At 57.8% G+C, this 57,671-nt stretch carries 44 protein-coding genes and 4 pseudogenes (2 of these 48 only partly in view); 27 read left to right on the top strand and 21 right to left on the bottom strand.

What is annotated here, in order from left to right; genetic code table 11:
- From NXC24_RS23660 to NXC24_RS23610, 8 genes and pseudogenes are all read left to right on the top strand, one after another.
- A protein-coding gene (locus tag NXC24_RS23660) for a phasin (protein WP_104825855.1) crosses the window boundary here: on the top strand, window positions 1–230 show its 3' portion. It extends 226 nt beyond the left edge of the window; 230 of the gene's 456 nt are visible here — the last part of the coding sequence; its start codon lies off the left edge, out of view; its stop codon occupies window positions 228–230.
- Between the two features lie 1,402 nt (window positions 231–1,632).
- Window positions 1,633–3,090, top strand: a complete 1,458-nt coding sequence (locus NXC24_RS23650) for an FAD/NAD(P)-binding protein (RefSeq protein ID WP_104825853.1) — start codon at window positions 1,633–1,635, stop codon at window positions 3,088–3,090.
- Between the two features lie 1,425 nt (window positions 3,091–4,515).
- On the top strand, window positions 4,516–6,552 hold the full coding sequence (locus NXC24_RS23635) for a methyl-accepting chemotaxis protein (RefSeq protein ID WP_104825850.1): 2,037 nt from the start codon (window positions 4,516–4,518) through the stop codon (window positions 6,550–6,552).
- A gap of 595 nt (window positions 6,553–7,147) precedes the next feature.
- Window positions 7,148–8,143 carry an AraC family transcriptional regulator gene (locus NXC24_RS23630; protein WP_104825849.1) on the top strand — a complete coding sequence of 332 codons (996 nt, stop codon included), beginning with the start codon at window positions 7,148–7,150 and terminating at the stop codon, window positions 8,141–8,143.
- A 209-nt stretch (window positions 8,144–8,352) separates the two neighbouring features.
- Window positions 8,353–9,102, top strand: a complete 750-nt coding sequence (locus NXC24_RS23625) for a sulfite exporter TauE/SafE family protein (RefSeq protein ID WP_104825848.1) — start codon at window positions 8,353–8,355, stop codon at window positions 9,100–9,102.
- A gap of 248 nt (window positions 9,103–9,350) precedes the next feature.
- Entirely contained in the window at window positions 9,351–9,602 is a 252-nt protein-coding gene (locus tag NXC24_RS23620) for an antitoxin (RefSeq protein ID WP_104825847.1), read from the top strand.
- Window positions 9,599–9,901 (top strand): annotated as a pseudogene (locus NXC24_RS35890) (type II toxin-antitoxin system RelE/ParE family toxin). The gene NXC24_RS23620 and the pseudogene NXC24_RS35890 overlap by 4 nt, the downstream one beginning before the upstream one ends.
- A 685-nt stretch (window positions 9,902–10,586) precedes the next feature.
- The gene (locus NXC24_RS23610; protein WP_158704542.1) at window positions 10,587–12,035 is read left to right on the top strand and encodes an amidase; all 1,449 of its coding nucleotides are present in this window, start codon (window positions 10,587–10,589) and stop codon (window positions 12,033–12,035) included.
- 54 nt (window positions 12,036–12,089) lie between these two features.
- Here the strand turns inward: NXC24_RS23610 and NXC24_RS23605 are convergent, their stop codons facing one another.
- Window positions 12,090–12,557 (bottom strand): Lrp/AsnC family transcriptional regulator, encoded by a 468-nt coding sequence (locus NXC24_RS23605; RefSeq protein ID WP_104825948.1) that lies wholly within the window; start codon window positions 12,555–12,557, stop codon window positions 12,090–12,092.
- A 172-nt stretch (window positions 12,558–12,729) separates the two neighbouring features.
- Here NXC24_RS23605 and NXC24_RS23600 point away from each other — a divergent pair, with 172 nt between their 5' ends.
- The 3 genes from NXC24_RS23600 to NXC24_RS23590 all read left to right on the top strand — a co-directional run bounded on the left by NXC24_RS23600 (window position 12,730) and on the right by NXC24_RS23590 (window position 17,088).
- Window positions 12,730–14,133, top strand: a complete 1,404-nt coding sequence (locus NXC24_RS23600) for an aspartate aminotransferase family protein (protein ID WP_104825845.1) — start codon at window positions 12,730–12,732, stop codon at window positions 14,131–14,133.
- Window positions 14,134–14,276: 143 nt separating this feature from the next.
- Complete coding sequence (locus NXC24_RS23595; protein WP_104825844.1) at window positions 14,277–15,686, top strand: aldehyde dehydrogenase family protein; 1,410 nt, start codon at window positions 14,277–14,279, stop codon at window positions 15,684–15,686.
- A 100-nt stretch (window positions 15,687–15,786) separates the two neighbouring features.
- Window positions 15,787–17,088, top strand: coding sequence for an aspartate ammonia-lyase (locus NXC24_RS23590; protein WP_104825843.1), 1,302 nt, complete (start codon window positions 15,787–15,789; stop codon window positions 17,086–17,088).
- Window positions 17,089–17,533: 445 nt separating this feature from the next.
- On the opposite strand, the gene NXC24_RS23580 is transcribed toward NXC24_RS23590, so the two are convergent.
- A complete protein-coding gene (locus NXC24_RS23580; RefSeq protein WP_245464038.1) occupies window positions 17,534–17,950 on the bottom strand; it encodes an Lrp/AsnC family transcriptional regulator in 417 nt (138 codons plus the stop codon).
- Between the two features lie 210 nt (window positions 17,951–18,160).
- Between NXC24_RS23580 and NXC24_RS23575 the strand changes: the two genes are divergently transcribed.
- From NXC24_RS23575 to glnQ, 4 genes are all read left to right on the top strand, one after another.
- Window positions 18,161–19,435 (top strand): ArgE/DapE family deacylase, encoded by a 1,275-nt coding sequence (locus NXC24_RS23575; protein ID WP_245464037.1) that lies wholly within the window; start codon window positions 18,161–18,163, stop codon window positions 19,433–19,435.
- A 185-nt stretch (window positions 19,436–19,620) separates the two neighbouring features.
- Entirely contained in the window at window positions 19,621–20,352 is a 732-nt protein-coding gene (gene glnH, locus NXC24_RS23570) for a glutamine ABC transporter substrate-binding protein GlnH (RefSeq protein ID WP_104825839.1), read from the top strand.
- An 88-nt stretch (window positions 20,353–20,440) separates the two neighbouring features.
- A complete protein-coding gene (gene glnP, locus NXC24_RS23565; RefSeq protein WP_104825838.1) occupies window positions 20,441–21,097 on the top strand; it encodes a glutamine ABC transporter permease GlnP in 657 nt (218 codons plus the stop codon).
- Window positions 21,094–21,822: a glutamine ABC transporter ATP-binding protein GlnQ gene (gene glnQ / locus NXC24_RS23560; protein ID WP_104825837.1), complete on the top strand. Its 729-nt coding sequence runs from the start codon at window positions 21,094–21,096 to the stop codon at window positions 21,820–21,822. The genes glnP and glnQ overlap by 4 nt, the downstream gene beginning before the upstream one ends.
- A gap of 271 nt (window positions 21,823–22,093) precedes the next feature.
- On the opposite strand, the gene NXC24_RS23555 is transcribed toward glnQ, so the two are convergent.
- The 4 genes from NXC24_RS23555 to NXC24_RS23540 form a co-directional block, all read right to left on the bottom strand.
- A complete protein-coding gene (locus tag NXC24_RS23555) occupies window positions 22,094–22,366 on the bottom strand; it encodes a DUF982 domain-containing protein (RefSeq protein WP_158704541.1) in 273 nt (90 codons plus the stop codon).
- Window positions 22,367–23,116: 750 nt separating this feature from the next.
- On the bottom strand, window positions 23,117–23,581 hold the full coding sequence (locus NXC24_RS23550) for a BA14K family protein (RefSeq protein WP_104825835.1): 465 nt from the start codon (window positions 23,579–23,581) through the stop codon (window positions 23,117–23,119).
- A gap of 289 nt (window positions 23,582–23,870) precedes the next feature.
- Window positions 23,871–24,146 carry a BrnA antitoxin family protein gene (locus NXC24_RS23545; RefSeq protein ID WP_104825834.1) on the bottom strand — a complete coding sequence of 92 codons (276 nt, stop codon included), beginning with the start codon at window positions 24,144–24,146 and terminating at the stop codon, window positions 23,871–23,873.
- Entirely contained in the window at window positions 24,130–24,432 is a 303-nt protein-coding gene (locus NXC24_RS23540) for a BrnT family toxin (RefSeq protein ID WP_104825833.1), read from the bottom strand. Before NXC24_RS23540 ends, NXC24_RS23545 begins: the two co-directional genes overlap by 17 nt.
- Before the next feature lie 532 nt (window positions 24,433–24,964).
- On the opposite strand from NXC24_RS23540, the gene NXC24_RS23530 reads away from it, so the two are divergent.
- Window positions 24,965–25,474: a DUF892 family protein gene (locus NXC24_RS23530; protein WP_104825831.1), complete on the top strand. Its 510-nt coding sequence runs from the start codon at window positions 24,965–24,967 to the stop codon at window positions 25,472–25,474.
- A gap of 348 nt (window positions 25,475–25,822) precedes the next feature.
- Window positions 25,823–26,194: an SLC13 family permease gene (locus tag NXC24_RS23525; RefSeq protein ID WP_348632742.1), complete on the top strand. Its 372-nt coding sequence runs from the start codon at window positions 25,823–25,825 to the stop codon at window positions 26,192–26,194.
- Window positions 26,195–26,213: 19 nt separating this feature from the next.
- Here NXC24_RS23525 and NXC24_RS35535 read toward each other — a convergent pair.
- Window positions 26,214–26,499, bottom strand: a pseudogene (locus tag NXC24_RS35535) (TolC family protein); the annotation flags it as partial.
- Between the two features lie 196 nt (window positions 26,500–26,695).
- On the bottom strand, window positions 26,696–27,511 hold the full coding sequence (locus tag NXC24_RS23515; protein ID WP_104825830.1) for a calcium-binding protein: 816 nt from the start codon (window positions 27,509–27,511) through the stop codon (window positions 26,696–26,698).
- 1,029 nt (window positions 27,512–28,540) lie between these two features.
- On the opposite strand from NXC24_RS23515, the gene NXC24_RS23510 reads away from it, so the two are divergent.
- The 3 genes from NXC24_RS23510 to NXC24_RS23500 all read left to right on the top strand — a co-directional run bounded on the left by NXC24_RS23510 (window position 28,541) and on the right by NXC24_RS23500 (window position 32,112).
- Window positions 28,541–30,025, top strand: a complete 1,485-nt coding sequence (locus NXC24_RS23510) for a lipopolysaccharide biosynthesis protein (RefSeq protein ID WP_104825829.1) — start codon at window positions 28,541–28,543, stop codon at window positions 30,023–30,025.
- Window positions 30,026–30,081: 56 nt separating this feature from the next.
- Window positions 30,082–31,092, top strand: a complete 1,011-nt coding sequence (locus tag NXC24_RS23505; RefSeq protein ID WP_104825828.1) for a polysaccharide pyruvyl transferase family protein — start codon at window positions 30,082–30,084, stop codon at window positions 31,090–31,092.
- A gap of 615 nt (window positions 31,093–31,707) precedes the next feature.
- Complete coding sequence (locus tag NXC24_RS23500; protein ID WP_104825827.1) at window positions 31,708–32,112, top strand: GFA family protein; 405 nt, start codon at window positions 31,708–31,710, stop codon at window positions 32,110–32,112.
- Window positions 32,113–32,334: 222 nt separating this feature from the next.
- Here NXC24_RS23500 and NXC24_RS23495 read toward each other — a convergent pair whose 3' ends face one another.
- A complete protein-coding gene (locus NXC24_RS23495; protein WP_245464035.1) occupies window positions 32,335–33,213 on the bottom strand; it encodes a hypothetical protein in 879 nt (292 codons plus the stop codon).
- A gap of 251 nt (window positions 33,214–33,464) precedes the next feature.
- On the opposite strand from NXC24_RS23495, the gene NXC24_RS23490 reads away from it, so the two are divergent.
- Genes NXC24_RS23490 through NXC24_RS23480 form a run of 3 tightly spaced genes read left to right on the top strand, consistent with a single transcriptional unit; the run spans window position 33,465 to window position 34,192 of the window.
- Window positions 33,465–33,722 carry a hypothetical protein gene (locus NXC24_RS23490; RefSeq protein ID WP_104825826.1) on the top strand — a complete coding sequence of 86 codons (258 nt, stop codon included), beginning with the start codon at window positions 33,465–33,467 and terminating at the stop codon, window positions 33,720–33,722.
- A 55-nt stretch (window positions 33,723–33,777) separates the two neighbouring features.
- Complete coding sequence (locus NXC24_RS23485; RefSeq protein ID WP_104825825.1) at window positions 33,778–33,960, top strand: hypothetical protein; 183 nt, start codon at window positions 33,778–33,780, stop codon at window positions 33,958–33,960.
- 40 nt (window positions 33,961–34,000) lie between these two features.
- Window positions 34,001–34,192: a hypothetical protein gene (locus tag NXC24_RS23480; RefSeq protein ID WP_245464034.1), complete on the top strand. Its 192-nt coding sequence runs from the start codon at window positions 34,001–34,003 to the stop codon at window positions 34,190–34,192.
- Between the two features lie 505 nt (window positions 34,193–34,697).
- Here the strand turns inward: NXC24_RS23480 and NXC24_RS23470 are convergent.
- The 4 genes from NXC24_RS23470 to NXC24_RS23450 all read right to left on the bottom strand — a co-directional run bounded on the left by NXC24_RS23470 (window position 34,698) and on the right by NXC24_RS23450 (window position 37,138).
- Window positions 34,698–35,021, bottom strand: a complete 324-nt coding sequence (locus NXC24_RS23470) for a CopG family transcriptional regulator (protein ID WP_104825823.1) — start codon at window positions 35,019–35,021, stop codon at window positions 34,698–34,700.
- Window positions 35,018–35,746: an SOS response-associated peptidase gene (locus NXC24_RS23465; RefSeq protein WP_104825822.1), complete on the bottom strand. Its 729-nt coding sequence runs from the start codon at window positions 35,744–35,746 to the stop codon at window positions 35,018–35,020. Before NXC24_RS23465 ends, NXC24_RS23470 begins: the two co-directional genes overlap by 4 nt.
- Before the next feature lie 421 nt (window positions 35,747–36,167).
- Window positions 36,168–36,926 (bottom strand): hypothetical protein, encoded by a 759-nt coding sequence (locus tag NXC24_RS23455; protein WP_104825820.1) that lies wholly within the window; start codon window positions 36,924–36,926, stop codon window positions 36,168–36,170.
- Window positions 36,926–37,138, bottom strand: coding sequence for a hypothetical protein (locus NXC24_RS23450; RefSeq protein ID WP_104825819.1), 213 nt, complete (start codon window positions 37,136–37,138; stop codon window positions 36,926–36,928). The genes NXC24_RS23455 and NXC24_RS23450 overlap by 1 nt, the downstream gene beginning before the upstream one ends.
- Window positions 37,139–37,698: 560 nt before the next feature.
- On the opposite strand from NXC24_RS23450, the gene NXC24_RS35885 reads away from it, so the two are divergent.
- From NXC24_RS35885 to NXC24_RS35225, 3 genes are all read left to right on the top strand, one after another.
- Entirely contained in the window at window positions 37,699–38,148 is a 450-nt protein-coding gene (locus tag NXC24_RS35885) for a polysaccharide deacetylase family protein (RefSeq protein ID WP_245464033.1), read from the top strand.
- 105 nt (window positions 38,149–38,253) lie between these two features.
- Complete coding sequence (locus NXC24_RS35880) at window positions 38,254–38,463, top strand: hypothetical protein (protein WP_245464032.1); 210 nt, start codon at window positions 38,254–38,256, stop codon at window positions 38,461–38,463.
- Between the two features lie 139 nt (window positions 38,464–38,602).
- A complete protein-coding gene (locus tag NXC24_RS35225; RefSeq protein WP_158704539.1) occupies window positions 38,603–38,761 on the top strand; it encodes a hypothetical protein in 159 nt (52 codons plus the stop codon).
- Window positions 38,762–38,841: 80 nt separating this feature from the next.
- Here the strand turns inward: NXC24_RS35225 and NXC24_RS23440 are convergent, their stop codons facing one another.
- From NXC24_RS23440 to NXC24_RS23400, 8 genes and pseudogenes are all read right to left on the bottom strand, one after another.
- Window positions 38,842–39,048, bottom strand: a complete 207-nt coding sequence (locus NXC24_RS23440; protein ID WP_104825818.1) for a hypothetical protein — start codon at window positions 39,046–39,048, stop codon at window positions 38,842–38,844.
- A 516-nt stretch (window positions 39,049–39,564) separates the two neighbouring features.
- Complete coding sequence (locus NXC24_RS23435) at window positions 39,565–39,783, bottom strand: MbtH family protein (protein ID WP_104825817.1); 219 nt, start codon at window positions 39,781–39,783, stop codon at window positions 39,565–39,567.
- 10 nt (window positions 39,784–39,793) lie between these two features.
- Complete coding sequence (locus NXC24_RS23430; protein ID WP_104825816.1) at window positions 39,794–46,999, bottom strand: non-ribosomal peptide synthetase; 7,206 nt, start codon at window positions 46,997–46,999, stop codon at window positions 39,794–39,796.
- Between the two features lie 598 nt (window positions 47,000–47,597).
- Window positions 47,598–48,059 (bottom strand): annotated as a pseudogene (locus tag NXC24_RS23420) (DDE-type integrase/transposase/recombinase); the annotation flags it as partial.
- A pseudogene (locus NXC24_RS23415) lies at window positions 48,052–48,282 on the bottom strand (ATP-binding protein); the annotation flags it as partial. The pseudogenes NXC24_RS23420 and NXC24_RS23415, both read right to left, overlap by 8 nt.
- Before the next feature lie 143 nt (window positions 48,283–48,425).
- Window positions 48,426–49,127, bottom strand: coding sequence for a 4'-phosphopantetheinyl transferase superfamily protein (locus NXC24_RS23410; RefSeq protein ID WP_104825814.1), 702 nt, complete (start codon window positions 49,125–49,127; stop codon window positions 48,426–48,428).
- A gap of 172 nt (window positions 49,128–49,299) precedes the next feature.
- On the bottom strand, window positions 49,300–50,709 hold the full coding sequence (locus NXC24_RS23405) for an MATE family efflux transporter (RefSeq protein WP_245464031.1): 1,410 nt from the start codon (window positions 50,707–50,709) through the stop codon (window positions 49,300–49,302).
- Window positions 50,706–57,170, bottom strand: coding sequence for a non-ribosomal peptide synthetase (locus NXC24_RS23400; protein WP_104825813.1), 6,465 nt, complete (start codon window positions 57,168–57,170; stop codon window positions 50,706–50,708). The genes NXC24_RS23405 and NXC24_RS23400 overlap by 4 nt, the downstream gene beginning before the upstream one ends.
- Window positions 57,171–57,382: 212 nt before the next feature.
- Between NXC24_RS23400 and NXC24_RS23395 the strand changes: the two genes are divergently transcribed.
- Window positions 57,383–57,671 carry the 5' portion of a hypothetical protein gene (locus NXC24_RS23395; protein ID WP_199773599.1) on the top strand. It continues 233 nt past the right edge of the window, so 289 of the gene's 522 nt are visible here — the first part of the coding sequence; its start codon is at window positions 57,383–57,385; its stop codon lies off the right edge, out of view.

Here is a 57,671-nt window from a genome sequence, read left to right as displayed (position 1 = left end):
CGTTGCAGGCCAATACCGAGGCCGGCTTCTCGCATTTACAAGCGCTACTGAGCGCAGCTTCGCCATCGCAGGTCTTCGAACTGCAGTCGAGCTTCCTGCACAAGCGCGTAGATGCAAGTATTGAGAACGCGAAGGAATTCGGCGCGCTGGTTACCAAGGCGGCGGCGCAGATTTCAAAGCCGATCAGGGATGCATCTGACAAAGTTTTGACGGACCTCCAGGCCCGATAGAGCCAATCCGCACTAAAACAGAGCCTTTGGGAGCTGTCGGGGGTATACCGTGCTCAGCCAGGTCTATTGAGATCGGCGACGATCAATCGACGGATCGTCATCTAAGCTTCTTCTGACGCGCTTAAAGGATGACTCAAATTACCTTGACGGATTGCGGTCGACGGCGATCACACGAAAGCCAGTCTGGTGATCGCACTCTATATCGGGATATCGGCATAGGCGGTCCCTCTTAGAGGCTATGATCGTAGAAACGGTGAGCTAACGGCGGGTGTTGCGAGTGAGCCCGTCTTGCCAGTGTAACGCCGAGCCACCAAGGCAACCAAAGGATCCAGGAACTTCTGGTGGAAGTCAGAACAGGATCCAAGTTTTCAGCGGTGGCGAGATGAATGTGAGCGCGAGCTGCTGTGAAAGCTGACGACGGATGGCGAGCAGCATGCCAAATCCGCGAAGTGGGGGCTGTCCATGTGGGAGTTTCAGAAAACAAGCACGCACATTGCCCGCAGCGATCCTGCATTATCGCAGATGGGATCGCCGGTATGAAAGCTGAGGTTTTGTACATTCGAAAATGGAGAGACAATGGTAGCCACAACTATGAAATCCTGGCGGTGGGGGACATATGGTTGCCTGACCTTGGATTGAGAGTGAGCGGTGTCCATTTGGTTAAGCATGCAGAAGGGATCCTAGGGGTCTACGCGCCAAGTGCTAAGGTCGAAAGTCGCTATACCGTTTGGTGGCCGGTGAACTCGGCTATTGAGAGGGCTGCGCTTGCCGCACTGCTTCCTGCCTATGAGGAAATGTCAGCACCCGATGTAGTCGACTGCATCTAGGGTGCGGATATTGTTTCACAAGGAAATCGTCAGCTCGACGGGATTAAAGATATCCTGAATGCACTTGACCGCGTTGCCCGATTTGACGCGCGAGGAGTGCCGTGATTTGCTGGAGCAGATTGCCGATTAGACGACCCGCATCAATCCCCGCTCGGAAGATCGAGGCGCTGGTAGCGGAAGGCGGATATGGCGCGACGCGTGCGGACCATCCCCGGGGATTGGCCGCGTGTTGACCGCTTTCGGCGTCGAAGCCTTTGCCCCCCGATGGGGAGCTGTCGGAACGGCCGCAATTTGCCGCCAGACCTGAGTCAGTTGTTGTCCGGCGCAAGAGCGCGGCAAAGGATCTCCGACGCATCGCAAACCCGCTACGATAGCCGACATCTTCCTATCGCGTCTCTGTCCCGCCGTGGCGATATTATTGTCAACCCAATTAAGTCTCGATCCTTAGATTGTGCTCACGGCGGTTCGAGGCAAGTGCCAGACCCAGGGCAGCGTATTTATAGATTGAATCTATAAAATAAGTGTGCATTGTTTCAGCCACTGTTAGCTGAAAGGAGTCAGGTTTATTGAAACCAATGCAGTCCTCACAAGAACCCTTACCTTCCTTGACTACCGTGAGCCGCGTGGCCATTGTCGGAGGCGGGTTCAGTGGGGCGACCATAAGTCGCTTGCTCGCACTCTCAGGCCTGTTCGAGCCTGAGGAGATCGTGGTCTTCGAGCCAAGGTCACGCCTTGGTGCCGGCGTCGCTTACGACACAAATGATCCAGCACTTCGCTTAAACGTTGCGACCCACCGGATGCGGGCAATACCCGGAGACCCGCAGAGGTTCGCCCGCTGGTTTAGTGAAACCGGCCGGTCTGGGAGAGATCCGGAGGCTGGAACAGAGGGAGCAATCTATGCACGGAGATGTGACTTTGCGGACTTCATGGACAATGAGATGCGGCCGCTTCTCGAAAACCGCCGCATCTTACATGTGTGCGAGCGTGTCGAGCGCATTCGTCGTCAGAATGGCAGCTGGCGCATCGAAGGAAATGCCGGGACGATCCTTCACACCGACATCGTCGTTGTTGCTACCGGTCATCCGCCACCAAGGACGCCAGTACAATTTCCTTCTGCCCTGCAATTTCATCCACGTTTTGTGTCTAACCCCTCTACCTCGGGCGCTTTTCAACGGATTCAGCAGAGGGACAATATATGGATCATCGGTGCCGGATTGACCGCGCTTGACGTGCTTGCAACCTTGCGCGCTCGCGGTCATAGTGGGGAGATCACTTTGTTGTCGCGTTCAGGACTTCTGCCGCGACCCCAAGCGACCGGCAGCTTCACGGTAGAGGATGACCTGCTAAAACGCTTTCCCAAGACGGCACTTTGCCTCCTGCGACGGGTGCGATTAGCTGTCAACGAGGCAACGGAAAAAGGATTGCCGTGGCAGATCGTTTTCGATGCTCTACGGCATCAGGGGCAGGCAATATGGCAAGCGCTGCCATCCGAGGAGCAAAGGTGTTTTTTGCGCCATCTTCGTAGAATGTACGACATCCACCGGTTCCGGATGCCACCTCAAATCAAGGAACTCGTAGAGCGCGAGACTGCAGCTGGTCGCCTCCACATTCGTGCGGGAAGAATCGTTTCCGCCGTATGCGGCAGCCAAGACATTTTACTCGACGTCGCACCTGCGCCGCACGGCAATTTAGAGAAAGATCGCGCACAGTGGCTGATCCTCGCAACCGGCCCCGATCATGAGAATGTAATCGGCAGCCAAGCCTGTTTGTTGGACCTCGAGCGCGCCGCTTTGATCACAAAGGATCTGCATGGTCTTGGCATCAAATGTGATCGCGAGAATCGCGCCATGGCATGGGACGGGACACCCGTCGAGGACCTATTCATTGCCGGCCCGTTGGCCCGGGGGACGTTCGGTGAACTTACCTCGGTGCCCGAAATTGTCGATCAAGCGGAAAGGATCGTCGGGCGAGTAAGGCAGATTTCCTCCACAGTGACGCAAAGGACGCCAATTCAATCGACGCTAAGCAATTGAAGTCTCTCTCGCCGTATCAAAACCGTTCTAGTGCCGCCGGCACGCAGCGCAACGCCAGGCTACATTTGTGGCGCGAAGGCTGGACGATCCGCAGCGATCACCAAACGGCGCGATGAGCAACCACGGTTTAACCGGCTGATCGGGTGGCAAGATCGTATCGGGGCTGGTAAGGCGAACCGCTTGGGATTAGATTCATGCTGCATAACGCACTCGCTCATCCCGATAAACGGCGCGCTTGAGGGCTTCATAGCCAATGCACCTGCTTGCAGACTTACCTCAAACCTCCTCACCAACGCGGCGCCCGGCGTCCATGGCACGCTAAATGCATCGCACATCTTTTTTCCAAGGTGAGGGAAGGAGATGCCATACCGAAAGATTAAATCAACCCAAGCAGTGATGGCCGCTTACAATAAGCTGAAGGACAGCAACGGTCATGTGAACAGTTGGGACATGTTACCTGAATTTCTGGGTGCAAACACCGACTTATCAAAGGCTGATTTCGCTCGTGCCCTAGAGAGGCTCGTGAATGACAAGGTGCTGCAGCGGCAGGGCACGAGCGTTACTCGTTATGGATAGAAGGCACGAATGGGCGCGCCCAAACGCTAATTGGCGCCGCTTGCAAGCACCCCTATCAGAAACCGTTGAGATCAATCTGCAGGCTCGCAACAAATTTACGCCAGCTGGCTGACACGGTAAGCGGCGGCAGGTCTGCAGCAGGCCTACCAGTGATCGAGGATTACTTTCGTCCGTTCCTTGATTGGGAGAGCCATCGGTGCAGACTGAGCTGATGGTCGCTCTGTCTGGCCACAACAGCGGCATCGCTCACAGGGTATGGGGCAAACCTGCGGAAAGTTCACGAGTGATCGAAACCGCTGCGAAGCAGGTAGTCGCTCTTGGCAACCTACCTGCCCTGCTAGCTCGCATGCGCGGAGTGCGACTGATAACATTCCAAAAATGGTGGGCGCTTGACTAGCGACCGCTACCCGACCGTTTGCCCTGGTTGTAGTAGGTGTCGCGGGAGAAGCCGGACGAGCGAATGGGGCGTTCGGCTTTTCTTTTGTGTTACATGCACTCTTGATGTGCCATGGATTTGCTCCGGACGATTGGCCATAGCGAAAGACCATCCGACGTAAAAATACGAACGGTGATCAAGTCCAATAAAGACCGCAAAATATCCAATCTCCGAAAGTCGGTCCGTATTGCGCATCTTTAAGTATCCTGAGGCGCGCAGGTTAGACGTTGTTAAGTTTAACCATTTGAAGTCAGTAGTGACCCGAGTGTCTGCCAACGATACGCCTACACAAACAGCTGGCATCTGCCCCGTTGAGGACATCCGACCATCGCCTGCCGAATGATTCGAGCGGCATTTCCCCTAAAGCTCAGCCTGATAAGCGGGACATTTTTACTAAGGAGGAACTTGAAATAATGTCTAGAAGCATTTTCTCACGCATCAGTACCAAGCTCGCGCTCATGTCCGGGACAGGCATCCTTCTTATGGTCCTCACGAGCTTGATCAGCTGGATCTTCGCTCAGGATGCCAACGAAGTGAACGCACGCGCATTCACTCAAATGACCATTTCCCGCGATCTTGTCGATGCAAAGGCATCCGTTCGAGGCATGCAGATCGGCGTGCGCGATCTCCGCCTGGCCCGCAAAATCGATGATGCGATCAAGGCAAAGGCCAATGTGCAGGAGCGCTACCGCTCCGTGCAAAAATATCTAGACGAAGCGATGGCGCAGATGTGGATCCCGGCCAACAGGGATCGCGTGCAGGCGGTTAAGCATCTCGCCGAGACCTATTCGGGTATGGCCGGCGATTTGGCGACGGCAATCGAAGCCAGATCGACCGGCGGCGCATCGACCAATGAGATCGATGCCAAGGAGGAAGAACTTCGCACGTCCCTGCTTGCCACTGCGGAAGCGATGACAAAGACGCTGGACGAAGGCGTCCAGGCCGCGAAGGACCTTGCGACCGAGGCCGTGAATGAGAGCCACCGGGTGCAGGCGTTTACGAGCACCATCAACATTGGCATGGCATTCACCATGGTGCTGCTGCTGATCGGATCCGCCCTGTTCGGCACTCGCTCGGTCGCCCGTCCGATCGGCCGGCTGACGGGCAGCATGAGCACTCTTGCCGACGGCAATTTTAAGACGGACGTCCCCTTCGCCACCCGCCAGGACGAGATTGGCGCAATGGCGCGCGCGGTCGAAGTGTTCAAACAGAACGGCATCAAGGTGCGGGATATGAATGCGCAGGAGGCCGCCTTACAGGCGAAAAGCGCCGATCTCCAGTCCAGCATCGGCGAAGTCGTCAGCGCAGCGGTTGCCGGCGACTTCACGAAGCGCATCAGCAAGGATTACGACAGTGGCGAACTCAACCATTTTGCCGCCCAGGTCAACGAGCTGGTGACCTCAGTCGACCGTGGCGTCGCCGAGACGCGCCGCGTAATCTCGGCTTTGGCGGAGGGCGACCTGACGGAAACCATGCGTGGCGACTTCCAGGGTGCCTTCGGCGAGCTGCAGCAGAACGTCAACGCCACGATGGCGAACCTCCGCTCTGTCCTGGGTGAGGTCCGTTCTGCAATCGACACGATCAATGGCGGCGCCGGTGAAATGCGCATGTCCTCGGGGGACCTATCGAAGCGCACCGAGCAGCAGGCTGCGTCACTTGAGGAAACCTCCGCGGCCTTGGAAGAAATCGCTGCGGCGGTGAAAAGCTCGACCGAACGAGCGCTCGAAGCTAGCCATATGGTCGACGAGGCGCGGACAAGCACTGAGCAGTCGAGTGTCGTCGTCAAGGAGGCCGTCTTGGCGATGGGCAAGATCGAGCAAGCCTCGGGCGAGATCGGGCAAATCATCAACGTCATCGACGAGATCGCCTTCCAGACGAACCTCTTGGCGCTCAACGCCGGTGTGGAGGCCGCACGTGCCGGTGACGCCGGCAAGGGCTTTGCCGTCGTCGCCCAGGAGGTTCGCGAGCTGGCGCAGCGTTCGGCCGGTGCGGCCAAGGATATCAAAGCTCTTATCTCGCGCTCGTACGAAGAGGTGAACTCCGGCGTGAAGCTAGTGACAGCAACCGGAGAAGCGCTGTCGCTTATTCAGGGCCACGTGCTCAATATCAACGAGCACGTGCATTCGATCGCCACTGCAGCGAAGGAGCAGTCGACGGGGCTTTCCGAGGTCTCGACCGCGGTCAACCAGATGGACCAGGTGACGCAGCAGAACGCCGCGATGGTGGAGGAATCGACGGCGGCGTCTAGCCGGCTGGCCGACGAGGCAGTGAACCTCGCTGAACTGGTCGCTCGCTTCCGGCTCGACGCGTCGGTATCGGCTCCGCGCGCTGTCAACGCCGAAAACAAACCAGTCGCCTCTCCTGCCCGGGCGCTCGGCCGCAAGCTTGCCGGTGCGTTGGGTAGCAAGGGAGCAACCACAGTTGCCATGGATACCTGGGAGGAATTCTGATCATTGCCTGCAGTATCAGCCACTCGGGCGTGTCCCAGAGGAGTGAAGCGTATACAGGGGCAAGATTTCATTCTTCAGATGCGCGGCAGCACGATCTAGCAATCGATTCGATCCCGCGATGAGCAGCGCACAGGATCGTACCGCTAGTTCCTAGGAGCGAAAGGATGTGTCTCCATACTAGAGGGAGAGACATCGCCGGTTTGTTCTCATGCTATGCGATCCTTCGCCACGAAGCTGAGCGCCATAAGGACAGGCTCGATCCCACTAGTGGTGATCCAGGAAGCCGGACATGGTTTCCGGCCATGGAAACTTGGATCGAGCGCCATATTGTGGAAACTGCATCCATTGTCATGCCTGGCTGTTCTCCCCGAGCAAGGACGACTCCATCGAAACACTGAGGCGCGTTTTGATAGCGCCATGAGCGGCGCGCTTGCTCAAAGGTCAAATGGCTTCGTGCGATGAAGAAGCCATGCGCGAAAGAGTCTGAAAAGGCTATTGAGGTCAATCAATTTTTCGTTAGAAGCTGAGAGGGGGCCAGTTGTTTGCCGTCACTGCAAGCGCGCGCGACAAAAAACAGTGAATTGGGTAGGGCAAGTTGACCGAAATTTTGACGCTTAAACTCGAGGCGACGGCACTCACAACCGGCGAAGTCTCCGAATGGCTTACTGGCGAAAAGCAGGACAATTTCTATCGGCCTCTCAGTACCGACAGCCGCGGTCTTTTCTCATTCGGTGTTCATGGCGCTGGCGAGATGGTGGGCTGGGTGGGGGCAAGCTCAACGGACCGCGCCTTTTCCGTCACGATCGAGAATGATGACTTCATGTTTTTCCTCGAGCATGGAACCTGCTACGATCTGGCAACAGGCGGCATAAGGCATGCTATCACGCCCTGCACGGGACTGCTGACGACGGCCGACCGCTATTCCGCGGTGAATATTCACGCAGGCTCTGTTGCGGAGGGATTTTGCGTCCGGAGGAGCGCGGTACACGCGGCCCTGACCAGCACCTTCGAACGTCTGCCGCCTGTCGATTTCGAATTCGTTCCCCGGCAGGACCTGACGGCGGGACCGGCGGCGCATCTTTTCAAGCTCATGCGGTTCTTCCGGGATGAGATCTGCGCGGATCAAAACCTTGTAGTCTCTCCCCTTGCCTTGACCAGCTTCCAGGAGATGTTCTGTCTGCTGATGGTGCAGAATCTGCCCCATACGCTTTCGAACACCGGATCGCGGGTGCAGACAATTGCCCCTCGCCAGCTTCGAAGAGCGCTGGAGTTTGCGAGAGCACATATCGCAATGCCGATCACGATCACGGACATGGCAGCGGCAGCGGGTGTCAGCGTGCGGGCGCTGCAGATCAATTTTCGACGATTTTTGAATGTCACCCCAATGGCTTACCTAAGGCAGCTCCGTCTTGATGGCGCACGCCAAGATTTGTTGACGGCGACGCCGTCTGCGACGGTCAGTGAAATCGCGCGCCGCTGGGGGTTTATACATCTGGGCCGTTTCTCTCAGGAATATCGTACGGCTTTTGGCGTCCTGCCAAAATACGATCTCGGGCGCAGCTATGAGAAAACTCGGCGTGCGGCGTCATAAAGCACAGGTATCATCCCTTGGAAGCTGCTTGGTCGGACCATTGCACTAAACGGCGATCACTTGCGGCATAGAAACCGTGGTGCTCGTCGGCGATCCGGGATACATCAATCTCGATACCGCCAAAGTCGCTGACAACGTCGCAGGCGTTGGTTCTACACGCGCAACGCACCTAGTCCATCCTTCCCTCACCTATCGCGAGGCTACGGAACTTGACTGCCTTTGACGAAGCCACATGGCTCGCCGTGCTGTTCCTCATTGTCGCGGCGCTCTATGCAGCGGTCGGCCAGGCCGGCGCGTCGGGATATCTGGCGGCTATGGGGCTCTTCGGGCTCGCACCGACGGTGATAAAGCCCACGGCACTCGCCTTGAACCTGCTTGTCGCCGCGATTGGGACCTTCCAGTTCTGTCGTTCGGGGCTGTTCTCCTGGCGCACCTTCTATCCGTTCGCCGTGCTCGGTTTTCCGTTCTCGCTGCTTGGGGGATCAGTGCAGTTGCCGATGCATGTCTATTATCCCCTCATCGGGATCATTCTGATCCTGTCGGGCGTACAGATGATTTGCTCGGCGATAACGAAAAAGATTGCAGTCGAAGCCGCCGATGCCCCTCCCTTGCTGCCCGCTCTGATGACGGGAGCGGTGATCGGCTTCCTCTCGGGAACGACAGGAACAGGCGGAGGCATCTTCCTCGCGCCGATCATCCTCGCAATGAACTGGGTTAACGCGCGGCGTACCGCCGCCGCTACCGCCGCATACAATCTGCTGAACTCGGCAGCAGCTCTCGCTGGTGCCTATGCCTCGATCAAGTCTATTCCCTCGGCACTTCCGCTGTGGCTACTCGCGGTAGGCATAGGTGGCGTCGCTGGCAGTCTTGTAGGTAGCTGGTACCTCTCCGCGCGCACCCTCAGGTTCATTCTCGCGGCCGTACTATTGGTATCCGGCACCAAGCTTCTATTGAGCTGAGAAAAACCGTTGTTTAAGGTACCGCAACAGGGCTTAGTGCGTTGCTTCCGGGCAAACAACGAAAGCAACAAACCAGACCAGTAGGAACATCATCAATTTAAGCGGCGCGGCAATCAACGAATCGTGCCAAAGGTTCGATTCCGTTCAAGAGCGGCACATCAAGCGATATTGGGAAGATCAGGGATATCGTGGTGGCCACATACCCACATATGTGCTAATATGGTTTTCTCTGTTCGGGAGCATGTTAGATGAGCCGATTGACAATCGACATAACAGACCAGCAACATCAAAGCCTAAAGGCGCTCGCCGCTTTGCAGGGCAAGACAATCAAGCAGTACGCGCTTGAGCGCCTCTTTCCCGGTGACACAGATGGAGAACGAGCCTGGGAGGAGTTGAAGACGTTGATGAACACGCGCATCAATGACGGGCTCGCCGGAAAATTGTCGACCAAAACCGTAGGTGAGATCCTCGACGAGGAGATTGCCGAGGGTCGTGCTTGAGGGCCTACATTCTTACCGCAGAGGCGGAATCGGATCTACGTTCGGTAGTCCGCTATACACGTGCGCAATAGGGTACCGCTCAGGTACGCCGTTACGTCTCAGATTTGGAGCGAGGTATCGCAAACCTGACCGAGGGCAAAGGTCTTTTCAAGGATATGAGCGCGCTTCATCCGGCGTTACGAATGGCGCGGTGCGAACATCACTACGTCTTTTGTCTGCTTCGCGAGGATGCGCCCGCCTTGATTTTTCATGAACGAATGGATCTCATGCAGCGCTTGGCTGGCCATCTGAACGAATGATCTTTGGACGAAGGCGAGAGATTGCGCATGATCAATCGATCATTATTGTTGCGTAGTTAAAAGCGGGATCGCCAGTTCTGATCCTTCAAGGCGAAAAGCTCACGACAGAACGCGCTTTGTGACGCATGCCGCGACGTCGGCGACGCTCAGGCCATGATGAATTAGGTCCTCGCCGACCTGCACCCGCCATCGGGTGGCGTAACCAATCGGAGACTGCCCGATCGCGGCATGGAAGGCTTCGGCAAGGACGTGCGCGACATGCTGGCGACTTCGGCAAGCGCTTGTACGGTCCAGCTTCGCCCAGGTTCTGGGTGAATGCGGTTAAACGCCGCGCTGAGGCGCGGATTGGTTAGCGCGCCGATCCAGCCGCTCCTGGGCGCCGCTCGTCCCCGCGCGAACATGACTCTGGGATTCCCTAATTCTCATGAACTGGAAGACGGAGCAGCTATGGCGACGCCCTTCGCAGGAATCTTGCAATATCTCTTGAAAATCGGTGAATTGCTGCGACTTCATGCAAGAAGTCGCCGGAAGCTGCAACGAAGGAGCGATATTTTCCCTGTTTAGCCAAGTCATATAATTATTGCCCACACCGGAACCTTAGAATGTCGATGCGCGGCGATTTAAAGTATCGCGACCCGGGGCATCGAATATGCGAAGACGACTGATCTTGAATTTGGATCCTCTCATGGCCCCTCTTTCCGCCCACGCAGATGCCACCGCGCTTTCGGAGCTGATTTCGAGTAGGCAGGTCACATGTGAAGAGATCATGCGGGAGCATCTCGATCGTATCGCGAGGCTCAATCCTACCGTCAATGCAATTGTGTCCCTGCAGCCCGAAGATGAACTCCTAGCGCAAGCGCGCAACGCCGATATGGCGCTGTCACGTGGCGATCGACGCGGCTGGATGCATGGGCTCCCGATTGCGATCAAGGACCTATCCGCTACCGCCGGGATCCGCACGACGTATGGGTCGACCCTGCAAGCAACTAACGTGCCGGCCGAAGATGGCCTCATGGTAAAAAGGATTCGCGAAGCTGGTGCGATCATCATAGGTAAAACCAACACGCCTGAATTTGGTCTTGGCTCTCACACCTATAATCCGATTTTCGGCGTTACTCGCAACGCCTACGATCCGAATCTCAGTGCTGGAGGCTCTTCTGGCGGCGCGGCCGTCGCGCTCGCCCTGGACATGGTTCCCATCGCCGATGGTAGCGACATGATGGGGAGCCTGCGCAACCCGGCTGGCTGGAATAATGTTTTTGGCTTCCGCCCCTCGTTCGGACGTGTCCCGAGCGCGCCAAGTCCGGATGTCTTCCTGCATCAACTATCGACCAACGGACCGATGGCAAAGACTGCGCGTGATCTGGCGCGCTTCCTGGATGTCATTGCCGGCTACGCGCCAGAGGCTCCTCTGTCCCTGGAGGCCGAACCAGCGAGCTTTGCCGAAGGCTTGGACCGTGACGTCAAGGACTTGCGGATCGGTTGGATTGGGTCGTGGGGTGGTTACTACCCGACGGAGTGTGGCGTGCTGGAATTGACGCGAGCGGGGCTTGCAGCTCTCGCCGATCAGGGAGCAATGGTCGAGGACCTGACGCCCGAGTTCGAAGCCAACCGTCTGTGGGACGCCTGGCTGGTGCTCCGGCAATGGGCCGTTTCACAACGGCTGCAGCCACTGCTTGTCCGTGACGGATCAATCGAGCTTTTGAAACCCGAAGCTCGCTGGGAACTGGAGCAGGGCCTGCGGCTGAGCGCCGGTGACGTACACAGGGCAAGTGTGACTAGAAGCGATTGGGTGCGGTACCTCCAAAAGCTGTTCTCGCAGTTTGACGTCCTCGCCCTCCCGACAGCACAAATCTTCGCGTTTCCTGCTGAAATCACATGGCCCCGTTCTATAAACGATCATCAGATGGACACCTATCATCGATGGATGGAAATTGTCGTCCCCGGCAGTCTGTCCGGCCATCCCGTTGCCGCGGTTCCTGCAGGCTTCGATGAACGCGGTCGAGCAATAGGTATCCAACTGCTTGGACGAGCGAGGGCCGACCGCGAACTTCTGCAAATCGTCTCGTGCTTCGAACGCAATGCACCATGGATCCGTCAAGCGCCTGCGCGTTCGTCGCTCACCTCATCGTAAGGCGGAAGATAGCCAGTGCCCCAATGTCGTCGAAATCAGGTGTTAAGCCGATAATTAGTTGTCGATCGGAAGGGCGAAGCTCGCCTTGACCCTATCCATGACCACGAGCGTCTTAAACCCCTTGATGTCGTGGTTCTCGTAGAAGAAGCGCCGGGTGAATTGCTCATAGCCCTCCATATCCTTGGCGGTCACAACGAGAATAAAATCCGCATCGCCCGTCACGTAGTAGCCGATCATCACTTCACGCGTACTGCGGATTGCAGCCTTGAATCGGTCGACGATATCTGCGCGCTCCCGTTCGAGCGAAACCAGAACAATCATGGTGACGGACCGGCCGACCGCCTTGGGTGAGACGATCGAAACGTCTGCTTCGATAACACCTTCAGCCCGCAACCGCTTCAAACGGCGCTGGCAAGCCGTGGGCGACAGGTTTACCAACTCAGAAAGTTCTTCGGATGTCTGGCGATTGTTCTTTTGAACGGCATCCAGTAAGGCCGCATCTGCGCGGTCGAGTTCAATCATGATGACATCCTGCGCGAAGAGTTCCAATATTGCAGGAATCCTGCGTACAGCGCACGAATGTCGCTGTCAAACGGCTCGTTCAACTGGTTAAGCTGTGGCCATCATCTCGTCGCCACCTCGGCAGCACGGGACATCCCTCTTATCCCGAAAGCGACGACGGAAAGGGCAACCAATGACCATCAACATCAAAGACATCGCCGAGAAGGACCGCAACTCGGTCCTGCATCCCTTCACGCAGTTGAAGGATTTTGCCACCGGCAAGCTTGGCGACCCGACGATCGTCGAGACCGGCAAGGGGATCCGCATCCAGGATGCCCATGGCAACCAGCTGATCGACGGCTTTGCCGGTCTCTATTGCGTCAACGTCGGTTATGGTCGCACCGAGGTCGCCGAGGCGATTTCGCGTCAGGCGTATCGTATGGCCTATTACCATTCCTACGCCGCGCACACGACCGATGAGCTTGCGATCCTCTCCGACCGTCTCGTCAAGATGGCGCCTGGCAAGATGAGCAAGGTGTTCTATGGCATGTCCGGTTCGGACGCCAATGAAACCCAGGCCAAGCTCGTCTGGTACTACAACAATCTGCGCGGCAAGCCGACGAAGAAGAAGATCATTTCGCGCGAACGCGGCTATCACGGCTGCAGCGTCGTCTCCGGCTCGATGACCGGGATGAGCTTCTACCACGACCATATGGATCTGCCGCTGCCGCAGATTGATCATACCGGTGTTCCGCACCACTATTGGGGCGCCAATCCCGGCGAAACCGAGCGGGAATTCTCGGCCCGTCGTGCCGCCGAGCTCGACGACATGATTGAGACGCTCGGACCCGACAATGTCGGCGCCTTCATCGCCGAGCCAGTGCTGGGTACTGGCGGCATCACGCCACCGCCGGAAGGTTATTGGCAAGCTATCCAGGCCGTGCTGAAAAAGCACGACGTTCTGCTGATCGCCGATGAAGTCATTACCGGCTTCGGCCGCACCGGCTCGATGTTCGGCTCGCAGCATTACGGCATTGAACCTGACCTGATCACAGTCGCCAAGGGCCTGACTTCGGCCTACTTCCCGTTATCGGCTTCGATCGTCGGTGAGAAGGTCTACAAGGTCATGGAAGAAGGGGCCGACAGGGTCGGCGCCTTCTCGCACGGCTACACCTATTCCGGCCATCCGATCGGCGCGGCCGCCGCCAATGCGGTGCTCGACATCGTCGAGAAGGAAAACCTGCCCGGCAACGCCCGCGAAGTCGGCGCCTATTTCCAGGCGCAGCTCAAGGAGAAGTTCGCACAGCTGGCGATCGTCGGTGAAGTGCGCGGCGTTGGCCTGATGGGCGCGATCGAATTTGTTGGCGACCGCGAAAACAAGAAGCGCTTTGACCCGTCGCTGAAGGTCGGGGCCCGCGTTTCCAAGGCGGCTCGCGACCGCGGCCTCATCGCCCGCGCCATGCCGCATGGCGACATCCTGGGCTTTGCACCGCCGCTCGTCATCACCAAGGAAGAAGTCGACGAGATCGTCTCTATCGCTGAGAAGGCAGTCCGCTCCGTAATGGACGACCTGGTGCGCGACGGCCAGAAGATCTAAGTGAACGCGGCCGCTACGGCCGCGACGCCATTCAGACAGTGCAGATATCATTTGAACTGGGGCAGGGCTGGCTCAATGAGCCAGCCCTGATGGATGAACTCGTCCTCCGCCTGGAGGCGTACCAAGGGAATTGAGAGCCGGCCATGACCGCTGCGAAACTTCATGTCACGACTAGCCAAATGTCGATTACCGTCCACAGCCCCTTCGACGGATCCGTCGTCGGAACGGTTGAGGCGACGGACGAAAGCGAAGTCGAAACTCTTCTTGCGCGCGCCCGTGGCGGTGCCGAGCTGTCGCGCGGGCTTGCAAGGCATCAGCGCGCGAGCATTCTCGAAGGTGCTGCGCAGATCATCGAAGGCAGCCGCGATCGGTTTGCCGAAATGATTGTCCGTGAAGCTGGGAAGACGATTGTCCAGGCCCGTAAGGAGGTCCTTCGCTGCGTCAACACTCTGAAGCTGTCGGCGGAAGAGGCAAAGCGGAACGCCGGGGAGATTGTCCCCTTCGACGCATACGCGGGATCGGAGCAGCGGCAGGGGTGGTTCAGCCGTGAGCCGCTGGGCATCATAACAGCCATCACGCCCTACAACGACCCGCTGAACCTCGTCGCTCACAAGCTCGGCCCGGCCATCGCCGGTGGTAATGCCGTGCTGTTGAAGCCGTCGGAGTTGACGCCGCTGTCTGCGATCAACCTTGTTAACGCGCTTCGCGAGGCAGGCTTGCCCGACGAGGTCATCACGGTGGCGGTTGGTGGAACCGACCTCGGCCGGGCCTTGGTCGCTGCGCGTGAGGTACGTATGGTGTCGTTCACTGGCGGCTTTGCCACTGGCGAAGCCATCAGCCGCACGGCAGGCTTGAAGAAGCTTTCGATGGAACTTGGCGGGAATGCGCCCGTGATCGTCATGGGTGATTGCGACTTCGATAAGGCTGTCGAGGCTTGCGTTTCCGGGGCCTTCTGGGCTGCAGGCCAAAACTGCATCGGAGCCCAGCGTGTACTCGTGCAGGCCGGAATCTATGATCGTTTCCGCGACGCTTTCGTGGCCGCGACGAAGAAGCTCAAGGCTGGCGATCCCATGAGAGAGGACACCGATGTCGGTCCGATGATCGCGAAAAAGGTCGCCGAATGCACCGAAGCAGCCGTCAATGACGCCATCGCCGCCGGCGCGAAGCTGCTCTGCGGTCACAAGCGCGAAGGATCGCTATATCACCCGACCGTGCTTGACGGCACGCCGGTCACTTGCCGCCTGTGGCACGAGGAGGTGTTCGCCCCCGTGGTCATGCTTGCTCCGTTCGAGACGCTCGATGAAGCGGTCGAGCTGGCCAACGAACCCGAATACAGCCTGCATGCTGGCATCTTCACAAGCAACCTCAATGTCGCACTTGACGCCGCAGGCAGGATTGAAGCAGGCGGTGTGATGATCAACGATAGCTCAGACTACCGCTTCGATGCCATGCCATTCGGCGGCTCCAAATACGGCAGCATGGGCCGGGAAGGCGTGCGCTTCGCTTATGAGGAGATGACGCAGCCGAAGGTCGTTTGCATCAACCGCGGGTGAGTGATCGCGAACTGGTTTTCCATCAACTGCAGCTCGCGACAGACGGCATCGGTGTTTAGCTGATCCGGTGGACGACGAGTGCAACGTCGTCGAGGATAAGATGTCTAACGACAGTCGTATTGAATATGATCCCCTGGGTGCCATAAGTGTACCATCGAACCGCTATTTTGGAGCACAGACAGCAAGAGCGATCGGGAATTTTCCGATCTCAGGAATTGCGATCAGAAGCATGCCGTTCGTCATTGAAGCGCTGGCTCACGTCAAAATGGCGGCAGCGCAGGCCAATTTCGAAGAGGGCTTGCTGTCAGAAGCCAAGCGCGACGCCATACTTCAAGCCTGCCGAGAGGTGCTTGCCGGTGAACACGACGAGGAATTTCTCGTCGATGTGTTCCAGGGTGGTGCCGGCACCTCTACGAACATGAACATGAATGAAGTGCTTGCCAACCGCGCGAGCGAGATTTTAGGTGGCGCAAGAGGGGAGGGGCGGCTCGTTCACCCGAATGACGACGTCAACAGGTCTCAGTCAACGAATGATGCCTATGCCACGGCCGTACGCCTGTCGATCATTCCGGCAAGCGTTGCGCTGCGGGACGCACTCACGTTGCTTGTCGCAGCCCTGAACGAAAAGGCGGAGCAGTTCCGCGATATCAGGAAGCTTGGTCGCACACAGTTGCAGGACGCCGTCCCCATGACACTCGGCCAGGAATTCGCGGCATTCGCTACGACCCTTCTGGAAGATTGCGAACGGCTGATCGAAACCGAGCGCCTGTTTCTCGAAGTCAATCTTGGCGGGACGGCGATCGGGACCGGCGTCGCGGCCTCCTCCTCCTATCGCACTCGCGCGCTCGGGCACCTTGCCAAAAACACCGGCCTTCCGGTCATCGGAAGCAAGGATCTGCTGGAGGCGAGCTGGGATATGGGAGCCTTCATGCTCCATATGGGGATGCTGAAGCGCGCCGCGGCCAAGCTGTCCAAGATCGCCAACGACTTCCGGCTGCTGTCGAGCGGTCCGCGCGGCGGGATCGGCGAAATCATTCTGCCCGCCCTGCAGCCCGGCTCGTCGTTGATGCCGGGGAAGATCAATCCCGTTGCCGCCGAAGCGCTGAACCAGGTCTGCTTCTACGTCTATGGCATGGACACGACCGTCGGGATTGCCGCCGAGGCCGGACAGTTGCAGCTCAATGCCATGGAGCCCGTGATCATATTCAGCATCCACAACGCCATGAGCCTCCTTGGTAACGCGGTGCTCAGCTTCGCGCGGACGTGTGTTGAAGGTGTCCAGGCCAACGCCGCCAGATGCGAAGCGAACCTCACAAGCAGCACGGCCTTCGCAACGGAACTCGTCACAACGATCGGCTACGAAGCCGCGGCCGAGCTCGTCAAGGAGAAGCTGACGGGCTAAATACTGCAAGCTTTCGCGCAGCAGCAATGAAGCGCTAAATCCCGACACATAAAGCGGAAGGCTATGGTCGGCAGATGAAAGGTCGAGAAGTTTTTCGCCAAAAATGGCCTCAGAGGCGTATTGCGGCACGCTTTGACGATGTGTCGACAGCTATTGTTCATTGCCGCTTCTCTCATCTCGGCCGCGCCTCGACGACGTCTGGTTAGTAGATCACCGTCAGTCAACTGAAAGCGCTGACATCCGACCATACTTTCGTATCGCTCGCACCGATACACCTGGTTTTCGTTGAGCACACGCACAACGCGCCGTGCCAGCGTTCGATTGGAAACAAAGAACAGGAAAGACACCGGCTCGTTGACATCGCCATACCGGATGATTGGCGCCTGGGATCCGAATCTCTCCTTCTGGACAATTTGCATCGCGGCGATCACATCGGTGATCGGGCTCAAACGGAACCTAGCAGCAAGCTGGTTTCGGTTGTCGCCACGCCGTCGATGCTTCGAACTTCGCGCAGTACCCGGTCAAAATCCGCCAGCGTTTCCGCGCGGAGTTCTGCTACATAATCCCACACACCATTTGTCGTGTAGAGCGCGACGACCTCCGGCAAGCCATTCAGCGCCTTTATGAGAGCTGCGGGCTTTTTGCCAGACGTCTTGATGTTCATCATCGCACGCAAAACGTTCGCGTCGACCTCCTCGCGTGTGCGGACCGTAAATCCGCGGATCGCGTTCGAGCTGATGAGCTTATCCAGCCTCTTTTGAATGGTGCCTCTCGACACGTCGAGCTTGGCCGCCAGCATCGCTACGGGCATCCGCCCGTCCAGCCGGAGCTGCGCGATCAGTTTTCTATCCAAGTCGTCCATCCAAGCTCCATGCAGCAATTTGTATGTCATCGTAGCGCATAATGCGCAAAAAAAGAAGCTTTTAGCGAGCACATGTGTGCTTTACGGTCAGCAAACCGAGGCGCTATCTTGGTCTTCAACGGATTGGAGGAGGTCTTGGTAACAATGCAGGGAAACGCGGTTTCGCTTACCAGTGTGGACGGCTCCTCTCCGGCGTTGGACGCAGCTCGAGTGCAAAAGATACTGCAGGCCGTTGAAGAGAGTTTCGACCGCCAAGTGGCCTTCCTTACGCAAATTGTCCAGTCGCCCTCTCTTCGGGGGAACGAGGCGGGCGTGCAGAATATCGTTGCAGAGGCATTGTCTGAACGTGGTTACAGGGTGCACCGGTTCGCTATTGATGAAGCGCTGATTGGTGTGGATCCAGCGTTCTCACCGATGAACACCCAGCTTGAGGATACGGGGATCGTTATCGGCACACACGAGCCGGAGCGTGGTGGCGGCAGGTCGCTGGCACTCAACGCCCATGTCGACGTCGTGCCTACCGGTCCGGAGAAACGTTGGAAGTATCCGCCGTATTCCGCGACGCGTGAAGGCGACTGGCTTTATGGTCGCGGTGCCGGAGATATGAAGGCCGGGCTCTGTGCCAACCTGTTCGCGATAGACGCACTCGAGGCGGCCGGGTTAAAGCTTAAAGGCCAGGTTCAAATCCAGTCCGTGATCGAAGAGGAGGTGACGGGCAACGGGGCCGCAATGGTGCTGGCTGCAGGCTACAGGGCCGATGCAGTTCTGATCTCTGAACCGACGGACGAAAAGCTGGTTGCAGCCAATACCGGGGTGATGAAATTCGCAATCACGGTACAAGGCGTGCCAGCGCATCCCTTCGAGGTTGCGCGGGGTAGGAGCGCGATCGATGTCGCTCATCGGGCGATAGAACAGCTTCGCGCTCTGGAAAGCCGATGGAGAAGCCAGCACGCGTCAGCAGGCGATCTGTTCGATGCCGTCGACAATCCCATCGCATTGACCATCGGAACGATCTCGGGCGGCGAATGGCTTGCATCGGTACCAAGCGAATGCCGTTTCGAAGGCCGAATTGGATTTTATCCAGACGAAGATGTCTCGGTGCGCGCGAAGGAGTTCGAGGAATTCGTCGACAACGCGTTTCAGACGGATGAGTTTCTCGCTGGATGTCCGCGTCCCGAGATCGAATGGGTCGGTGTCAAGCAAGGTGGATTCGTACTTGAGCCGGGTTCGCAGGCCGAAAGCTGCCTTGCGACGGCCCATCGTACGGCTGATGGCGAGGGCCGGTCTCTCGAAAGGTTCGTAATGCCCTGCTATCTCGATGCGTCCGTCTTTGCCCGGCATGGCGGCATCACCAGTCTTGTATACGGACCTGTTGCCGAGGCCATCCATGCCGTGGACGAGCGCGTCAGCCTCGCATCCCTCAAGCGCGTCACCAAGACGATCGCCTTGTTTGCAGCAGCCTGGTGCGGCGTTGAAGATGCCTGATATCTGACGAGCCAGGCTGTCCGGACGGCCGTGGTCAGAACCACTCGACATTCCTGAATTATCGAACTCAGCCGTAACGCAAATTGCGGCGAGGAGGGCTGCTGTGTCGGCGCTCCTCTTATACCGGGCACACTGGAGGGCGTGCTCACGTCACAACCCAACCTGACCGAATGGGAGGATTTGAAATGAAGGGCTTCATTACTGCGCTGTGCACCGGCGCGTTCGTTTCGTTGATGTCGTTGTCGGTTCCGGCATTTGCCGAGGATGTAACCGTCGCCACCGTCGCCGACTTCGTGCCGTTCGAATTCAAGGACGGCGACAAATATACGGGCTTCGATATCGAGCTTTGGGATGCCATCGCCAAGGATATCGGCATCACCTACAAGCTGCAGCCGATGGACTTCAACGGGATCCTGCCCGCGCTCCAGACAAAACAGGTCGATGTCGGCATTGCTGGTATCACGATCACCAAGGAACGTGGAAAGGTCATCGATTTTTCTGACGGCTACTACACCAGCGATCTGACATTCATGGTGCCGATCAATAGCAAGGTCAGCAGCCCCGCCGACCTCGAAGGAAAGGTTCTTGCCGTCAAGACGGGGACGACCAGCGAGGCCTACGCCAAGAAGAACCTGCCGAAAACGCAGCTTCGGCAGTTCCCGAATGGCGACAACATGTTCTTGGAAGTCGTGACCGGCAGGGCCGACGCCGCACTCCATGACAAGCCGAACATTCTCTACTTCATCAAGACCAACGGCCAGGGCAAGGTCAGAGCCATCGGCGATGCGAAGCAGTCGGAGGAATATGGGATTACCTTCCCCAAGGGCAGTGACCTTCGCGACAAGGTCAATGTTTCGCTCGCCAAGCTGAAGGCCAACGGAACCTACGACGCAATCTACAAGAAGTGGTTCAACTGAAGGTCAGCGGCTTAAGGCCGCTGAATTTCCTGGAGCTAGGAAGATGTCATGCGGAGAAGGCTCCGCATGACGCTTCACAGGGGGACAAATGGAACTTGATTGGTCTGTCGTAGCGACAGCTTTGCCAGAGCTTCTGGCGGGCGCCCGGATTACCATCGTTATCGCACTCATCGGCCTCTTCGGCGGATCCGCTGTCGGTGCCTTCGCGGGCCTCTGCCGCGTTTATGGCGGTATCGTACTGAACGCGATCGCATTCGTATATGTCGAGGCGATCCGTGGCACGCCCATGCTGGTGCAGGTGATGTTCATTTACTTCGCCTTGCCGCTGCTGGTCGATATCCGGATCGACCCCTTCCTTGCAGCGGTCATCGCGGTCGTCATCAATTCGGGCGCTTACATCGCCGAGATTTTCCGCAGCGCTCTGCTTTCGATCAACAAGGGACTGACGGAAGCCGGCTTGGCGCTCGGCATGCCGGGCTGGAAGGTTCTCACGAACATTGTCGGCCCGTTGGCATTGCGGCGTGTCTTTGCACCGCTCGGAAACCAGTTTATCGTCAGCATCAAGGACACGTCGCTCTTTATCGTCATCGGTGTGGCCGAGCTTACACGGGCGGGCCAGGAAATCATGGCGACCAATTTCAGAGCAGTCGAAATCTGGAGCGCGGTGGCGGTCATCTATCTCATCATGACCGGTGTGTTGTCGTTTCTGTTGCGGGTCACGGAAAAAAGGATGCGCGTGCTATGAGTATGGTCCAGTTCAAGAATGTGACCAAGGCGTTTGGCAGCATCAAGGTGCTGACCAATGTGGATCTGGAAATTCGCAAGGGCGAGGTCGTGGTTCTCATTGGCCCCTCGGGATCGGGAAAATCGACCCTCCTGAGATGTATCAATTCTTTGGAGAGAATAAACGGCGGCGATCTCATTGTTGACGGGATCAGTGTCCATGCCGGCAAGAACAAGGTGCGGTTGATCAGGCAGGAAGCCGGAATGGTTTTCCAGCAGTTCAATCTCTTTCCGCAGTTGACGGCGCTACAGAATGTTGCATGCGGTCCCCGGTGGGTCAGGGGTGTAGCGAAACGCGAAGCCGAGGAACTCGCCCGTGACCTTTTGGAAAAAGTCGGTCTTCTTGAGAGGGCCAATCATTTCCCGGCGGAACTATCCGGTGGGCAGCAGCAGCGGGTCGCCATCGCTCGTGCTTTGGCCGTCAAGCCGAAGATCATGCTGTTTGATGAACCGACCTCAGCTCTTGATCCGGAGCTCCGGCATGAGGTCCTTCGTGTCATGCAGTCTCTCGCGGAGGAGGGCATGACGATGGTCGTCGTGACCCATGAAATCGGCTTCGCCCGAAAGGTTGGCACCCGGCTGATCTTTATGGAGGGTGGTCGAATCTTGGTCGATGGTGACCCGAAGGTGCTGCTGGATAATCCGGAGAACCCGCGCCTCAAGGACTTCCTCCAACATGTCCATTAGGCAGAAAAGGTCAATCACGCACCGGATATTTCGCTGGCCCGCACCCTCCGAAGCGCGATGAAGGCGAGATCAGGATCTCAATCTGTGGAAGGCGATCGACGAGGCGCTGAACAAATGCACGGCGTTGACGGTCGCATGGGTTAGGGCCATGTCAGCATTGAAGGAAACGAGCGCACCGACGAGCTGTCATTGAGCGGCCGTGCGCAACCGATGGAAGCCGCGGATCTTGCAGATCCGATCGGTGATTACCTCGATGCTGATTATCGCGCGATCATGGGGGGCGGGCGTGATCTGCCTCGTCAAAGATATAGACGTCACCTTCGTCGAGCGCTGCAATGAATGCCATTCGCGCTTCCTCGGCATTCATCCTTCCGTTATGCGCCGCCAGCAGTGCGCTCTTGCCGGCTTGAAAGGCTTTGCCGTCTTCAAACCTCGGCCATCCGTTCAGCATGTAGTCGGCGGCGCGCTCTACATTCGAGATCACGAGCCGTGCGCCAGACTGCCGCGTTTCGACTATCACCGACTTTTTCCACCAGTGGGCCATGTGCATTCTCCTTGCAGTCGTGAACGGGCGGAAGTACGGAATGTTCCGGAGGGTTGCTGGTGAACAGATCACCCAATGGCCTAAACGTTCACAGGTTCCTCGAAGGCTACGGCGTCGAGGTCCATCTTTATCGCGAAAGCAAGACCCCGCGGCCGGAAACGTCGCATATGGCAGTCGTCAGATCGGCCGGCTCATCAAGAAAGACTCCGATCGCGCCAGCCAAGTCGTACGTTGCATCCAGAGCAGCAACGCTACCTGTTCGATGATGCACGGTCTGGTCGGTATGGTGTTTTCTCACAGCCCATTTCCCGCGCAGCCAATGGCTGCGATCAAGGCCTTTTCCACAAAAAAGCCCCCGGCTACTTGCGTTTCAGCGGGAGGAGGAAATATGGCAGAATGCGCGAATGAATGATCAAAGGCAAAACTGGGAGTCACAAACTCTTTCCGAGCAGTTTTGGTATGTTTATTTCCGTGAGGATCAATGGCCAGTATTTTACCATGAAGGGGTTCGCAGAAAGCGGCCATGCACCGGCAGGTCTGGCGAGGTTGCGTTCGTCGTGAACGCTTGCTACCAACTGGGCTGACGGTCCGACTCCGTTCAACTGCTTTTAGCGAAATATCTATCGTTTATCGATCCGGAGTTTTCCTTAACTTGGCAATCCGTCCTCGGTCTTCGGACGGAGGACTGTGTAGGAAGCTGTTCAGGGTAAGCATATATCGCAGCTGTAGCCGATTGGCCGTCGCTCATACTCACCGATAAGGCGAATAACATTGCCGCCGGGGGCCGTTATAAGGCTGGAACGTATTGTCGTAGGCCCGATATGATCTATAGCGCGAGTAGCACCAGCTGGTGTGCCCGCCTCTGCCAACATAGGCGCGCTGTTGTGAGGCGATAATTCCGCCTATGATGGCGCCGGCTGCGAGACCGCCGATGATCGCGCCGGCATTGTCATGATGGTGATCGCGATAGTAGCGACGGCCATAGTATCCACCCCGGCCGTAATATCCGCGATGGCGGTCGCCGTAATGCCGGCGGTGCCAATAGTCGCGGTTCCATTCGCCGCGCATATTGCCACGGTCGCCTCGGTACTGGATATTCTGAACGTCGGACATTTGCGCCTGGCGTAGGTTGATAATTGGGAAGGCTTCGGCGGGTGTGACAACACTGCTAAACGCGGTCACACACGACAAAGCTACAATAGCGAGCCTGATCATGTTGTTTACCTCACTTCCCTAAACGTGAGACATTCTCGGAGGTTCCAGAGACAGGCGCGGAACGCAGTTTGATGGCTTCGCGCGAAATCGATCGTTCTTTTAGAACGCATCGGGATTTGCATGTAGCTCGCCAAGTGCGTCATAGCCCGTGCGCAGTTCAGTGACTAAAGCGCCGCACCTGGAGCGGCCATGTCGCTACCGACATGAATTCCTTCATCACAATCGTCATGATTAGTAACGGGCGAGGTCGACGGTTATGCTCCGGCTTCGCGCGCCGATCACGCAAACGTCATCGTTGCGTGCCCGGGTCGACCTTTTCCGCAAGCCAGATCTTGATGAGCGATTGGTAGGGTACGTCCCGTTTACCCGCCGCGACCTTGATCCGTTCAAGCAGCGCGTTCGGCAGCCGCAGCGAGATTGATGTCGAAGATGGTTTCAGGTTCGGCATGCGCACGCGTTCAGCCTTGCTCCAGTCTACATGATCGTCGGAATCCTGACTTTCCCAAAAGGCGCGTTCTTCCGCTTCCGTCTTGAATTCCGGTACTGGCTTAAACGTCTTGCTCATAATAGCTTCGCTCCTTGCGGCTCATATCCCGGGCCGAGATCACCCGTATCTTCGTTTGGTTATGCCGAAGCGTGAAGGTGATATGCAGCAGTCTTCCATCGTCGGTGCGCCCGAGAGCGTGGATGCGTCGCTCTTCCGCGCTATGCCTCGCGTCGGGAACCATCAGTAGCGGCTCGTTAAAAAACACCTGCTCCGCTTCGCCCTGGGCGACGTGATGCTTTTCAGCGCTTTTGCGGGCGCTTCCCGCGTCCCAGTCGAAGCCGGTGATCTGGTCCCAACTAATCATCGATGTATATTGCCATAATATACATCGATTTCAAGAGAACGACAGAGAAAGGGAAAAGCGAGGGATATACCCCCGTCCACTCCGCAGGCCGACGCGTCGATGCAGACGGCCATCAAGCCATTGGCATCTGCAGTCGCATCATCGATGCGCCGCAGGGCGATCGTCGCCGATCCAGCCGAAATCGCATCGGTGTGCAAGGTTCAGGCAGCAAATTCACATCCTGGACCGCGGCCGGGACGGCGCCTACGGGCTCGCTGCGGCAATGGTGTTGCCCAGCGTATTGCATGTCCTTCGGTAAAAGCAAAAGTGTGAGCCATGTCTTCGGTACAATTCGTCACCTATTTCTTATATGTGGACGGCCCTGGGCGTACTGGCGGCTACTGCGAGACGCGCCGAGGAGGGCAGGCGGGAGTTCGACCAGTTCTCGCTCTCAAGGCTCCGTTCGACTCGGCAACCATTGGACCAATGCCCCTCACCGGAACTATTTGCCACGTGCTCTGTTGAGCATTTCACTAACAGAGGAGAAGCAACAATGGCAACTGACCCACGTGATAACCTGGTCGCTTGGCTTCGCGACGCTCATGCGATGGAGGAGCAGGCGATCACCATGCTAAATTCCCAGCTCAAGCGCCTGGAGCACTATCCGGCACTGAAAGCGAGGATCGGCCAGCACATCGATGAGACGAAGCGCCAGGAACAAGTCTTACAGGCATGCTTAGACCGAGTTGGCGGCGGATCTTCTTCGCTAAAGGACGCAGCCGGCAAATTGACGGCGATGGCTCAGGGAATGAGCGGCGTGTTCGCCAGCGACGAGGTGGTCAAGGGCTCGCTCGCCAGCTACACGTTTGAGCATATGGAGATTGCAAGCTATCGCATACTAATTGCGGCGGCCGAGGCCGTCGGTGATGCCCAAACGAAAGCGGCTTGCGAACGCATTCTGGCAGAGGAAATCGCCATGGCGGACTGGCTGTCTGACCATATGGATGACATCACTCGGCAGTTCCTGTCGCGAGACGAAGCGGGCCTGACCGCCAAGCGCTGACTAATTCACCGGAGAGCGTGATGGGCTTGAAAGGAGGCGGCGATTGCCGCCGCTGCGAACGGAAATCGCGCTGTAATCAAGCTTTCCAGTGCGGCAGCTCATTGGTCTCTGCAATGAAGTGTGCCTAACGACATTCTTTTTTCCTCAATAGATCGTTGCGGTACCTTTAGGCTGATGCTCAACCCGATCGGATTCCATCCGTCCTGGCTTTCAAGACGCTCACCGTTGCGGCGGTAATGATATTGCTGTTCTTCCTTGGCTATTCGGTGGCGAAGATCGCTATCCTCGCGAGCGGTTTTCCTGGTCACGCGGCGCGTACGGCCGGACAAGATTTATCGCGAGATCGATTTGCCGCTTCTCGTGATTTTCGCCGGCCTGTTCATCCTCGTCGCCGGTCTCGAAAAAGCAGTGATTACACCGGATATCATCGCGTGGGTGGGAAACTGGCGTCTCGACCATGTCGGCGTGCTGACCAGCCTGACGGCGGTGCTCTCGAATATCGTCAGCAACGTCCCCGCAGTGTTGGTGCTCGAACCAATTGTTGCCCACCTTGCCGATCCGGAGCGCGCTTTGCTCGTCATCGCCATAGCGTCCACGCTCGCGGGCCCCCTGTCGCACCGACTGCGCGCCGCACCCACCGTTGTCAAACCCGCAGTCAAGTCATTTCTGCTCACCCAGAGAACGGTGGTGAAAAGCAACGGATGCGCTGGGGCTCAGTAGGGGGCTACAGCTTCCTAATTCAGTCGACCAAGCGCAAGGCCGATTGGTCGGGTAAATTCCATGCCGTCTCGGCAGCGACCTTGAGGACCGTGGCGGCTTTGCAGCAAGCGTCGCCTGTTCGGCAGGAATATAGCCGGCGCCGGTATTGACGTGCAGAGAGACTAGTCGAGAGCGCTCTGCTGAACGGCCTCAGCGAGGCTTTCCTGCGCATTCAAAATCGAACGCTGCGCATCGAGAACATTGAGGAGCGAAGAGGCGCCGTCCTTATAGCTTATCGTCGAAAGGTCGAGGTCTTCCTGATAAGACTTCGTAGCCTGCCTCGGGCCGCTACCATCGAGGACCTTGTCCAACTCGCAGGCCACGCGACGAGGCATCGACCAGTGTTCGTCTGAGATCGGGGGGATGGCAAGGTTCGATCGTGCAATCCTTTGCCATCCAAATTAGTTCGGATCCCGAGTAGTCAGATAGTCACCTCGACCACAACATCAATCGATATCAACCCTAGCAGAACATGAAATCCGACGCAGTCAGACCGAGGCCGGCCAAGTGGAGCAAACTTTGCACGTTGCCCAAATGCGCGAAGTCGTCCACGTGGTTCTCGGAGGTAACATAACCCAGATCCGCCGTCATTGTGTTGTAATTAAAATAGGCAACGATATCACCTGCTGCCTCGCCGGAGATATCCCTGGCTGCAGCTGAACCATCGGCGAAGCTGTGATCGGTGATCACGACAACATGCTCGCCGTTCGCGCTATTGGCGGGGCCGCTATAGAACGTATCCACGTGATTGCCAGGCGCCGCATGATTAACGAAATTCGCCTCAAGACCATCGCTGCCAAGGCCTACCGCGTCGAAAGCGAAGGTATCCTGCACTGGGTCGAAATCCACAATGCTGGTGTGGTCCGATTTTGGCTCGTACTTTGGATCGAACCCCGCCATCGGGTTGTGGAACTGGAATACAAAGGTGTCGTGGCCGGCATCACCGGTCAGAGAGTCCCTACCGTCGCCCGCGAACAGGACGTCATCGCCGGAGCCCCCGTAGAGCTTGTCGTTGTCCCCACCGAGGAGGGCCGTAGCGAGCATGCGGGGTTTGTCGAGGCCATTGTCGCCGTAAAGGTAGTCGTTGCCCTCGTCGCCAAACACGTGGTCATTGCCCGCGCCACCGAATACTCGGTCATTTCCCTCGCCAGCCGAGATGGAGTCGTTGCCCGGACCGCCGTCGATCCAGTCATTTCCCGTCGGATCGACCATTATGTCGTCACCATTGCTGCCAAAGAGATTGTTGCTGCCGGGGCCGCCCAGAATTGTTTTTTCCATCGCCAATCCTCCTTATGAAACAACCCCACCAGACTCATTCATATGTCTTGCCGGACGGTTTGAGTAATTGTTTGTTTGGATAAAACACATCGATATAACGGATGCATCCACGTTCGGTGCGCCTCAAATTGATCTGACCTCTGGAGGTAATCATCCAGATCGTGCGAAAGGGGTGATGGCAGGGCATTCCATCCGTCTTACGCCGGTCTAGGCGGAGGCGACCAGCAGCAAGACCGTTCATGCGCCGTCCAAAGTCAACCGACTGTCTCGCTCACTGATCCGCGGGACCGCACGCCTCGCGATGCGCAAATAGATGAACTTGCCAGCGATGTCGAAACCGATACGTCTATGTTGGCGCATGCGTCATCGAAATCCAATGCGTCCTTCGAACACGCTTAGGGGAGGACGGCAACCACTCCATCTGCCGAACTTCACGCGCTGCAAAGTTGATTGTGGGAAGGTCGCGGCCCAGCTTTCGATCCGTTACGCAAATGTGTTTCCATCGGAACGATCAATTTCGCGGAGAGACTAAGGGAGGCTATGCCGCGCCTCGGGACGTAGCGGAACTATCAAAGGAGGTGGCATGAAAGAGGCCGCCCCGGGAGAGAGAACGGATCACTGGCAGATCTGTAAGCGAAACGCCGCTCCACTACAGCGGCAGCCGGCGATAGCCCTTGCGCATAGGGACACGAAACAAGACTTCGACGACGCATTCAGTGTGCCGAAGAATTCATTCCGCGCCGAATGCCTTAGTAGCCCCTACCGTCATTTCGCCCTGAAACGACCTCCATCACGCCAAGGCTAAATCCATTGACATGATGATCCCAAGATGATGCGAAAATGAACTGAAACTGATGCAAAAATGAATTTTGAAGCGTTGACATACCGCTTCTTCGAACTAATTCCCCGCTGGGCTGGGGTCCGCCCTACAACCAGGCAATGCTGCATTGTCGTATCGACGTAGTTGATACGACAGGATTTTTGCGCGGAAACTGCCGCGCTATAGCGTAACGGGGGCTTCAGTATCGCATGACCAGCATCACGGGACGGCTTGTCAAGGGAAGCATGTGGTTAAGCTTGTCTCGGACGATCGTGAACGGGCTTGCTACCCTCAGCACGTTCGTTCTGGCACGATATCTGGCACCGTCTGACTTCGGCGTAGTCGCTCTCGGCATGACGATCCTCCTGATCGTCACGACTGTTACCGAGCTTTCACTTTCCGAAGCATTGATCCGTCATGCGGCACCGGACGAATCTCATTTCAGCGCCGCTTGGACCCTAAATGCCGCGCGCGGGCTGGCGATTTGCATACTGTTCGCGATCTTTGCCTATCCCACCGCCGTCCTGTTCAACGAGCCCAGATTGACGGGTGTGATGCTGGCCCTCGGGCTCAGCATGCTGATGGGCGGTCTCACCAATCCGCGACGGATCATGCTTCAGCGAGATCTGATCTTCTGGCAGGAGTTCGTGCTTGCCGCTTCACAAAAGCTCGCCGGCTTCCTCGTCTCCGTCGCAATCGCGGTCATCTACCAAAGCTATTGGGCGCTGGTCGCCGGTACGCTCATAAGCCAGGCGACGAACGTCATTGTCTCCTATCTCGTATTGCCCTTCCGGCCGAGGATCACCTTTCAGCATATGCGGGAGTTCTTCTCCTTCTCCGCCTGGCTGACCGCAGGCCAAATCGTCAGCACGCTCAACTGGCGTTTCGATTACTTGCTGGTCGGCAAGATGCTCGGCGGGGTTCAGCTCGGCTATTATTCCGTGGGCAGCAATCTCGCCATGATGCCGACGCGGGAAGCGACTGCGCCGCTCACGCAGACGATCTATCCTGCGTTCGCAGGCATTCGCAACGACGCCGTGAGGCTCGCTGCCGCTTATCAGCGCGTGCAGGCGCTCGTTGCCGCCGTTGCGCTTCCCGCCGGCATTGGCGTCGCGGTGACCGCCGATCCGCTGGTCCGACTCGCATTGGGTGACAAGTGGGCGCCGGTCATTTTCATCATCCAGTCGCTTGCCTCGGTTTTCGCGCTGCAGACACTGGGCTCCCTGGTTCAGCCGCTCGGAATGGCAAAGGGTGAGACGCGGGTGTTGTTCGTGCGCGATACCCAGATGTTCTGCCTGCGGGTACCGATCATGGTTGCCGGTCTGATGCTGTATGGCCTTCCCGGCGTCATCCTCGGTCGCGTCTTTACCGGCCTCTTCAGCACTCTTGTCAACATGATGCTCGTACGGCGCTTCACCGGCATTTCCGTATTGAAACAATTGTCGGTGAACCTTCGGGCGCTCGCAAGCGTCGCGGTGATGGCGGCGGGCGTCTCACTCGCTTCAAGCCAGCTGGCGGCGAGCGACGACAAGCTCGTGCTCGTCACGCACCTGTCGTTGCTGATCCTTTTTGGAGGCCTGCTCTACTGCGGCTCGACCTTGCTGCTGTGGATGTTGATGAAACGGCCGGCCGGCCCCGAAACGGAGGTTCGAATCATACTCGGCAAAGTGCTGCCGAGACTACGTCTTGTCTGAAGAAGGTGCGGCCGACGTCGGCTGGAGTGCCTTGTCATCAAAGGGGAAATGGGGGAATGACATTGCAATCAAATCGAGTCTTGATCGCGAAGCTGGACGACATGATCCACGATTGCCTGAAAGACTACATCTGCCGTGATGAACCTTTGGCGATCCTCGACTTTCCGGATATCCGCAATTGCGGTGACTCGGCCATCTGGTTGGGCGAAATGGCCTATCTCAAAAGGCGATACGGTAAGCGGCCGACTTATGTATCCCGGATTGATGATTTCTCGCCCGAGCAACTCGAGCGCACTATGCCAACCGGTCCGATCTTCATTCATGGCGGCGGCAATTTCGGTGACATCTGGGGTGCGCATCAGGACTTTCGCGAGAAGGTCCTGGAGCAGTTTCCCCATCGTCTGGTGATTCAGTTCCCCCAGTCCATCCATTACAACTCCCAGGCTCGCCTCACCCAAAGTGCGCGCGTCATCGGACGCCACAAGCGCTTCGTACTGCTGGTGCGCGACGAGCAGTCGAAGGAATTTGCCCTTAAGCACTTTGACTGCGAGGTGCGCCTTTGCCCGGACATGGCCTTTTCAATCGGAGCAATTCAGCCGAAAGAACCGGAATTTCCCGTCCTTGCCATGCTCAGATCCGATCTTGAGAAGGTGGGAGATGCCGACCTCTCCGCCTACCCCGATATCCCAAAAGAGGACTGGATCACCGAATCTGCAAGGCGCGTGCGCATCGCAAAAGCGCTTGGCGCAGCGACGGCCTTGCTGGATCTCAAACCCACGGAAATGCGGCTGCGCAAGCTTGATGCAGCAGCACACAACAGATTAGGTCGCCGCATCCGCCAGATATCCCGCGGTCGTGCGCTCGTAACCGACGGGCTTCACGTCCATATCTGCTCGATCCTGCTCGGGCGACCCCATGCGGTGCTAGACAATAGCTACGGCAAAATACGCCGGTTCATGGACGCATTTTCGGGTGGCACAGATCTAGCTTACAGGGCGACATCACTTGACGATGGGATCGCGTGGGCACGCTGTAAAGCTGATCAATCATTCCTGCCTGCCGCTTAACGGCCGCACTTCGGGGTGATAACGCCAGCCCGCCCGGACCGGATGCCACGTCGGGGCAGCAGATGCGAATTCTGCGAATCCCAATCCACCTGTCGCTGAGTGAATTGGCCATGAAATTCCTATTGGGAGATCGTCTGGTATAGAGCAATCGCCTTGTCCCCGACGTATCCATGCCACCCGCGCCGGTGACCGCGCCCTGTCGTTACCTGCCAGGGTAACGACAGGGCAATTCATCGGGGCCTCGCTGCCAACGAGAACGTCGACAACAACCGGAATCCTTAATGGATGTAAAACTCACCACCGCAAAGAACTTGCTAACTGAGCAATTGCTACAGCAGAGTGAGATGCCGTGCATACGCCGGATTAGCGGCATCGATTTCGAACTCAGCTTTGTCTGCCCCTGCCGACATCGGATCGAAAAGTCAGCAACTGGAATCCGAGAAGGTAGAACTGGCGCTTTTAAATCGCTCCGTCGGATGGTGCCCGATCGCCATCAACGGGGAGTGCGCGCCGCTTGGCTCCTTTTGGCATGAGGAAGAGCTCTAGTTCATCAATGCGTGCAATGAGATCGACAATCGATGCACGATGTCAGCCTCGCGAATAGGAGTTGAACGCATGGAAATACAAGGACGGTGCCATTGTGGAAGTGTGACTTACGAGGCAGAAATCGATCCCGATGACGTCGGCATCTGCCACTGCAACGATTGTCAGCAACTCACCGGTTCGGCATATCGCGTGACCGCCAGTACACCACGCGCGCATTTTCGCATCACAGCCGGTGAACCGCGATGCTACGTGAAGACTGCGGACAACGGTCAGAAGCGCCTGCAATTTTTCTGCGGGGACTGTGGGTCGCCGATCTACACGACGGGCGAGGCTGATGCCGCCGAGCATGTCGGTATACGCGCCGGAACCATCGACCAACGTCATGAGCTTTCTCCCCGTTTTCAAATCTGGCTAGCGTCGCGGCTGCCCTGGGTGGAAACGATCGGCGATTTGCCAGGCCGCCCAACTGAATGATGGCGAATTGCGTTGATTGAAGGGATGACGCCAACACGCATCGACAATCGCCGGTGCATTCGAACACCGCTTGCACTTCACTGGGCCTTCTCGTGTGGCGACCCATTGAGGAAAAATGGGAATGCATGGCCCCGAACCCGGACACCGGAAGTGACAAGCGGGGATATTGCGGGCGTGGGCTACACAGCAGTGCTGCGCAACAGCTACAGGGACCCAAAAACCCTAGATGTCCGCAAAGACGTCCGAGATGACGGAAAATTTCACCGCCTGCCACCGTCTATAGTCGAGCACTAGATTCCTCGAAACCCAGCAGTCGCCGCTCTTCTTGACCGTCTGCCATCCTAATAGCCCCTTGGACTGCGCGGTCGCGAGTATCCTGCCGGTATGAGTGCGGGAAATGAGATAGTCGGCGGCGGCAAGCCGTGCCGAAACGGCACCTATCCACGAGCGCTCAGCCACCTCTGCGGTTGCTGGCACACGCGACATAAGGTCGTGCAATATGTTGCTGCCGGATTCCGACTTGACGAAGAGCGTGATGCGTTCGGGAGGGCTATACCAGTCTGGGTGATGGAAGAGCCGACGCGCGATTTGTGGCTGGGCGCGAAACAATATCGTTGGATCGGCTTGGGACCGTTGATATCGATCACCTGCATCTATGCTGTCAAGCGAGCGCAGGTGTCCGTCGAGCCATTGCCGGATTAGCTGTTCCGTATGGGCGGTAGCCTGCATGGCGTTGGTGCGCCGGTCCGCATTTTCTACCGGCTCGAATAATTTATAATGCGCCATCTCCTTCAGATGCGAGATCGCTGTGTTGTGGCTGGCAACATGGTTCTCGACCAAGAATTTTCTCAGATTGGAAACCGTGACTGGCGGGCAGCTCGGATTAAGCTTGTGCTCAAAATGCATTGCCAATGTCGCCTGGCTGAGCAGCCACTTCTGCAGGTCGGCGACATAACGTACCACTCTCGGTGCCGTTCGATGGATCGCCAGCAACTCCAATGCGGCATCACGGAGAGCAGCTGCAAAGGAGGCATCCGCCAGCAGCTCGTCGACACTGAAAGCGCGGCGCCTGTCTCGCAATTCGGCTGAATCTGCATGCATTGACATTTTAGTGGGCGCGAAAAAATAAAAATGCGAGGAGCATCGGGAATATAGAAAGTATCCGGATGGATAGGCGTTGTCGGAATATTTGGCAATCTCTCATTGAGAGCTGAAGACAGATATTGCCAGGGGAACTGTTGCGGCGAGCTATGCACCGTGATGATTAATGTTGTTCCGCTGGGATGCGTCAAGGCGTCAGCGGGAACCGACCGATGGCTTGCGGGTTACATCGTCAGCGAAAGGAGCCGACCATGCCGTTTCCATCACCACGATCCCAGGATTTGCAGCAGCGCTTCGAGGAATTGAAGGCGGCGGCCAGAGAAACCCTGGAAGAAGCTATTGCCTCCGCGAACGAAGCGGGGTGGGGCACTCGAGAGGTACTCGGCGCCCTTGTCGAGGCGGCCCACTCTCTCGAGGACGCCAACAGTGCGGACCCGGATCCTGCTGATGATCCGCCAGTTGGCGATGCGGTTCGCGAACAGATCGGCCACGGTGAACAATTCGATTGAGGGGCGCCGACACCCTTGTTCTTTTAGGCAGACGCCAAGTCTTATGGAGAAGACGATGAGCACCAACGACACGAATGCAACGCGCGAGCAGCGACGCCCCAAGGACGTGAGTCCTGTACCGGAAAAACCTGAAAAGGCGGACAAAGAATCCCTTGCACCGCCCACAGTCCAGCCTGCCGGCAGTAAGGACGAGAGTGAGCGACCAATCGTCAATCCAATAACTGGCGTGGCCCTCTGACTTCGAAGGCAACTTCTGAGGACGAAGACGGGGCTCGAGCATGACAAGGTCGCTTGACGGGCGTCGAACATGCTTATTTGCCGAAGAGCTTGGCGGGAGAGACATCGTCAGCTTCAACATCTATCGTCTGTCGGGACACCTGACGCTGAAGCCGTGCGAGATGTCGTCGTCCAAGGTGATCGATTTCCTGCTGGGTTTCCGACCGGACCGGCGGATGCAAGAAGGGCTATAATGACAATCGACTTCTCGCCTGACTGACTCTAAGCTGCCAACAAAGTTGGAAGGGTAGGGTCACTGGCCCGGAAAGTTCCGAGAAAGGAACCTCTTCTGAGCTTCCTCGGTCTCCTCAATCGGGAGGCAACGAGCGACCCATGCATAGTTCACGGCGGTACCAGCGACAGCATCCTTCGTTGGTTTGAAAGGGTCTTCGCTCACTGACCACTGGATGAGCGAGCCACGACCCCAAAAGCCTGTTCGGCAGCCAAATCTCACACATTCAAACTGCGTCGATTTAGAAACTGGAGTACAGGTAAAGCCCAGCCCACGGAGCCTCTCGGCCATTACAGCTTTGCTTCCGTTCGCTTCAGCGGCCAGTTTCTGCACGAATGCGTCGAAGTCATTCGTGGCGAGCGGCAATGGGGGATACCCATCGTTCCGGATAGATCCGCCCAGTGCAACGTTCCAGAAGGCGAGGTATGTTAGGAGGAGGGGCAGGCAGCGTGAAATAACCCACGTCTTCATGCCGTGCCATCCACATCGCCATCCTCATCCTCATCCAGTACCCGAACCGGCAGATAAGCGTTCGTCTCTAGCCATTCCTTGATGATGTGGCGGACAATGTCGTTTCGCGTTACGCCGAGCTCGCCGGCGATCGACAGCAATGCATCTTCCGTTTCGGCATCGAGTCCGATCGGTGTTGCGTTCCGGATCAAAAGTGCCGCACGTCGCAACATAATCTGTAGGTCGGCACGAGACGCCTCTCCAATGCGATCGGCTGCATACTCAAGCTGACCCGCAACATCACTTGGCACGCGTTCTTCTTTCCGTTTCCAGTCGCTCATGCGGGCACGCTCTCTGGCGAAAGCAACAGCAGCTCATCATCCGGCATCGGACGCTGCAGCCGTTTTGCTTCCTCCCATGAGGCAGTCAGCCACAGTTCGATCTCTTCCACATTCCGTAAGATGACCGGCATCGCCTTTTCGTGGATTTCACCAACGACCCTGTTGGCTTCTGTCGTCAGGAAGCCATAGAGGTCGGCGGTGATTTCTCCCTCCTTGATCTTCCGCACCGATCGCCATTGCGACACCCATATGCCGGCGAAAAACATGAGTGGTTGTTCTTCATTGGCTGCAAACCAGGCGTTCGGCACACGGCCACCTTCTCCGCGACTTCCGTAATCCGGCTCGGCAAAACGGGTGAAAGGCACGACGCACCGGTTTTCTACACCGAGCCAGCGTGTCCAATGCTTGCTGTTGGTATTCCGCACGTTGGTGGTGCCGCCATCCGGTTCCATCTTCAGGAGCTGCGCGAAGTCAAACGGCGAACCTTTTGCCTGCAGCTTGTCGGCGCGTTTTTTGGCAGCCTGCATGAGCGCCTGTTGCGAGCTGGGCAATCCCCATCTCACCATCGCCATTTCGCGACCGGCCGGAGTGTTTCGAACGACTGGCCCCATGCGATCTGGATAGACGTCGAGCGACGGCTCCATGTTGCCGATGCTGTCGATCATCGCCCTGGTGAATTGTCGGATCGCTTCCTGACTAGTCGTGACATTGTACAGATTGCACACCAGCCCGCTTCCTCATTCTTCCTACAACTATCATCGTAAAATTCTGTGGAGGTGTCTACGACGCCACTCGCGCCGTTGTCGCCTTACCGCTTTTCATCTTTCCAGACGGGACGCCTGAGCGTTTCGATCCTGACAAGGCGGCGGACAGTAATGCCGACGGCTTCAGCGCCGCTAACGGATCGTAGCTTCGACGTGAGGTACTCTTTCTTCCCACACTGACTGCACCTGAACTTCCCCTCGATCCCCATGAACGGAAGGTCACCGAAAATCTGCACGAGGTCGGCTGGCTCGTAAAGATGTTGGCTTCGACACCAACTGCATTTGATCTGAACGTAATGCCTGTCCTGGAAGCTTGACAGCTTCGGAAGTTGCGCGATCTTCGTGGGCGATAGGTAAGCTGGCGGATGCGTTTCGGGCACAATCAGGCGACCTTATGGGCGGGCTCGTCTTCCTCCTGCATCAGAGCAAAGAACTCACCCACGGGTATCGCATCGGCAAAGGTCTGGATCACGTCATTCACATCCGCCTTCGTCTCGATCCAGGCAGGGCCAGCGATGAAGTCGCTTCGATGGGCGTTTAAACGGAATACACCGCACACTTTGCCGCTGTCGTCATCGAATGCCATTTCGAGTGATCCAAGATAAAACTCCTCACTCTGGTAAGAAAGATCGACTTGCAGCATTCGCACTTGCCGATTGCCGATCTCCTCCAGGAGTTTGGGATGGACTTCATCGACGGCGAGCGGGAGAGGTTCCCTCCAGAAAAAGCCCTCGAAGTCGGGCGTTCCTAGGTTCATGAGCTTCGCAAGCATCGCATCTACGGGGCGTTCAAGCTCCTGAAGCTCAAACGATTTACCGCGATGGCCCGGCGGATCTCCGAACACATCGAAGACGTTGTAGCCGATGAACCTCATCAGCAGGTAGACCGCAATGACATCCTCTTGGCCAATGGTCGAGGTAGGCCGCAAGCTGGCAACAATACCTCCGACACGTCGGATATGAGCCAAAAACTCCGGAGACTTTTCACGGAATTCAAGCCGACTTCCGTGAAAGTGATCAAACGCGTCGTCGCTGATGTATTTCACCAGAGCTCTTACGGCCTCGATGTCCGTCTCACTGACCGTTAAAGCGCCTTCCTTCGGCGTCGGATCCCACTCAGGATCATACTTGACCTCTAACATCACGTATCTCCTTTGATTTCAAAACGCGGCTTCCAGCCCCGCGTAAAGCCAACCGACATTCCGGCTTCGCTTAAGGCCAACTGGCCGCGGACGAATTGCAATTCGTCCAACAGGGCAGCAATTGTCGCGCGGACATCGCCGCCGCAAAAAGCAAGTGCGGCTTCGACAGGATCAAATTCCGGTTCTTCAGTTTGGGCGACTACGGTACTCATCGGGCAAGCGTCTTCCTTCTCCGCTGTCGCCAGGGAGTCTCATCAGCAAGGTATTGAGGGTGAACGGCGGGTCATTCCGCCGCCAATGTGTTCCTATTATGTTCTCGTTTTTCGATGTGAGTCAAGGACGCTTTTTGATGGCGCCAAGCAGTTCGTCAATTTCACCTGATGTTATCAGACCGAGCATGTGATGATCGGCGAGATCGACGAGTGCTGCCGCAATCTCCCGCTCGCCCAGGCGGCGTCGACCGCGTTACTGTGGCGGCGGCACCTGAGATCGGCGGCACAGCCATCTCGATGGCGAAGCGGTTGTTCTTGATGGGGCAGGGCGGTCGGATTTCGGCGCCCTTCCACAGGCGCTGGGCTGACGAAATCTGGTCCCATGCGGCCAACGAGCACTTTGTGCAGCATCTATCGGCACAATCGTCCTATCGAGTTCCGCTCCTGTTTCGATCCCATCGCTAACGCCTCGCTGGCGAACCTTAGTCAACCACGTGAAGGGAAGACCGCTGTATTTCCCGGACTTTTCGGTACTATTGGGCAACCGTTAGGAGAGCATCGTGGTGCGATTGGTCATAGTTTGCGCAGCAGTTATAACATTCGGTTTTTGCGCGCCTGACACTTGGGCATCCGGCCGAAAAATCTATCTCACATTTGATGATGGTCCGCTGCCTGGCAGTGAAAATGTCCTGCAGGTGCTATTCGAAGAGAATGTGCCTGCAACCATGTTCATGGTTGGCGTTCACGTTGAGACCAAAGAAGATGGCCGATCTGTTCTGGCCGAGGTTCGCTCCCTCGAGAACGTCGCCGTTGGCAATCATAGCTATAGCCACGCGAATAACCGCTACCGCGTCTTCTACTCGGATAGCCAGGCTGTAATTACGGATCTCGTCAAAGCCAATGAAGTTCTCAGCCTAGCCATGCCCGCCGCAACACGTCTTCCCGGCAGAAACGTCTTCCGATTGAAAACAGCCTCCTCCGAGGACTTGTCGTTGGACGTCCGTGAGTAGGGTAAGGAGTGGATTAACTTCGAGTTAGTCAGAGAAGCCGGCTTCGACCTGTATGGCTGGGATCACGAATGGGCACATTATAGCGACGGTAAGCCCATCCAGTCGGTGGAAACACTGGGCCGGGAAATCGATTCCTTATTTGCGTACAACCGCTTTGTGAATCCGGGCAAAATGATCCTCTTGATGCACGACGCGATGTTCCAGGACAAGTTCAACGGAAAGGAAAACCTGCGCGCCCTCATCAGAAAGCTCAAGCAGCGCGGTTATCAGTTCTCCTCTTTACGAGATTATGAAAGCACCAGTTTGCAGGATTGAGCGAGCCCCGCCCAATATCGCATTGGCCGAACCATAGATCAGTTGACAGCCGCCAGCCGAAACAGAAATTAAAGAAGGCCGTTCGGCCTCGATCCGGATAATTTGCCTTGCATAGCGATCACCACTCTTGAAGGCCATCTTGGTGGTAATCTCGGATGGAGGGCGGTCGAACTCTACCGAAGTTTTCGGCGGCAAGATGAAGGCATTGCGCCTCTCGCAATCCGAGCAGATGGCCTACCTCTGGCAGGTCCAGGCCTTCATCGGTGCTCGGTTGCTCCGGACGGCACACGGTCCCTGAAGCTGGCACCCGTTTCCTCAGCCCTTCCTGATGCCTGGTGATCCCCAACTCCGTTTCTGCTATTTCTCAGATGCAGTCACTCAGTAACCCATGGTTTGTGCAGCGACGTAAACCTTAAGAGGTGCGCAAGACACGCGTATCTTGGTCGCGCCTTCTGGCGGCCCGAATTTAGAAAGCTCGAAACGCGAGAAATCGCAACTGTCCATATCTGGCAGTTCCAAATACTCGGTCTTTTGCCCTGCACTCGTTGTAAGGACCATGATCAGAACTGCCTTCATGACAAACATTCGGCTTCCCTCGCAAACACACAGTTCAGATCAAAGCTGGGTCCGCCAGCAAAATGCAAGTACGTAAGTTCCACCTGGGGACGCGCGGCGACCCGCCTCAAGTGAAGGCCCAATCTTCAACCCGCATGCAGCATTGATGGGTTCATCTGGTGCGCCTCAAATCAAAGGAGCTCCCTTATGAATTCTGAGATCAGAGATATCGTCATTGAAGGATTGCCGGCGAGTCGGCCTTCGAGAATTTTTTTGACCGTCTCCACCGTTCAGCACGTCGTTGACGCTGTTGCATTGGAAACCGAATCAAGGAATGTCGGGACTTGGCACGGAGCGCGTTGCAGCAAGTTCGGCTTCACTTTGTCGCCCGGCCGCCCGGCCGAGCTGGCGGCTTCAGGCCGGTCGCGCTCGCCTTCGACGCGATGGAGTGGAAGTAGCGACGCTGCCAAACAGCGCCACGCGCCATTGGTGGCGCCGCACCGTATTCTCCGTTCCGATCTCCGCAACCACGGATGTGATGGCCCCTTACGGGGCCTCTGCTTCGATGGCAGCCTTAAGGCTGTTGGGCCGCATGTCGGTCCAGCGCGTCTCGATTTGATCGAGGCACGCGTGGCGGGTGGCGGGTCCGAAGCCGGTGTGCCAGCCAGCAGGGACGTCTACAAATTCGGGCCACAGAGAGTGCTGACCCTCGTCATTGACCAGCACCAGGAAGGTAGCATGGGGATCGTCGAAGGGGTTAGTCATGGTGGATCCTTTATAGGGAGGCAGATTCTGTTTGCGATGCTCGCTCGAGGGCTCTGGCTAAGAGCGGGCCGATGGCAGAAAGCGTGGCAGGGCGCATCATTTTCTCGTGCCGGCAGACAATGTCGTGGATACTGATGCGGCCGGTGACATAGCGCTGCCAGTCCTCCGGCTGAGATTCCTTGGCGGTCAGCGTCGCCCGGAAGAACAACAGATCCCCTTGGAAGGTTCTTGGTCTGAATTCTCGCATTAAGCGCGGGGCGTCACGAAAATTCCTGAATATACTCTCAACAAGTCGGTCGTCGAGGGTGGCCAACGCCTCAGTCTTTGCAAGGAGCCTCCGGATTTGCGCAGGAGATGGCACCGCATCCCCGAACTCGACCGGCCGGTCCGAGAACACATCGAGCAGCACCTCCATTAAATCCCGAATAGTCGGTTCAGGAGCAACTGCATGGGGCGCGTTACGCATCGGGTAGCCGTCGAGGTATGCGAGCAGGGAGACCTGCTCCCCCTTGTCCTGCAGGCGATTTGCGATTGCGTGGGCGACATGACAGCCGAAGGACCAGCCGAGCAAGTGATAGGGGCCACGAGGTTGCACTGAGTGTATCTCGTGGAGATAGTCTTCGGCCATTGCCTCAATCGATAATTCCGAAGTCTCCCCGTCGACGAAACCCAAGGCCTGCACGCCGTAGAGGGGGCGACCCTTTAGGTGCTGCAAGAGACCGGCATACGGCCAAGCGAGGCCGCCGGCAGGGTGGATGCAGAAAAGCGGTGGACGGCTACCTTGGGTGCGCAACGGCAGGAGCACATGGAGGGAGGCGGAGGCGGCCGCCTGCTCGTGATCGGCCCCGGCGAGACCAGCGGCGAGCTGGGCGGGGGTGGGGGCGTCGAATATGGCCCGGATCGGCAGCTCGACGGCGAGAGCGGCGCGGATGCGGCAAACCAGGCGAGTGGCGAGCAGCGAGTGACCGCCGAGCTCGAAGAAGTTATCCTCGGGGCCGACACGTTCCAGCCCCAACAGATCGGCGTAGAGCTTGCATAGCAGCGCCTCCTCTGGCGTCTGCGGCGCTCGCGTGCTGCGGCCCGCCATGACGGGCGCCGGCAGCGCCTTGCGGTCGAGCTTGCCGTTCGGGGTGAGGGGCAGGGCCTCGAGCCCGACGATCGCCGACGGCACCATGTGTTCGGGCAGCCGCGCCGCCGCATGCGCTCGTAGCGCCTGGGCGTCGAGGTCTTGGCCTGCCACCGCCACGACATAGCCGACCAGCTGCTGGCCCCCTGGGCCGTCCGCGCGCGCCACCACCGCTGCCTGTGCGACCGCCGGATGGGCGCTCAGCGCCGCCGCCACCTCTGCCGGCTCGATCCGAACGCCGCGTATTTTGACCTGGTCGTCGACCCGGCCGAGAAAGTCGAGCATGCCGTCCGCCCGCCATCGCGCCAGATCGCCGGTGCGATACATCCGCTCTCCCGGCTCGCCGAACGGGCATGCCACGAACCGTTCCGCCGTCAGGCTCGGGCGCCCGCAATACCCTCGCGCCAGACCCGTCCCCGCAATGTACAGCTCACCCGCCACACCTGCCGGCACCGGACGCAGCCTGCCGTCGAGCACGTACACACGAGTGTTCCAGATCGGTCGGCCGATCGGAGGAGGTTCCGGCGCCGTCAGCGGACCACTCATCGTCGCGAAGACCGTCGTCTCGGTCGGACCGTAGACGTTGATCATCCGGCGCTCAGCCGACCATCGCGCCACGAGGTCCGGCGAACAAGCCTCGCCTCCGACCAACAAAGTGGGCAAGGCGGTCGAGACGTTGGCATCGCTGCTGGCCAGCGCGGACGGCGGAATCAGGGCATGGGTGATAGAACGGCGGCGCAAGGTGGCGGCGAGTTGGCTGCCGAGCAGTGGGCCGGGCGGCGGCAGCACCAGGCAGGCACCCCCTGCGAAGGCTGTCAACAGCTCCCAAACAGCGGCATCGAAGCTCACCGAGGCGAATTGTAGCACGCGGGAGGCGCTCGTGACGCCTAAGCGCTCGATCTGGCTTTCCGCGAAGCCGGCGAGGCCGCAATGCGAAACGGCGACGCCCTTGGGTGTTCCGGTGGAGCCAGAGGTGTAGATGACGTAGGCGAGGTCGCGAATATCGAGCCGGCGAACGCGGTCGGCGTCAGTGGGAGGGGTGGCAGGGGCAGCGGCGATGGTGGCCCGCAACTGCGGCTCGTCGAGCAGCAGGCGGACGGGGCCGGCCGCAGGCAGGCGGGCGGCCAGTGCGGAGGTGGTGACCAGCGCCGCCGGGCCGGCGTCGTCGAGCATGAAGCCCAGTCGAGCCTCGGGATAGCCGGGATCGAGCGGCAGGTAGGCCGCTCCCGCCTTGAGGATGGCCAGCAGCGCAACGACCATCTCCGGCGAGCGCTCCAGGCAGATCGCCACCACCTGATCGGGCCCGATTCCCAGCCCGATCAGGTGATGCGCCAGCCGGTTAGCGCGGGCGTCAAGTTTGGCATAGCTGAGTTCCTGATCCTCGAAGATGAGCGCCGTGGCCGCGGGGCTGCGGCACACCTGCTGCTCGAACAGCGCCGGCAAGGTGGTCTCAGGCACCGGCCGGGCAGTGGCATTCCACTCCTCCACGATCTGCCGGCGCTCCGCGGGTGAAATAATTTCAAAGCGCTGTATCGGTATATCGGGCCATACCTCCAAAGCTTCTACCAGTTGTTCTAGTGCATTGGTCATATAGGTGCAGATCCGATCGACTTCGCTCGTCGACGCCATTTGCACCGTGAGGCGGAAAGTGTCTCCCAGATCGTCCACCGAAAACGTGAGGGGATAGTTGGACCGCTCCTCAAAACCGAGAAACTCAATTCCCTGCTCGGCGCGATCCAATTCACCAGAAATCTGTGGTTGGTCGCGTTGCTGACGGTAGTTCAGCAGGGCACTGAACAATGGCGCCGGCGCCAAGACCCGGCTACAACGCTGCGCTAAGAGGAGCGGCGCGTGCTCATGGCTCACCAACCGTGCTAGCAGGCCATGCGTCAGTCTTACGCCATCTCGCGGGCTCAGACCGCCAATCCTGATTCGGATCGGTAGCGTATTGATGAATGGTCCCTGTGCTCGATCCGCGCCAATGCCGGCTTGGAGGCGGCCGGTCAGCACGGTCCCGAACACGACGTCATCTCGTCCTGACACTGCTGCCAGCACATGCGCCCACGCTAGGTGAAACAGGCTGGCCGCACCGGCTCCGACTGCTTGCGCGGCTGCCTGCAGCCGCCCAGCGAAACGGGAATCCAGCGTCCGGCTTGCCTCCACGATCGCCGTCCCATCCTGTTGGACATCGAGCAAACCGAACGGCGCCGTCGGCTCATCGACATCACCCAGCATTTCCCGGAAAAACAATTCGTGCTTCTCGTCGGTCAGGCCGAGCCGAGCTCGTGCCACGAACTCACGGAACGGCTGCGCCACTGGAAGATGGTCGGCCCGGTTCGCTAGATGCGCCCGGATTTCCTCAAACAGCAGCCTCAAGGACGTAGCATCGTCCACCATATGATGGAAGAGCAACTGCAGGACCCAGCGATTGTTAGACGGATCCTGTGCTATATGGGCCCTTAGCAGCGGCGCCTGTGTGAGATCCAAGCGAAAATGTCGGGGGTTGAACTGCACGCGGAGCTGGTCCGCGATATCACCTGCATGCGGATCGAGACTGATCTCTTCGACCGCGAGATGCGCCTGTCGCCATACCACCTGCACCGGCTCTACCATGTCCTGCCAAAGCACGGCGGAACGCAGGACATCATTTCGGTGGATCGCTGCCCGTAGTGCTTGCAACAAGTTGTCCACGCGCGGCCGGCTGTCAACGCCCACCGTCACCTGCGACAGGTAGGGATCGCCCGCAGTTGCCGTCAGATGATGGAACAGCATTCCCTCTTGCAGGGGTGTCAGTGGGTAGATGTCCTGGATATTCGCCACTCCGCCGGGCACATGTTCGACGATCCGAGCGATCTCCCGCTCGCTCAGCTGCACCAGCGGCAGCATGGCTGGCGTTATCACTTCGCACTGCGGCGGAATGCGGTTTTCAGGAACCTCGATGAGGTTACTGCGGCAAGATGTTACTGCTGCCGCTAAGGCAGCCAGTGTGGGTGCTTCAAAAATCGTGCGCACATCGGCGTGAAAGCCTGCCTGGCCTGAGAGTGCAATCAACTTTGGTACCAGCAGCGAATGGCCGCCTAGCGCAAAGAAATTGTCGTGTCGACCGACACGCTCAAGCTGCAGCACCTCAGCCCAGATCGCTGCCAGGAGCTGTTCTGTATACCCCTCAGGCGGCACATAGTCATCTTTGGCCGTCGCCATGACGGGCGCCGGCAGCGCCTTGCGGTCGAGCTTGCCGTTCGGGGTGAGGGGCAGGGCCTCGAGCCCGACGATCGCCGACGGCACCATGTGTTCGGGCAGCCGCGCCGCCGCATGCGCTCGTAGCGCCTGGGCGTCGAGGTCTTGGCCTGCCACCGCCACGACATAGCCGACCAGCTGCTGGCCCCCTGGGCCGTCCGCGCGCGCCACCACCGCTGCCTGTGCGACCGCCGGATGGGCGCTCAGCGCCGCCGCCACCTCTGCCGGCTCGATCCGAACGCCGCGTATTTTGACCTGGTCGTCGACCCGGCCGAGAAAGTCGAGCATGCCGTCCGCCCGCCATCGCGCCAGATCGCCGGTGCGATACATCCGCTCTCCCGGCTCGCCGAACGGGCATGCCACGAACCGTTCCGCCGTCAGGCTCGGGCGCCCGCAATACCCTCGCGCCAGACCCGTCCCCGCAATGTACAGCTCACCCGCCACACCTGCCGGCACCGGACGCAGCCTGCCGTCGAGCACGTACACACGAGTGTTCCAGATCGGTCGGCCGATCGGAGGAGGTTTGTGCCGATCGTGTTCATCGAGCGTGCATAATGCATATAAGCTGTCGCCGGTGGCTTCCGATGCGCCATAGAAGTTGAAGAACCGCGCCTCCGGCAGGCGCGCATTCAGAGCGGCGACATGGCTTCCGAGCAGCGCTTCACCGCTGGCCAGCCAAGCTCTGCACGAGATCAGGCTGTGCAAACCGGTCTGATCGAGCACGGCATTGAGCAAGCTCGGTACAAGGGTGACCCCAGAGACGCCTCGCAACTTGATCAAGTTTGCGATCTTGGCAGGGTCCCTAGCCATAGCACATGGTGCCAGCACGACCGAACTCTTATGGACCAGTGCCCCAAGGAGTTCGGTTGAGCCGTCAATGAAGCTGATGGAGCTTTTCGCAAGCACCGGCCCCTGTCCGTAGACCTGCAGCTCTCCAATCCAGCTCAAACGATTGACAAGGCCGGCATGAAGTCCGGCGACGCCCTTGGGTGTTCCGGTGGAGCCAGAGGTGTAGATGACGTAGGCGAGGTCGCGAATATCGAGCCGGCGAACGCGGTCGGCGTCAGTGGGAGGGGTGGCAGGGGCAGCGGCGATGGTGGCCCGCAACTGCGGCTCGTCGAGCAGCAGGCGGACGGGACCGGTCGCAGGCAGGCGGGCGGCCAGTGCGGAGGTGGTGACCAGCGCCGCCGGGCCGGCGTCGTCGAGCATGAAGCCCAGTCGAGCCTCGGGATAGCCGGGATCGAGCGGCAGGTAGGCCGCTCCCGCCTTGAGGATGGCCAGCAGCGCAACGACCATCTCCGGCGAGCGCTCCAGGCAGATCGCCACCACCTGATCGGGCCCGATTCCCAGCCCGATCAGGTGATGCGCCAGCCGGTTAGCGCGGGCGTCAAGTTTGGCATAGCTGAGTTCCTGATCCTCGAAGATGAGCGCCGTGGCCGCGGGGCTGCGGCACACCTGCTGCTCGAACAGCGCCGGCAAGGTGGTCTCAGGCACCGGCCGGGCAGTGGCATTCCACTCCTCCACGATCTGCCGGCGCTCCGCGGGCGCGAGCAGCTCAAACGAACTGATCGGCCGCCCGGGCGCGGCAAGCACAGCCTCAAACAACAGCTCCAGTCGCGCCTGGTATGCGGCCAGATCGGCGGACGCGTAGACCGTCGCATTGGCATCGAGAGCAATCTCCAAGGGCGCGTCGGCACCGCGATCGAAGACGTAAAGGTCGAGGTCCCGGACCGGGCCGTTGGCCAAGTTTCGCGCCGCCGCAACATGACCCCCAAAGCTGAGCGAGTAGTCGAACGGCTCAATGTTGATCGCGGTGGTGAACAGATGCTGCCGATTGGCCGCGAGGCCGAGGTCACGGCGCAGGTCCTCATACCGATACCTCTGATGGCGCAGCGCTTGGCGTACCTCCCGGCCAACCTGGCCGATCAGGTCCATGAGGCTTGTGCCTGGCGTCACCGCCAAGCGCAGCGGCACCACATTCGAGACCATGCTCGGAATTTGCCGCAACGTCCGGCCCGCGCGCGCCGTGACCGGGCAGCCGATGACCAGGTCCGCTTGGTCGTGCATTCGATGGAGATAAGCGACCCCCAGCGCGATCATCAGTTGTGGCAGGGTGGCGCCGGCCCTCCGTGCCAGATCCCGCAACGCTTCTCCTGTCTCAACCGGTAGATGTGCCCGATGACGCAGGATGTCGCCGCCCGTCGATCGCCACCCAAGGGCACCCGCCGGTTCAGGCCGGTCTGCAAAGCGCTTGGTCCAATACGCTCGATCCCGCAGGAAAGCTTCTGTCTGGCGGTACTCGGCATCCGACGCAAGCAATTCCGCAAATGTGGGGAACGGGGAACGCTCCGGCACCCGGCCTGCGGCCAACGCCGTGTACACATCAGCCAAACGGCGCGCCAGCAGCGCCGCGCCGTAACCGTCCATGACTATGTGGTGATAATGTTGGAACCAGAAGGCACGGTCAGGCCCCGCGTGGAACAGGGCGTAGGCGAAGAGCGGCCCGTGCACCAGATCGGCCGGCCGGGCGAGGTCCGCCTGCATCCAGGCCTCTGCCGCAGCGCGTGGATCGGCTTCGGCACTGACGTCGATCACCGGGAAGGACCAGTCGGTCCGGCGGCGACGAATTTGCCGCGGCCCCTCGTCACCATCGAAGAAACTAACGTGCAAGCTCTCTGCCTCGCACACCGTCTGGCGTAGCGCCCTCTCGAACAAAATTTGATCGACCGGCCCCTGGATTTCCAGATATTCGGCGATGTTATAGCGCGCGGTCCCCGGCGTGAGTTGTTCGGCCAGCCAGATTTCCGTCTGCGGTGCAGTGAGCCGATGAACGTTCTGCTGCATGCCATTCATGGCTCGCCGCTCCCCGGCTCAACACGGTACGGTGCAGAGGCCATCGGTGAGCTTGCATCGATTCTCTGCCAGCGGAGGTAACTGTCGCAGATCGGCTGCGGCACGGCATCCTGAAGCCGCCGGCCGATCAGAGCCTGCAGGGAAACCTGGAGCATTCTGCTCATTTGTTGCAAGGCGATCAGAATCGGCCGGACAGTCATGCTAGCGTGGCGCGTACACCCACGATGACCCGTCGACTGGCAGGGCACCTCCGAGACAGCGGGAAACCTTCCGGCCCTGCGCGAGACGAACCAGGTGGCAAGCGCCTGTTCAGCGAACCTGTTCACAGTGAGCTTCCTTGTCGGTTCGTGCCGCAGTGTGGTTGCTGACGGCTAAGCAACCGTCGTACCAAGTCAGAAAACTCCTCAAAACAATGCTACTCTGGAGACCGAGCTGCGCTTTATGTCCGACATTGTCAGCAATACGACATTACGGGGAGAACAAGCCTCAAGCAGGTGTCATGCTCCGACGTCGATTCCCATGATATATGGCGATATCCTCGAGGGGGGCTCTGTTGCAAAAACTCCGGTGGTTGGATAGATCCTTGTCTCGCCTGCCGTTACGCGGCCGGAGCGCCGAGATTTGAGGTGAGCAGAGTTATGGCTTCCGTCAAGGCGCTCGGTCCGATACCGAAAGCCCGCTCGACAATGCGGGCTTCTCCGCGGATGTCGCGCGTCAGGTTGAAAACAGCAGCCTGTCCTTTGCGTAGAGCCCGCATGACCTCGAAACCCTTGATCGTTGCGTAGGCGGTTTTCAACGTCTCGAACCCTTTCACCGGTCTGATCAACTGTTTTAGCTTGCCATGATCGGCCTCAATGACATTGTTCAAATATTTGACCTGCCGATGCACGAGATTTCCTCGGCATTTGCGTTCGGCCTTCAGTTCCGAAATCGCGATCCCGTAAGTCGGCGCCTTGTCGGTGTTGATGACCGTTGGCTTTTCCCAATCCTTCAGACCGTTCAAAGCCTTACCGAGGAAGCGCTTGGCCGCTTTGCCATTCCGTGTCGGAGACAGATAGAAGCCTTGGAAGGCGGTGATAGGCGACGGAGAAGTCCTCGCGGCATGCCTTATTTCCGAGCGCGCAGGCAAGCCAGCTCTTTCCGACGCCGGCGGGTCCGATCAACAGTAGGCTATGGCGCTGAGAGATCCAGTCGCAACCGGCGAGCTTCATGAATAGATTGCGGTCCAGGCCTCGGGGGGCTCGGAAGTCAGCGTTCTCGATCTGGGCGTCATGACGCAGCTTTCCACCCCAGGCGCCTGAAGATAAGGAATCCTTGCCGGTCCGGGCATTGATTGGCTCTTGTAGATTTGGAGCGGAATGCCAAGGCATCACGAAATTGCCGGACCATTCACGATCGCTTTAAATGCAAATCAAAACCTCGTGCGTCACGAAGAAAGGGTTTCGGATGATACAGATCGCCGTTGACACGCCTCAATAAATACTGCCGTTAGTATTAGGCCATTTGAAATAGTGAAGCGGCCGCGAAGCTCTCGTGGACAATCGGCTGCCGGCACACACGTGTGTGGAAGCTGAACAATAAATGAGCCATCTTCTGGAATGATAGTCACCACGGCGTCCTGGAAGCCCAGCCATTCACGCGTGAGCGGAAACCACGCCTTGAAGATACTCTCCTTGACGCTGAAGAGCAGCCGGTCCCAATTGATATGCTCGGATGCGTTCGCGATCCAACGGCGTTCCTCATGGCTCGATATGAGCGACAACACGCCTGAGGGCAGCTCCTCGTCTACTTCGGCATCGATTCCAAGCGCGATGTAGTCCTTCTGCATGGCCACCGCCGCAGCATAGAATCCGGCGCAATGTGTTATGCTGCCAACGATGCCAGACGGCCAAAGCGGTTCCCTGTTAGGTCCGCTTGGGATCGGACAAGAGGGAAAGCCAAGTTTGCACAATGCCGCCCTGGCACAGGCCCGCCCGATCGAAAATTCATGCCTTCTGCTCTTGACCGCTGTCGCAATTGCACTCTCTTCTCCGGCCATCACTTGGATTTCGGGGACTTCATTTGCTCGAGATGTTTGCACGGCAACGTTCGGTGGGAGCAGCTTTTCTAGCATGAGATTTCCGCTCATTCGAGCACGTCCTATTTGATCGGGAACTCGTGCAAGATCACGCTGGATCGGTGCATTCTCGCTCGGCGTTAAAATCAATTGCCATGCGTAAGTATGACCTCGTTTTTTTGGATTGGCTGGTCAATCCCAAGCGAATCCGCAATCATCGCCACGTTCGCATCAACTCTCAGTCTTAACCAGCCGCTCCCGGAGAAACGAGCATTTCTTTGAGATCGCCGAACTGCCTGACTATTACAAATACAGCAAGCAGCCCGGCCAGAAGCTCAGCAGTTGCCTGGCTGATTAATAGTCCTTTGAAGCCCCAAATGTCGGGCAACAGCAGTACGGCTGGTACGAATAGATATCCTTGCCTCGCGAATGAAACGACTGCACTCAGACGGGCCTTCCCGAATGACTGAAGCATTGTGATCGCTACATACTGAACACCAAAAAGCCCGAAAAAGAGATGGAACATGATGCAAGTGGAGACAGCGATTTCAGTCATGTCCTCGCTGTCGCTGAAAAGTCGGACGATTGGCCGGGCGAAAATCACAACCACAGCAGAAAAGCTGGCTGAAAATGCAACGGCTATAGAGAGCATGAACTTAGCAGCCCTCTGTACCCGAGCGAAATCCTGTGCTCCCCAGCTGAAACCGAGAACCGCCTGGGAGCCTATGCATAGGCCAGTGATTGGGAGTGCCCCGATCGTCAACAATCGTGCAGCTATGCCCACCGCGGCAACGGAATTGTCGCCGAATTGCGCAGCGGCCCTGTTCAAGAGCACGAACGCAACAGCAGACAAAATGCCAGTGATGGTTGCAGGGGCTCCAATGGCGGCGAGTTGCTGTACGCGCTCACCCCTCCAAGTTATGTAAGAGGGCCGGACACGGACAATTCCCCATTGCTTCACGAAATATAGAAGGTAGAGGCTGGCGGCGGCGAGCTGCGCCGAAAAGGTTGCGAGCGCCGCCCCGCGAATTCCGAGGTGCAGGGAAAAAATCAGAATCGGATCGAGCGCGGCATTCAGCACAAAAGCCGTGATCATGGTCCACATGCTGAAGCGTGTATTACCCTCAGCCCTCACTATAAACCCGTTGACCATATTCAATAACATCAGAGTGTAACCAAATAGGAGCGTCGATGCGTAGTCGAGTGCGGCTGGCATTATGGTCGGACTGGCGCCGAGCAACGCGAGAACGTCGCGCAAACCGAAAAGCAGAGCGCCGGTAAGTGCCACTCCGATCGGAGCCGCTAGAGCGAGCGCCAAGCTCGCGCCTCGATTCGCCTCCAAAGAGTTGCCAGCGCCAAGATTGCGCGACACGAACGACGCCGCGCCGACGCCAACCCCCTGCCCAACTGCCGTGAGCAGGACGATCAAGGGTAACGTTATGCTGACTGCGGCGATAGCCTGTGCGCCGAGCCTGCCAACAAAGATTGCATTCACGAACTGTTGAAGCGCATTGATTGACAAACCGATCACGGAGGGAATGGCAAGCCGTATAACGAGGCCGGAAACCTTCCCCTTCAACAAACTAGTATGCTCCGCCGGTGAAGCCATGCGCTCATCTATGCCCTTCATCATCAGTTGCTGTGCCGGTCTCATGCGTAATTGACTCGCTGTGCAGCCTCGCCAAATGCATCGACAGTCCGCAGGAGTTCCTCGCGGAACATCGTACAGAGATTGCGGGTGGTTTCGTAGCCGACTTGTCGTGGATCATATCTCACTTCGATACGCAGTTCGTCCGATTCGTATCCGATGCGAAACCAGAAAAGGTAGTTCATAACGGACTGATCCATATCTTCGCCGATCCACAATCGGTGTGGATCTCTGCATAGCAGACGGCGCGGATAATGATGTTGGAGTCTAGCTCGATAGTTTAGCCCGATGCGGGGTAACGGCAGACGATCGATCCGCTCGCGCACAGCGGGATTCTGGTTCAAGAACTTCAGAGCACGGAAACCTATGCCTTGGCGCGGCAGCGAGCTGCGCTGCCGATATATGGAGCGGGCGCGGTCCAGACGAGACTCCGTTCCGGTAAGGAATAACGGAAGCGGCACCAGTTCACCGACATAACCGATGATTTGAGACGGGTCGATATCGTCGAATAGATGTCCCCTCGTCGAGGTGAGGCTGTCAATCCAGAGGGAGTAATTTCCAAAAGCGCGGCCAAATGCCCCCGAAATAGCCGCGAGCATGAGATCAAAATCCTCGCAATGCGCAGACCTCGCCGCAACCTTGAGAAGTTTCCCGGTTGTCTCCTCATCGATCCTTAAATGATATGTTGCCTGGTCTTTCCAAAGTGGCGCGCAGAATTCTTCATCGATCTGCTTCTCAGCGCCAATGTGGTGGAGCCGTTTGGCTGTTTCGGTTGAAAAACCGGCCGCAGACGAGCCGGCGTCGCTTACCCGCATGTCAAACCGTTCATATGGAAGGCCTTCCCAGTGCTCGAGCTCCGTTTCGGCTTCGCCATTCGCGTATCCGTCCAAACGCTTCAGCCATTGGGTCAGGGTCGTGGTCTCTGTAACCGCTGCGGTTTGGCCCGCAGCGAACGAATTGTAAGCTGCGTCCAGTGCATTCAGGAACAATCTGTATCCGACCCCATCTGCTACAAAATGATGCAGCAGAAGGAGCAAATAGTAATCGCCGCTTTCCGACGTCCGGAAAGCTGAGACCCTGATAAGAGATGTCAGACCGTCAAATCGAAACGAGCGCTGACGCTCCGCACAGGAGCGCTCAATGACTGCGAGTTGTTCCGATGTGTCTAGACCGACGAGGTCTATTTCCTCTATGAGGGGATGGGGTATCGATCCGATTACCTGCGAGAGGCCGCCCTTAGTTTGCACGATGCGGAGCCTAAGTCCTTCCTCCCGGCCGGCGACATGCGCAAGCGCATGTTCAAGAGTAGAGACGTTTAAGAGGCCGGCGGGCATGAAGAAGAGATCGCCGATATTGTAGTGCTCGCCGATTCCGACACGACTATTCCAATGTGAGACCGCAGGGGTCATTTTCAGCGGTTCATCGGAAACGGGCTCGGCACAGGTCATGGCCGAGGTCTGGTGCGTTACCAGCTCGCGGATTGTCGGTTTCCGGTGCAGTTGGCTGACTGTCAAGTTCAGTCCCGCCCTACGAGCCAGTGTAACGCAGCGCACGCTGAGGAGCGAATTTCCACCGATGTCAAAGAAGCTATCATCGATGCCGACAGATTTGGCATCCAACAGCTCGCGCCAGACATCGGCAAGGAGCCGCTCCCTCTCCGTCCGTGGCCTAGCGGATTTGGTCCTTCGCATCTTGCGGGACGAGACGGAAGACAGACGAGCCCGATCAATCTTCCCGCTTGCAGTGAGCGGTATACGGTGCACGATTCGAACATCTGACGGAATCATGTAGGAGGGCAGTGTCTGCCGCAGATGGTTGACAATGGCTCCAGAGGTCAGGCCGTCGAGAGCTGGGACCACAAGGGCAACCAGTCGCCGATCATCGTCTTCGCCCTGAACAAATGCGGCGGCCTGCGCAACACTGGAATGAGAGACGAGCGCCGTTTCAAGTTCCTCCAGCTCAATTCGGAAACCCCGAAGCTGAATTTGGTTATCTGCTCGACCGCAAATTTCCAGAAGGCCTTTGGCGGAGATGCGGGCAATATCACCGCTGCGATAAAGGATGCTGTATTGACCTCCGCCGTACGGATTCGGAACGAAACGGTGCTTTGTTCGCTGTGGGTCCTTCCAATACCCGGTGCTCACGCACCGTCCGGCAACGCAGAGCTCACCTGCGACTCCGGCGGGAACCTGTTTCAATTGTGTGTCAAGAACGTAAACTTTTACATTGTCGATCGGGCGCCCGACCGGCACAGCTGAAGAGCCGTCGTCGGCGTTCGATGTTCGGTACACGGCTGCATTAGACGCGCACTCGGTCGTGCCGTAAAAATTCCATAGCGGCACATCTGGAAAGCACTCTCGCCAGCGAATGGGAAGCGACGGCGGCATCAGTTCAGCGCTGCTTGTGACCAGGCGCAAGTTGGTTGTTTCCGGATGTCGCTTTTGAGAAGCGATTAAACCGGACAGAATGGGCGGAGAGGCAAACAACCGCGTGACGCGATATCGTGCCAATGCCCTCAATAAGAGGTCGGGGTCGAGCACCTGCTCTTGCGTCAGGATCAGCGTGGGCACTCCCTTCAGCAACCCTCCAAAATACTCCCATACCGCGGCAACGAGTGTTGCTGACTTCTGTGCCACCATCACGTCGACGCCATCGAAGGGAAAGCATCGCCACATCCAGTTCAGTCGGTTGAGTATCGCAGATTCGGGTATGAGTACGCCCTTCGCCTTCCCCGTTGAGGATGAAGTGTAAATTAGGCTGGCCGCGTCCTGAGTGGGCAACTCGACAGTTCGGTGGCAGATCCGTCCAGGGCCGGATGCAGCTTGGAGGACAGCCAGGTCGACGCACGGCACGCCGAAATCGACCCCTGCGTCCATGCCGGTATGAATAAGGAGCCTCGCGCCGCTATTTCTTACGATGTGGCCCACCCGGTCCCTTGGGTAATCAGGCGAGATCGGCACAATCGTTGCCTCCAAATCCCTGATTGCCAAACTTGTTGCCGCTACATCCGGCGACCGGTCGACCAGCATGGCGACGATGTCGCCCGCTCCCACCCCGCAAGTTCGCAGAAGCGACTGGATTGTAGCCATTCGGTCGCGCAGTTGGCCAAAGGTGATTTCTCCGAACTCGCCGAAGTACGCCACCCGATCGCTGTTTGAAGCGCTTACCTGATTGAACGCCTCCGTAAGTGAAGGCTGGTCCTCATACGACTGCTCGTCGCCCTTGAGGGAGTTTAGGATGACGATTTCCGACGGGCTGGGGGCGCTCAGGGCGACAATCGACTCGGCAGACCTATCAACACAGGCAGCAATGAGGTGGCGAAGATTATCGGCCATGCGGGCGATCACATCGCTTGAGAATGTGTCTTGCGCATAAGCCAGCTGCATTGCAATTTCATCGCCTTCATCTTGTGCATAAAGGGTAAGGTCGAACTTCACATAACCCGTGTCGTATTCGCGAAATGTCAGTTGCAGATCGCGTTTGCCCGATGGCTCCGGCGGCTCGGAGTACATGTTGAACATGACTTGGAAGATCGGCGATCGACCATGCTCGCGCAGGAACCTGGTATCTCTAACCATCCAGCTGAATGGATAGTCCGAATTCGCGATGGCATCGCTCATGAGGTCCTGCACATGAGCCGCGTGAGCCGCGAACGACTGATTGATGTCGATCTTCGTTCGGATTGGCAGCATGTTGAGGAAAAAGCCTACGATTTCCTCGGTGCCTGGTTGGCTACGCACGACGTGCGGCATACCAACGACAACGTCGTCTTGGCCGCTATACATACGCAACAGCAGCTTGAAGCATGCCAACAGGACAGCCGAAGTCGTGCACCTGTGCCGGCGCGCAAAATCTCGCACGTGGTCAGACAGCTCGCCGCCAAGATGAACCGCATGCGAGTTCCCGCGGTAGGAGCTCACTTTCGGCCGCACTCGATCGTCCCCGAGCGAAAGTACGGGAGGATTGTCGCCTATTTGCCGGCGCCAATAGCGGCGCTGGCCCTCCAGCGACTCCGGTGTAACATTTTCACTTTCCCAGAGCGCATAGGTTGAGAGTGATGGGCGATCCGTCGGAGAGACGGCAGAGTCTCGGGAGTATCTCGTTTGCAAATCTCTGAGCAGGATCGAAATTGACCATGCATCTATGATAATTTCGTGCGCGGTTATCAGCATGAGATGATCGTCCGCGCCAAGACGGATCAGCCGTGGTCGAAACAAATGCCCTTGGCTGAGATCAAAAGGGTTGGCGAGCTCCTTCAGTCGCAGTTCCGTCACAAGTTCCTCGGCCTGCTGTTCACTTAGATCGGTGGCATCTATCAACTCCAGATCGGCGCTCGGCGGATCATCAAAAATCTGAACCGGCCAGTCTTCGTCGATGAAGCGCGCGCAAAGCGCGTCATGCGCCTGAACAACGTCGCGCCAAGCTTTATTGAACGCGATCAGATCGATAGCACCCCGGATACGCACGCCGCCCTGAATCGTGTAGTTTTTCACGGTCGGATCAAGCTGCCAGAGAAACCAAAGGTGTTCTTGCACCCGCGTCAGGGGTGATCGCCTGAGGTTCCCGCAGGCTGGCAGTATCGTCTGCATCGTGTCGGATGGGCTCGATATTGACGCAGCAAGCGACCTGACGGTCCCATTCAGGACAATCCTGAAGTCCACCTTAGTCCCGAGCTGCCTTTGAACCTGAACCAATATAAGCATCGCTCGGAGCGAGTCGCCACCGAGGTCGATAAATTGGTCGCTGACGCCGATATCCTTGATCCGAAGAACGCTTGACCAAATATCCCGTAGCGTCCGTTCGAGTTCGGTCTTTGGTTCCTCGAATGGATTCGGCAGCTCGGGTCGAATGGTCGTCGAATCCGGCAAGGCGGTAAGATCCACTTTTCCGTTTCGGGTAACCGGAAGCCGGTCGACGCGAATGATGCGTTCCGGCAGCATGTAGGCAGGAAGCGCTTCGGCAACGAAGCTTCTGAGTTCTCGTTCTGAAAGTTCGGCAGGAGCCGACACATAGGCGACAATTCGCCGTGGTCCTGTTTGCCGGTCGGTGTTGTTTATGTCCCGAGCCGTGAGCTTCACGCTCTCGGCGACGGGTGCAACCGCGGCGGCGGCATTTACCAGAGGGTGAGCGCAGAGGCGAGACTCGATCTCTCCAAGTTCGATCCGGTGCCCGCGGATCTTGATCTGACGATCTCGTCGACCAAGGCACTCCAGCAGGCCGTTCGCCCTGATGCGCCCGAGATCGCCGGTCTTATAGAGCTGCCGATGGGATGGGTGCTCCGAGAATGGATTTGACGAAAAGGCTTCCTTGGTCCGCGCTTCATCATTGATGTAACCATCAGCGACACCGGCGCCACTAACACAAATTTCCCCAACTTCTCCCGTCTTGCACAGACGCAACCCGTTAGCGACGTAAACCTTAAGGTTGGCAATCGGCTTACCGATGGGGACATAGGCGTCAGCTGTGCTGGGCGGGAGAGATATCAAATGATGCGTAACTCCATCCGCACATTCAGTCGGGCCGTAGTGATTGAGAATTGGTATTTGAGGATAGAGTGTCAGCCAGCTGCGCGCCAATGCGGGCGTCAGCGGCTCGCCGACCGTGGACACCATGCGTAGGGCGTCGAGAAGCCGCCCGTCGGCCGAAAGGGCCTGCAGATATTCGACGAATACCGCAAGCACCGATGGGACGAACTGGACGATTGTCGCGCGATGTGCCTGCAAGGCCTCAAGAAGGGCCATCGGAGATCTCACCGTCGCATCATCTATGATCGCGACGCAAGTGCCGACACATAACCCTGCCAAAAGCTGCCACAGTGAGATATCAAAGCCGTGCGAAGCAGTTTGTGCGACACAGTCCCTATCGCTGAGCTCGAGTGCATCTATCTTGGCCATCAAATGGTTGTTTAAGCCAGCGCGCTTGACCATCACTCCTTTAGGTTTGCCCGTCGAGCCGGACGTAAAAAGAATGTAGGCAAGACGGCTTTCAATCGAAGTAGGCACTGCAGCAGAGGCACGGCCGCCGAGTAGCGCCGTCTGCACCGTCAAAAATTCTGGGCTGCAGTTGCCGCTTTCCTGAAACAGACCAAGCGCTTTCGGTCTTTCCGGCCCAATGATCAGGGTGCATTCACTCTGCTCAATCATGAAAGAAATGCGGGAGGCCGGCAAGGATGGATCAAGCGGCAAATAAGTTGAGCCGCTTTTCAGAATCGCGATTACAGTGGTTGCCCAATGAAGGTTTCGTTCACCACAATAGCCAACGACCATGCCCTGCGCCTTGCGCTCTCGCAGCGCTCTCGCAATTCGATCCGACTGCACTCGCAGGTCACCATATGTGAGTTCTTCCGCGCCATGCTTAATCGCTATCCTGTCCGGGAACGACACCGCGATTTCATCTATAGCGGCGACTAAATCGATAGGCTGACTTCCGACATTTTCGGACTTCGCAGTCTGGCCTTCGTTGAGCATAAGTTTCCTCGTAGGTTGGGGCGGTTAGTAGGTCCCAGCTGCCAATTTTTCCCTGTCGGATCCAGTAAGCTCCAAAAGTCATGCCAGTTACGCGAAGAGCGCTACCGCAAATTATACCGTTACGTTTCAGTAGTTTAACGGCGCGCCAGCAGATTGCGTCGGACCGGCGCGTGTCGCGAAATCGACGAACCCGACAATAGAGCAGCCCACTTGTGTTTTCTTGGGATATGGCCCGTAGCGGCCTGCTGCTCTTTTTGCGCCGGGGCATGTGGGGATGGGCTCAGGTGCTGGCCGAACCAGCAATCACCCCGCGAGAGCAGAATTACCCATCATCAATTGCTTGGCCGCTGCACCGCGGACACAGCGCCGTCGTCATCCTCGACGCAATTCAGGAGTTGGAACAATCCTGCCGCCAGCTATTGGATGGCAAAGATAAACGGCAGTTCGCCGAAATCATTATCTGCCTGCATAAGATCCTGCACGGCTTGAGCAGCAACGGAC

This window comes from Rhizobium sp. NXC24, from assembly GCF_002944315.1.
Classification (GTDB): Bacteria; Pseudomonadota; Alphaproteobacteria; order Rhizobiales; family Rhizobiaceae; genus Rhizobium.
The sequence above is the reverse complement of the archived record's forward strand: the minus strand, read 5'-3'. Positions and strand labels throughout refer to the sequence as shown.

What these genes read in the sequence shown, in the direction of transcription:
- NXC24_RS23515 (WP_104825830.1), bottom strand. Translation starts at nt 27,511, where the DNA reads ATGGAAAAAACAATTCTGGGCGGCCCCGGCAGCAACAATCTCTTTGGC.
- NXC24_RS23590 (WP_104825843.1), top strand. Translation starts at nt 15,787, where the DNA reads ATGTCTAACGACAGTCGTATTGAATATGATCCCCTGGGTGCCATAAGT.
- NXC24_RS23430 (WP_104825816.1), bottom strand. Translation starts at nt 46,999, where the DNA reads ATGAATGGCATGCAGCAGAACGTTCATCGGCTCACTGCACCGCAGACG.
- NXC24_RS23440 (WP_104825818.1), bottom strand. Translation starts at nt 39,048, where the DNA reads ATGTTTGTCATGAAGGCAGTTCTGATCATGGTCCTTACAACGAGTGCA.
- NXC24_RS23605 (WP_104825948.1), bottom strand. Translation starts at nt 12,557, where the DNA reads ATGATTGAACTCGACCGCGCAGATGCGGCCTTACTGGATGCCGTTCAA.
- NXC24_RS23485 (WP_104825825.1), top strand. Translation starts at nt 33,778, where the DNA reads ATGAGCACCAACGACACGAATGCAACGCGCGAGCAGCGACGCCCCAAG.
- NXC24_RS23650 (WP_104825853.1), top strand. Translation starts at nt 1,633, where the DNA reads ATGCAGTCCTCACAAGAACCCTTACCTTCCTTGACTACCGTGAGCCGC.
- NXC24_RS23435 (WP_104825817.1), bottom strand. Translation starts at nt 39,783, where the DNA reads ATGACTAACCCCTTCGACGATCCCCATGCTACCTTCCTGGTGCTGGTC.
- NXC24_RS23545 (WP_104825834.1), bottom strand. Translation starts at nt 24,146, where the DNA reads ATGAGCAAGACGTTTAAGCCAGTACCGGAATTCAAGACGGAAGCGGAA.
- NXC24_RS23480 (WP_245464034.1), top strand. Translation starts at nt 34,001, where the DNA reads ATGACAAGGTCGCTTGACGGGCGTCGAACATGCTTATTTGCCGAAGAG.
- NXC24_RS23450 (WP_104825819.1), bottom strand. Translation starts at nt 37,138, where the DNA reads ATGAGTACCGTAGTCGCCCAAACTGAAGAACCGGAATTTGATCCTGTC.
- NXC24_RS23405 (WP_245464031.1), bottom strand. Translation starts at nt 50,709, where the DNA reads ATGAGACCGGCACAGCAACTGATGATGAAGGGCATAGATGAGCGCATG.
- NXC24_RS23540 (WP_104825833.1), bottom strand. Translation starts at nt 24,432, where the DNA reads ATGATTAGTTGGGACCAGATCACCGGCTTCGACTGGGACGCGGGAAGC.
- glnP (WP_104825838.1), top strand. Translation starts at nt 20,441, where the DNA reads ATGGAACTTGATTGGTCTGTCGTAGCGACAGCTTTGCCAGAGCTTCTG.
- NXC24_RS23490 (WP_104825826.1), top strand. Translation starts at nt 33,465, where the DNA reads ATGCCGTTTCCATCACCACGATCCCAGGATTTGCAGCAGCGCTTCGAG.
- NXC24_RS23495 (WP_245464035.1), bottom strand. Translation starts at nt 33,213, where the DNA reads ATGCATGCAGATTCAGCCGAATTGCGAGACAGGCGCCGCGCTTTCAGT.
- NXC24_RS23530 (WP_104825831.1), top strand. Translation starts at nt 24,965, where the DNA reads ATGGCAACTGACCCACGTGATAACCTGGTCGCTTGGCTTCGCGACGCT.
- NXC24_RS23635 (WP_104825850.1), top strand. Translation starts at nt 4,516, where the DNA reads ATGTCTAGAAGCATTTTCTCACGCATCAGTACCAAGCTCGCGCTCATG.
- NXC24_RS23470 (WP_104825823.1), bottom strand. Translation starts at nt 35,021, where the DNA reads ATGAGCGACTGGAAACGGAAAGAAGAACGCGTGCCAAGTGATGTTGCG.
- NXC24_RS23455 (WP_104825820.1), bottom strand. Translation starts at nt 36,926, where the DNA reads ATGTTAGAGGTCAAGTATGATCCTGAGTGGGATCCGACGCCGAAGGAA.
- NXC24_RS23400 (WP_104825813.1), bottom strand. Translation starts at nt 57,170, where the DNA reads ATGCTCAACGAAGGCCAGACTGCGAAGTCCGAAAATGTCGGAAGTCAG.
- NXC24_RS23610 (WP_158704542.1), top strand. Translation starts at nt 10,587, where the DNA reads ATGGCCCCTCTTTCCGCCCACGCAGATGCCACCGCGCTTTCGGAGCTG.
- NXC24_RS23410 (WP_104825814.1), bottom strand. Translation starts at nt 49,127, where the DNA reads ATGAGCGGAAATCTCATGCTAGAAAAGCTGCTCCCACCGAACGTTGCC.
- NXC24_RS23510 (WP_104825829.1), top strand. Translation starts at nt 28,541, where the DNA reads ATGACCAGCATCACGGGACGGCTTGTCAAGGGAAGCATGTGGTTAAGC.
- NXC24_RS23595 (WP_104825844.1), top strand. Translation starts at nt 14,277, where the DNA reads ATGACCGCTGCGAAACTTCATGTCACGACTAGCCAAATGTCGATTACC.
- NXC24_RS23600 (WP_104825845.1), top strand. Translation starts at nt 12,730, where the DNA reads ATGACCATCAACATCAAAGACATCGCCGAGAAGGACCGCAACTCGGTC.
- NXC24_RS23580 (WP_245464038.1), bottom strand. Translation starts at nt 17,950, where the DNA reads ATGGACGACTTGGATAGAAAACTGATCGCGCAGCTCCGGCTGGACGGG.
- glnQ (WP_104825837.1), top strand. Translation starts at nt 21,094, where the DNA reads ATGAGTATGGTCCAGTTCAAGAATGTGACCAAGGCGTTTGGCAGCATC.
- glnH (WP_104825839.1), top strand. Translation starts at nt 19,621, where the DNA reads ATGAAGGGCTTCATTACTGCGCTGTGCACCGGCGCGTTCGTTTCGTTG.
- NXC24_RS23620 (WP_104825847.1), top strand. Translation starts at nt 9,351, where the DNA reads ATGAGCCGATTGACAATCGACATAACAGACCAGCAACATCAAAGCCTA.
- NXC24_RS23550 (WP_104825835.1), bottom strand. Translation starts at nt 23,581, where the DNA reads ATGATCAGGCTCGCTATTGTAGCTTTGTCGTGTGTGACCGCGTTTAGC.
- NXC24_RS23500 (WP_104825827.1), top strand. Translation starts at nt 31,708, where the DNA reads ATGGAAATACAAGGACGGTGCCATTGTGGAAGTGTGACTTACGAGGCA.
- NXC24_RS23505 (WP_104825828.1), top strand. Translation starts at nt 30,082, where the DNA reads ATGACATTGCAATCAAATCGAGTCTTGATCGCGAAGCTGGACGACATG.
- NXC24_RS23555 (WP_158704541.1), bottom strand. Translation starts at nt 22,366, where the DNA reads ATGGCCCACTGGTGGAAAAAGTCGGTGATAGTCGAAACGCGGCAGTCT.